This window comes from Sporosarcina sp. YIM B06819, from assembly GCF_033485175.1.
Lineage (GTDB): Bacteria > Bacillota > Bacilli > Bacillales_A > Planococcaceae > Sporosarcina.
Window position 1 is genome coordinate 57,672 of record NZ_JAWLIQ010000015.1, and the last position, 57,671, is coordinate 115,342.

Annotated in this window: 52 protein-coding genes, 1 tRNA gene and 1 other RNA gene (1 of these 54 only partly in view); 42 read left to right on the plus strand and 12 right to left on the minus strand. The window is 39.0% G+C overall.

Going from position 1 to position 57,671, the window contains the following annotated elements:
• The 7 genes from R2B72_RS11655 to R2B72_RS11685 all read left to right on the plus strand — a co-directional run.
• Positions 1–800: the 3' portion of a tetratricopeptide repeat protein gene (locus R2B72_RS11655; RefSeq protein ID WP_318616741.1), read on the plus strand. It extends 724 nt beyond the left edge of the window; only the last 800 of its 1,524 coding nucleotides appear in the window; its start codon lies beyond the left edge, outside the window; it ends in the stop codon at positions 798–800.
• Positions 801–900: 100 nt separating this feature from the next.
• Entirely contained in the window at positions 901–1,851 is a 951-nt protein-coding gene (trxB, locus tag R2B72_RS11660; RefSeq protein ID WP_318616742.1) for a thioredoxin-disulfide reductase, read from the plus strand.
• Positions 1,852–2,053: 202 nt separating this feature from the next.
• Entirely contained in the window at positions 2,054–2,536 is a 483-nt protein-coding gene (locus R2B72_RS11665) for an NUDIX hydrolase (RefSeq protein WP_318616743.1), read from the plus strand.
• Complete coding sequence (gene rapZ, locus R2B72_RS11670) at positions 2,533–3,423, plus strand: RNase adapter RapZ (RefSeq protein ID WP_412177827.1); 891 nt, start codon at positions 2,533–2,535, stop codon at positions 3,421–3,423. Before R2B72_RS11665 ends, rapZ begins: the two co-directional genes overlap by 4 nt.
• A gap of 4 nt (positions 3,424–3,427) precedes the next feature.
• Complete coding sequence (locus R2B72_RS11675; protein WP_318616800.1) at positions 3,428–4,405, plus strand: YvcK family protein; 978 nt, start codon at positions 3,428–3,430, stop codon at positions 4,403–4,405.
• A gap of 36 nt (positions 4,406–4,441) precedes the next feature.
• Positions 4,442–5,386 carry a DNA-binding protein WhiA gene (gene whiA / locus R2B72_RS11680; protein WP_318616744.1) on the plus strand — a complete coding sequence of 315 codons (945 nt, stop codon included), beginning with the start codon at positions 4,442–4,444 and terminating at the stop codon, positions 5,384–5,386.
• 25 nt (positions 5,387–5,411) lie between these two features.
• A complete protein-coding gene (locus R2B72_RS11685) occupies positions 5,412–5,669 on the plus strand; it encodes an HPr family phosphocarrier protein (protein WP_318616745.1) in 258 nt (85 codons plus the stop codon).
• A 437-nt stretch (positions 5,670–6,106) separates the two neighbouring features.
• On the opposite strand, the gene R2B72_RS11690 is transcribed toward R2B72_RS11685, so the two are convergent.
• A tRNA-Arg gene (locus R2B72_RS11690) sits at positions 6,107–6,178 on the minus strand.
• Between the two features lie 186 nt (positions 6,179–6,364).
• On the opposite strand from R2B72_RS11690, the gene clpP reads away from it, so the two are divergent.
• The 13 genes from clpP (at position 6,365) to ssrA (ending at position 19,508) form a co-directional block, all read left to right on the plus strand.
• Positions 6,365–6,958: an ATP-dependent Clp endopeptidase proteolytic subunit ClpP gene (gene clpP / locus R2B72_RS11695; RefSeq protein WP_318616746.1), complete on the plus strand. Its 594-nt coding sequence runs from the start codon at positions 6,365–6,367 to the stop codon at positions 6,956–6,958.
• Positions 6,959–7,133: 175 nt separating this feature from the next.
• Positions 7,134–7,361 carry a glutaredoxin family protein gene (locus R2B72_RS11700; RefSeq protein WP_318616747.1) on the plus strand — a complete coding sequence of 76 codons (228 nt, stop codon included), beginning with the start codon at positions 7,134–7,136 and terminating at the stop codon, positions 7,359–7,361.
• Between the two features lie 144 nt (positions 7,362–7,505).
• Positions 7,506–8,534: a sugar-binding transcriptional regulator gene (locus tag R2B72_RS11705; RefSeq protein WP_318616801.1), complete on the plus strand. Its 1,029-nt coding sequence runs from the start codon at positions 7,506–7,508 to the stop codon at positions 8,532–8,534.
• Between the two features lie 93 nt (positions 8,535–8,627).
• The gene (gap, locus tag R2B72_RS11710) at positions 8,628–9,635 is read left to right on the plus strand and encodes a type I glyceraldehyde-3-phosphate dehydrogenase (protein WP_318616748.1); all 1,008 of its coding nucleotides are present in this window, start codon (positions 8,628–8,630) and stop codon (positions 9,633–9,635) included.
• A 322-nt stretch (positions 9,636–9,957) separates the two neighbouring features.
• Entirely contained in the window at positions 9,958–11,142 is a 1,185-nt protein-coding gene (locus tag R2B72_RS11715) for a phosphoglycerate kinase (RefSeq protein WP_318616750.1), read from the plus strand.
• A gap of 15 nt (positions 11,143–11,157) precedes the next feature.
• Entirely contained in the window at positions 11,158–11,919 is a 762-nt protein-coding gene (gene tpiA, locus R2B72_RS11720; protein ID WP_318616751.1) for a triose-phosphate isomerase, read from the plus strand.
• Positions 11,912–13,438, plus strand: a complete 1,527-nt coding sequence (gene gpmI, locus R2B72_RS11725) for a 2,3-bisphosphoglycerate-independent phosphoglycerate mutase (RefSeq protein WP_318616752.1) — start codon at positions 11,912–11,914, stop codon at positions 13,436–13,438. The genes tpiA and gpmI overlap by 8 nt, the downstream gene beginning before the upstream one ends.
• A 15-nt stretch (positions 13,439–13,453) precedes the next feature.
• Positions 13,454–14,749 (plus strand): phosphopyruvate hydratase, encoded by a 1,296-nt coding sequence (gene eno, locus R2B72_RS11730; RefSeq protein WP_318616753.1) that lies wholly within the window; start codon positions 13,454–13,456, stop codon positions 14,747–14,749.
• A gap of 366 nt (positions 14,750–15,115) precedes the next feature.
• Positions 15,116–15,343, plus strand: a complete 228-nt coding sequence (gene secG, locus R2B72_RS11735) for a preprotein translocase subunit SecG (RefSeq protein WP_318616755.1) — start codon at positions 15,116–15,118, stop codon at positions 15,341–15,343.
• A 74-nt stretch (positions 15,344–15,417) separates the two neighbouring features.
• On the plus strand, positions 15,418–16,164 hold the full coding sequence (locus tag R2B72_RS11740; RefSeq protein ID WP_318616757.1) for a carboxylesterase: 747 nt from the start codon (positions 15,418–15,420) through the stop codon (positions 16,162–16,164).
• Positions 16,165–16,231: 67 nt separating this feature from the next.
• Positions 16,232–18,547, plus strand: coding sequence for a ribonuclease R (rnr, locus tag R2B72_RS11745; RefSeq protein ID WP_318616802.1), 2,316 nt, complete (start codon positions 16,232–16,234; stop codon positions 18,545–18,547).
• Positions 18,548–18,600: 53 nt separating this feature from the next.
• Positions 18,601–19,068, plus strand: a complete 468-nt coding sequence (gene smpB, locus R2B72_RS11750) for an SsrA-binding protein SmpB (RefSeq protein ID WP_318616758.1) — start codon at positions 18,601–18,603, stop codon at positions 19,066–19,068.
• An 82-nt stretch (positions 19,069–19,150) separates the two neighbouring features.
• Positions 19,151–19,508: a transfer-messenger RNA gene (gene ssrA, locus R2B72_RS11755) on the plus strand.
• A 134-nt stretch (positions 19,509–19,642) separates the two neighbouring features.
• Here ssrA and R2B72_RS11760 read toward each other — a convergent pair.
• Both R2B72_RS11760 and R2B72_RS11765 read right to left on the minus strand, forming a co-directional pair.
• Complete coding sequence (locus tag R2B72_RS11760) at positions 19,643–20,821, minus strand: site-specific integrase (RefSeq protein ID WP_318616759.1); 1,179 nt, start codon at positions 20,819–20,821, stop codon at positions 19,643–19,645.
• A 129-nt stretch (positions 20,822–20,950) separates the two neighbouring features.
• A complete protein-coding gene (locus tag R2B72_RS11765; RefSeq protein WP_318616760.1) occupies positions 20,951–21,217 on the minus strand; it encodes a DNA-binding protein in 267 nt (88 codons plus the stop codon).
• Positions 21,218–22,138: 921 nt separating this feature from the next.
• On the opposite strand from R2B72_RS11765, the gene hsdR reads away from it, so the two are divergent.
• From hsdR to R2B72_RS11785, 4 genes are all read left to right on the plus strand, one after another.
• Positions 22,139–24,577, plus strand: coding sequence for an EcoAI/FtnUII family type I restriction enzme subunit R (gene hsdR, locus R2B72_RS11770; protein ID WP_318616761.1), 2,439 nt, complete (start codon positions 22,139–22,141; stop codon positions 24,575–24,577).
• The gene (locus R2B72_RS11775; protein ID WP_318616763.1) at positions 24,577–26,028 is read left to right on the plus strand and encodes a class I SAM-dependent DNA methyltransferase; all 1,452 of its coding nucleotides are present in this window, start codon (positions 24,577–24,579) and stop codon (positions 26,026–26,028) included. The genes hsdR and R2B72_RS11775 overlap by 1 nt, the downstream gene beginning before the upstream one ends.
• Entirely contained in the window at positions 26,028–27,455 is a 1,428-nt protein-coding gene (locus tag R2B72_RS11780) for a restriction endonuclease subunit S (RefSeq protein ID WP_318616764.1), read from the plus strand. Before R2B72_RS11775 ends, R2B72_RS11780 begins: the two co-directional genes overlap by 1 nt.
• Before the next feature lie 140 nt (positions 27,456–27,595).
• Entirely contained in the window at positions 27,596–27,763 is a 168-nt protein-coding gene (locus R2B72_RS11785) for a hypothetical protein (RefSeq protein ID WP_318616765.1), read from the plus strand.
• Positions 27,764–27,955: 192 nt separating this feature from the next.
• Here R2B72_RS11785 and R2B72_RS11790 read toward each other — a convergent pair whose 3' ends face one another.
• On the minus strand, positions 27,956–28,804 hold the full coding sequence (locus R2B72_RS11790; protein WP_318616766.1) for an RES family NAD+ phosphorylase: 849 nt from the start codon (positions 28,802–28,804) through the stop codon (positions 27,956–27,958).
• Positions 28,805–28,968: 164 nt separating this feature from the next.
• A complete protein-coding gene (locus tag R2B72_RS11795; protein ID WP_318616767.1) occupies positions 28,969–30,177 on the minus strand; it encodes a DUF3800 domain-containing protein in 1,209 nt (402 codons plus the stop codon).
• 382 nt (positions 30,178–30,559) lie between these two features.
• Here R2B72_RS11795 and R2B72_RS11800 point away from each other — a divergent pair, with 382 nt between their 5' ends.
• The 4 genes from R2B72_RS11800 to R2B72_RS11815 all read left to right on the plus strand — a co-directional run bounded on the left by R2B72_RS11800 (position 30,560) and on the right by R2B72_RS11815 (position 38,418).
• Positions 30,560–32,527, plus strand: coding sequence for a hypothetical protein (locus R2B72_RS11800; RefSeq protein WP_318616768.1), 1,968 nt, complete (start codon positions 30,560–30,562; stop codon positions 32,525–32,527).
• A gap of 1,049 nt (positions 32,528–33,576) precedes the next feature.
• Complete coding sequence (locus R2B72_RS11805; protein ID WP_318616769.1) at positions 33,577–35,724, plus strand: DEAD/DEAH box helicase; 2,148 nt, start codon at positions 33,577–33,579, stop codon at positions 35,722–35,724.
• A complete protein-coding gene (locus tag R2B72_RS11810) occupies positions 35,721–36,428 on the plus strand; it encodes a DUF2290 domain-containing protein (protein ID WP_318616770.1) in 708 nt (235 codons plus the stop codon). Before R2B72_RS11805 ends, R2B72_RS11810 begins: the two co-directional genes overlap by 4 nt.
• A gap of 352 nt (positions 36,429–36,780) precedes the next feature.
• Positions 36,781–38,418 carry an ATP-binding protein gene (locus R2B72_RS11815; protein WP_318616771.1) on the plus strand — a complete coding sequence of 546 codons (1,638 nt, stop codon included), beginning with the start codon at positions 36,781–36,783 and terminating at the stop codon, positions 38,416–38,418.
• Between the two features lie 106 nt (positions 38,419–38,524).
• Here the strand turns inward: R2B72_RS11815 and R2B72_RS11820 are convergent, their stop codons facing one another.
• The gene (locus tag R2B72_RS11820; RefSeq protein WP_318616773.1) at positions 38,525–38,956 is read right to left on the minus strand and encodes a hypothetical protein; all 432 of its coding nucleotides are present in this window, start codon (positions 38,954–38,956) and stop codon (positions 38,525–38,527) included.
• Between the two features lie 337 nt (positions 38,957–39,293).
• Complete coding sequence (locus R2B72_RS11825) at positions 39,294–39,761, minus strand: hypothetical protein (protein ID WP_318616774.1); 468 nt, start codon at positions 39,759–39,761, stop codon at positions 39,294–39,296.
• Between the two features lie 2,080 nt (positions 39,762–41,841).
• Between R2B72_RS11825 and R2B72_RS11830 the strand changes: the two genes are divergently transcribed.
• Positions 41,842–42,264, plus strand: coding sequence for a hypothetical protein (locus R2B72_RS11830; protein WP_318616775.1), 423 nt, complete (start codon positions 41,842–41,844; stop codon positions 42,262–42,264).
• 11 nt (positions 42,265–42,275) lie between these two features.
• Here R2B72_RS11830 and R2B72_RS11835 read toward each other — a convergent pair whose 3' ends face one another.
• From R2B72_RS11835 to R2B72_RS11845, 3 genes are all read right to left on the minus strand, one after another.
• On the minus strand, positions 42,276–42,662 hold the full coding sequence (locus R2B72_RS11835) for a type II toxin-antitoxin system PemK/MazF family toxin (RefSeq protein ID WP_318616776.1): 387 nt from the start codon (positions 42,660–42,662) through the stop codon (positions 42,276–42,278).
• A gap of 254 nt (positions 42,663–42,916) precedes the next feature.
• Positions 42,917–43,063 (minus strand): hypothetical protein, encoded by a 147-nt coding sequence (locus tag R2B72_RS11840; RefSeq protein ID WP_318616777.1) that lies wholly within the window; start codon positions 43,061–43,063, stop codon positions 42,917–42,919.
• A 52-nt stretch (positions 43,064–43,115) separates the two neighbouring features.
• Positions 43,116–43,505, minus strand: a complete 390-nt coding sequence (locus tag R2B72_RS11845) for a hypothetical protein (RefSeq protein WP_318616778.1) — start codon at positions 43,503–43,505, stop codon at positions 43,116–43,118.
• Positions 43,506–43,682: 177 nt separating this feature from the next.
• On the opposite strand from R2B72_RS11845, the gene R2B72_RS11850 reads away from it, so the two are divergent.
• Both R2B72_RS11850 and R2B72_RS11855 read left to right on the plus strand, forming a co-directional pair.
• Entirely contained in the window at positions 43,683–44,510 is an 828-nt protein-coding gene (locus R2B72_RS11850) for a ParA family protein (protein WP_318616779.1), read from the plus strand.
• Positions 44,507–44,974, plus strand: coding sequence for a hypothetical protein (locus tag R2B72_RS11855; protein WP_318616780.1), 468 nt, complete (start codon positions 44,507–44,509; stop codon positions 44,972–44,974). The genes R2B72_RS11850 and R2B72_RS11855 overlap by 4 nt, the downstream gene beginning before the upstream one ends.
• 62 nt (positions 44,975–45,036) lie before the next feature.
• On the opposite strand, the gene R2B72_RS11860 is transcribed toward R2B72_RS11855, so the two are convergent.
• Positions 45,037–45,471, minus strand: a complete 435-nt coding sequence (locus R2B72_RS11860; protein ID WP_318616781.1) for a hypothetical protein — start codon at positions 45,469–45,471, stop codon at positions 45,037–45,039.
• A gap of 392 nt (positions 45,472–45,863) precedes the next feature.
• On the opposite strand from R2B72_RS11860, the gene R2B72_RS11865 reads away from it, so the two are divergent.
• Complete coding sequence (locus tag R2B72_RS11865; RefSeq protein ID WP_318616782.1) at positions 45,864–46,526, plus strand: hypothetical protein; 663 nt, start codon at positions 45,864–45,866, stop codon at positions 46,524–46,526.
• 147 nt (positions 46,527–46,673) lie between these two features.
• The gene (locus tag R2B72_RS11870; RefSeq protein WP_318616784.1) at positions 46,674–47,009 is read left to right on the plus strand and encodes a hypothetical protein; all 336 of its coding nucleotides are present in this window, start codon (positions 46,674–46,676) and stop codon (positions 47,007–47,009) included.
• 584 nt (positions 47,010–47,593) lie between these two features.
• Here the strand turns inward: R2B72_RS11870 and resA are convergent.
• Positions 47,594–48,130: a thiol-disulfide oxidoreductase ResA gene (gene resA / locus R2B72_RS11875; protein ID WP_318616785.1), complete on the minus strand. Its 537-nt coding sequence runs from the start codon at positions 48,128–48,130 to the stop codon at positions 47,594–47,596.
• 227 nt (positions 48,131–48,357) lie between these two features.
• Between resA and R2B72_RS11880 the strand changes: the two genes are divergently transcribed.
• The 9 genes from R2B72_RS11880 (at position 48,358) to R2B72_RS11915 (ending at position 57,590) form a co-directional block, all read left to right on the plus strand.
• Positions 48,358–49,719 (plus strand): HAMP domain-containing sensor histidine kinase, encoded by a 1,362-nt coding sequence (locus R2B72_RS11880; RefSeq protein ID WP_318616786.1) that lies wholly within the window; start codon positions 48,358–48,360, stop codon positions 49,717–49,719.
• A 21-nt stretch (positions 49,720–49,740) separates the two neighbouring features.
• Positions 49,741–50,418: a response regulator transcription factor gene (locus tag R2B72_RS11885; protein ID WP_318616787.1), complete on the plus strand. Its 678-nt coding sequence runs from the start codon at positions 49,741–49,743 to the stop codon at positions 50,416–50,418.
• 19 nt (positions 50,419–50,437) lie between these two features.
• Positions 50,438–51,148: a cytochrome c biogenesis CcdA family protein gene (locus R2B72_RS11890; protein WP_318616788.1), complete on the plus strand. Its 711-nt coding sequence runs from the start codon at positions 50,438–50,440 to the stop codon at positions 51,146–51,148.
• Between the two features lie 108 nt (positions 51,149–51,256).
• The gene (locus R2B72_RS11895) at positions 51,257–52,906 is read left to right on the plus strand and encodes a cytochrome c biogenesis protein ResB (protein ID WP_318616789.1); all 1,650 of its coding nucleotides are present in this window, start codon (positions 51,257–51,259) and stop codon (positions 52,904–52,906) included.
• Positions 52,906–54,090, plus strand: coding sequence for a c-type cytochrome biogenesis protein CcsB (gene ccsB, locus R2B72_RS11900; protein WP_318616790.1), 1,185 nt, complete (start codon positions 52,906–52,908; stop codon positions 54,088–54,090). The genes R2B72_RS11895 and ccsB overlap by 1 nt, the downstream gene beginning before the upstream one ends.
• Before the next feature lie 255 nt (positions 54,091–54,345).
• Complete coding sequence (locus R2B72_RS11905) at positions 54,346–55,692, plus strand: cytochrome ubiquinol oxidase subunit I (protein WP_318616791.1); 1,347 nt, start codon at positions 54,346–54,348, stop codon at positions 55,690–55,692.
• Positions 55,689–56,714, plus strand: a complete 1,026-nt coding sequence (locus R2B72_RS11910; RefSeq protein ID WP_318616792.1) for a cytochrome d ubiquinol oxidase subunit II — start codon at positions 55,689–55,691, stop codon at positions 56,712–56,714. The genes R2B72_RS11905 and R2B72_RS11910 overlap by 4 nt, the downstream gene beginning before the upstream one ends.
• A 12-nt stretch (positions 56,715–56,726) precedes the next feature.
• Positions 56,727–56,846, plus strand: a complete 120-nt coding sequence (cydS, locus tag R2B72_RS18650; protein ID WP_412177830.1) for a cytochrome bd oxidase small subunit CydS — start codon at positions 56,727–56,729, stop codon at positions 56,844–56,846.
• A 243-nt stretch (positions 56,847–57,089) separates the two neighbouring features.
• On the plus strand, positions 57,090–57,590 hold the full coding sequence (locus tag R2B72_RS11915) for a C40 family peptidase (RefSeq protein ID WP_318616793.1): 501 nt from the start codon (positions 57,090–57,092) through the stop codon (positions 57,588–57,590).
• Positions 57,591–57,671: the final 81 nt, after the last annotated feature.

The window sequence follows — 57,671 nt, forward strand, 5'->3', positions numbered from 1 at the left end:
ATTTATTGGTGAAAATTAAGCCTTATCAATTTGAGCATCGCTATAAGCTAGGTGCGACATTTGCGCTTGTTGGGAGGCATAAGGAAGCCTATAACTGGTTGAGAAGTTTACAAAAGCGCGGCTTCCAAGGTGATGCAGGTTACTATTTCTGGTTAGCGCATTGTGCTTATTTCTCTGGACATGAAGAAGTAGCAAAAGAGTCATATGCAACACTCGTGGACATGGATCCAACGAAGGCTGGTTATGAGCCATGGAAAGATGTCCAAGCGGATATTCAAGCTGATTCGCTTGAACAGGATCGGGATTTTTTGTTGGGGAAAATCCGAAATGCTTATCGCAGTGAGCGCATGTTTGGCTTTTATCTTCTTGGGAAATCAGGTCATAAGCAAGAAATTATCTCGCATCCATCTTATATTGATGTTGACAAACTAAGTGATGTTGAACAATTATTTTTGGCGAGTGGTATCGATTATGATTTCATGCCAGAAACGACTTTTGACCAATCATTTTTACGTGCACTTGAAACGACTGAGTTGCTGTATGCTAAATATCGACCATTGGATAAACAGGCGTCACATCTTTTTCAAATGTGGTTTACCCTTTGCGAAACTGCATTGAGCCGCGATTATTTGTTTCGGAATCCAGCGGCCTTGGCGGCAGCAACGGACTACATGTTTCAGTCATCGCGCTATTCAGGGATAACGAAAACAGCGATTGCGAGAGAGTTTGGTGTATCTGTTCCTACATTAACGAAGTATGTAGGTGAATTGATCGAATTTCTGCCACAATTTGATGTGTGATGTATCGTTTAATAAGCAGAAAAGTTGATTGAAGTAAGCCATTCTTATACGCTTTGGTTAGAGTAGAGGAAGAGTCAATGGAGTCAAGGAGGAAATGAACATGACAACTGAAAAAATCTATGATGTCATTATTATTGGTGCTGGGCCAGCTGGACTGACAGCAGCTGTCTATACATCACGTGGGAATTTATCTACGCTAATGCTTGAGCGTGGGATACCTGGTGGTCAAATGGCAAATACAGAGGAAATTGAAAACTATCCTGGATTTGAAACGATTTTAGGTCCAGATTTATCGACAAAAATGTTTGAGCATGCGAAGAAGTTTGGTGCTGAATATGCCTATGGTGACGTGACGGAAGTTATCGATGGTGAAAGCTTTAAAACAATTATTGCTGGCGGCAAAGAATATAAGACACGTGCCATTATTATTACAACAGGTGCAGAATATCGCAAAATGGGTATTCCAGGTGAAAGTGAGTTGACAGGTCGCGGCGTAAGTTATTGTGCGGTTTGTGATGGTGCATTTTTCCGTAAAAAAGAACTCGTTGTCATCGGCGGCGGAGATTCTGCGGTTGAAGAAGGAACGTATTTAACACGCTTTGCAGACAAAGTAACGATTGTTCATCGTCGAGATGAGTTGCGTGCACAAAAGATTCTTCAAGAACGTGCGTTCGCCAACGATAAAATTGAATTCATTTGGAATTCGACCGTTAAACAAGTGAACGAAAAAGACGGTAAAGTTGGTTCAGTAACGCTTGTGTCAACGGTAGATGGAGCGGAAAAGGACTTTGAAACAAATGGTGTATTCGTCTATATCGGAATGGATCCGCTAACGGCTCCATTTGAAAAACTAGGTATTCTTGATGAAAATGGGTATGTAAAAACCAACGATATTATGGAAACATCTGTGCCTGGTATCTACGCGGCAGGAGATGTACGTGAGAAATTATTGCGTCAAGTTGTTACAGCGACTGGTGACGGTAGTATTGCCGCACAGGCTGTGCAGAAATATGTTGAAGAATTGATGGAGAAATTAGGCGCCAAGGCTTAATCAAACCTTAATATGACTGTAACAGTCATGCAACATTGCTGGGGTATAGTAAACGTATCAATTGACCCCCCTTTTGATATAGCAATTTACAAAAAAAGGCCATTCACTAGAATATTCTAGTGGGTGGCCTCCTTTTTCATGTTGTTTATTGGCAATACGTTGTATAATAAATGTATGCGCTTAAAAAGGTGAGGATAGACAAATGCAAAGAATCGCAAACTTACTCGTAGTGAAAGACGGTCAAGTATTATTATTAAAAAAACCTCGTCGCGGTTGGTATGTAGCCCCTGGTGGCAAGATGGACCCGGGTGAGTCGGTTTACGAGGCAGCAGCGAGAGAATTTGTAGAAGAAACGGGTGCCGAGGCTATTGAGCCGCATTTAAAAGGTGTTTATACGATGGTTATTGTGGATGACACAGGTGAACATGTTAAAAATGAGTGGATGCTTTATACATTTTTGGCGCGCGATTTGATGGGTACACCATTTGAAACAACAACGGAAGGTGATCTCGAATGGCACCCCGTTGAAAGTTTACAGACGCTTCCAATGGCGGAAGGGGATCGCACGAATTTATTGTTTGCAGTGTCACAGCTTGGCATACAATATGGAACGTTCTTTTACACCGAGGAATTTAAGCTGTTGAAAGAAGAAATTCAGCATTCTAGGGAAGGTGATAGGTTATGACAGAAATGGAAACACCAAATAGCGATGTTGAAATCGTCATTATTACTGGGATGTCGGGTGCAGGTAAAACTGTTGCCATGCAGAGCTTTGAAGATCTTGGCTTTTATTGTATCGATAATTTGCCTCCTGAATTGTTAGTGATGTTTCTTGATTTGATGATGAAATCGGAAAATCGCATGAGACGAATTGCGGCTGTCATGGATACGCGGGGAGGCGATCTTTTCGATTCGCTCATCGGTGCGCTAGATGATTTGTTGCGTATGGAAGGCGTATCTTCTCGCATATTATTCCTCGATGCAGATGATGAGACGCTCGTTCGACGTTATAAAGAAACAAGGCGCTCACATCCTTTAGCTGATGGCGGATTGCCACTAGCGGGTATTCAAAAAGAACGGCTGCTACTATCGGAATTGAAAGGCAGAGCCCGCTCAATCTATCAAACATCGAGTTTGAAGCCGAGGGCATTGCGAGAAAAGATTATGGCTGAGTTTTCCACTAAGGATAGTGCTGGCTTTACCGTAAACTTTATTTCATTCGGATTTAAACATGGCATGCCAATTGATGCGGATGTCGTATTCGATGTACGATTCTTGCCAAATCCTTTTTATATTCAGGAATTAAAAGTGAAAACAGGGCTTGATAAGGAAGTCTACGACTATGTCCTCAAGTGGAGTGATACGCAGATTTTAATCGACAAGTTGACAGATTTGTTCAAGTTTCTCATTCCGCAGTATAAGAATGAAGGAAAATCACAAGTTGTCATTGCGTTTGGGTGTACTGGAGGGCAACATCGTTCGGTAACGCTCGCTGAATTTTTTGGAGCGAGATTCAAGGATGAATACCGGACTTTCATTACCCATCGGGATGTTGAAAAGAGAAAGGGATGACACCATGTCTCGATCCGGTAAATTGAAAAAAGTAGTTGCCTTCGGTGGTGGAACCGGATTATCGACGTTATTACGCGGGTTAAAAAGTCATCATATTGACTTGACGGCAGTTGTGTCGGTAGCCGATGATGGAGGTAGTTCTGGCAGACTTCTGGATGAATACGATATTCCACCTCCTGGTGATATCCGCCAGGTATTGGCAGCGCTTTCAGATGTTGAGCCGCTTATAGAGAAGATGTTTCAATATCGATTTTCATCCTCAGAGGATTTGAAAGGGCACTCGCTTGGCAATCTTATGCTAACTGCGATGACGGATATTACAGGTGATTTTGCCCGTGCAATCGAGCAAATGAGTCGTGTTTTGAACATCAAGGGGAAGGTATTACCAGCTGCTAATCAACGGATTACATTGCATGCGGAACTGGAAGATGGCACAATTGTAACAGGAGAGTCCAAAATTCCGGTTTATGGTCGAAGGATTCGCAAAGTGTATATGTCTCCGCAGGAAGCAGAGCCATTGCCTGAAACGGTTGATACCATTATGGGGGCAGATCTCCTCGTCTTTGGTCCAGGTAGTTTGTATACGAGTATTTTACCGACAATACTTGTTCCAGCAATTCGAGAAGCTGTATTGGCATCTAAGGCGAAAAAAGTATATATTGGTAACTTGACAACGCAAGCAGGTGAGACGTATCGTTATACGGCCTCAGAGCATGTCCAGGCATTGTACGATCATGCGGGTGCGGCTTTTATTGACGCGGTATTATTGAATGGTGCGGATATAACAGCGTTGCTTGGCAGGAAAGAACAAACGGAAGCACCATGGCCGGTTATAAATGATTTGGAGAACTTACAGCAGCTTGTTCCAAGCATCATCGTAAAGGATATCGCATTAGTAAATGGGGAACTTGTGATGCATGACCCAGGGAAAGTCGCGAATTGGCTCATGGATTATATAGATAGTGCTGTAAAAACGGAATAGACGTGATCGTCGCCGGGAAAGGGGACTTGAAAAATCATGTCTTTTGCTTCAGAAACAAAAAAAGAAATGACGCAAATTGAAGCAGATGATTGCTGTATAAAGGCAGAAATTGCGGCATTCATTAGAATGAATGGGGCACTGTCCTTTTCAAACAAACAGTTAAGTCTTGATGTACAAACTGAAAATGCAGCGATTGCTAGGCGTCTATATTCGAATGTAAAGCGGCTGTATCCGTATAAAGTGGAATTACTTGTGCGGAAAAAGATGCGCTTGAAAAAAAATAATGTGTATATTTGTCGAATACGGGAAGGTGCCAAATCACTTCTTGAGGAACTACTCATTTTGACGGGAACATTCCAGTTTAAAAATGAGATATCACCGGCATTAGTGAAGAAGAAATGTTGCCAGCGTGCTTACTTACGAGGTGCTTTTCTAGCCGGAGGTTCGGTTAATAATCCGGAAACATCCTCCTATCACCTCGAAATCTTTTCAATCTATAAGGAACATAGTGATGCACTTGTCGAATTGATGAATAAATATCAGTTGAACGGCAAGTCGATTGAACGCAAAAAGGGTTATATTGCTTACTTGAAGGAAGCCGAGAAAATATCGGATTTCCTAAGTATTGTTGGAGCTCATGTATCACTGATGAAATTCGAGGATGTGCGGATTATACGGGATATGCGCAATAGCGTAAACCGACTTGTAAATTGTGAAACAGCGAATCTGAATAAAACGATTGGGGCTGCACAGCGCCAAGTTGAAAATATAAAGTTTATCGAAAATACGATTGGTTTAGGTCAATTACCAGATAGACTGCAAGAAATTGCGCGACTTCGAGTAGATAATCAAGATATTACGTTAAAAGAGCTTGGTGAATTAGTTTCAGGCGGAACCGTTAGTAAGTCGGGCGTGAACCACCGCTTAAGAAAAATAGAGGAAATTGCAGAAAATCTCCGTAGTGGGGGCATTGGAAGCTGACAAATAGATAGGAGTTGGGGAATACATGGCAGAGCGAACAGTGGAAGTAAAAATGAAAACAGGATTGCAAGCAAGGCAAGCAGCACTTTTCGTCCAAGAAGCAAATCGTTTTACAGCAGATATATTTTTGAAAAAAGACAATCGGCAAGTCAATGCGAAAAGTATTATGGGGATTATGAGCCTTGCCATTGCGCGTGGCACATCCGTGACGCTTGTAGCTGATGGAATCGATGAAGAACAGGCATTGAGCACGTTGTCAATTCTTGTTGAAAATGAAAAATAAGTGAGAACCCGCCGTTTCTTATCGTCCATCGATAATTGGAGACGGTTTTTTTATTGGAGATGGTGGGGGAGGACGGCGACGTTGCATAGTTTGCTGGGAACATTGTTAGGTTTCGCGTTGACGTTGCATAGTTTGTGTGAAGCGTTGTGAACACTGCGGGGTATGTTGTTTAGTTCCGAGAGCGTTGCATAGTTTGCTGGGAACATTGTTAGGTTTCGCGTTGACGTTGCATAGTTTGCGTGAAACGTTGTGAACACTGCAGGGAATGTTGTTTAGTTCCGAGAGCGTTGCATAGTTTGCTGGGAACATTGTTAGGTTTCGCGTTGACGTTGTTTAGTTTGTGTGAAACGGTGGCAACACTAATGGAAACATTGGTTACTAGCCTTTTAAGCGATAAAAAAATACCCGTCATTGCATAAACAATGACGGGTAAACTATGCCCTCGGCGGGAGTCGAACCCACATTTCAAGCTTCGGAGGCTTGCGTGCTATCCATTGCACCACGAGGACGAACGATTCATGACTACCTTAGCAGACAAGTTTCATTATACTAATGAAGCCGTCTGATTGCAATAGTTATTTTGAAAGCGTTATATTTGACCTTCGTTGACCATACTATGTATGATAAAATTACAGTTGAAGCGTAAGTTGTTTCAACAGACTGACAAGACTATGTACCTTGAAGGAGGAAATGGAATGAACCTAATACCAACAGTAATTGAACAAACGAGTCGTGGAGAGCGGGCTTACGATATTTATTCCCGCCTATTGAAAGACAGAATTATCATGCTTGGTAGTGGAATTGATGACAACGTTTCAAATTCAATCGTAGCACAGCTTCTTTTCTTGGAAGCAGAAGATCCAGAAAAAGACATTTCGATTTACATTAATAGCCCAGGCGGAAGCATTACAGCTGGGATGGCAATTTACGATACGATGCAGTTTATTAAGCCAGATGTTCAAACGATTTGTATCGGGATGGCAGCTTCTATGGGGGCATTCCTTCTTGCAGCTGGTACGAAAGGTAAGCGTTTTGCTCTTCCGAATGCGGAAGTGATGATCCACCAGCCGCTTGGTGGCGCACAAGGTCAAGCGACAGAAATTGAAATCGCCGCGAAGCGTATTCTATTCCTACGCGAGAAACTTAATGGTATTCTTGCAGAGCGTACGGGACAGCCAATTGAAGTTCTTGCAAGAGATACTGATCGCGATAACTTTATGACAGCAGAGCGTGCAAAAGAATATGGTTTGATTGACCATATTATCTCACGTAGTGATATGAAAAAGTAAAATAATCGAATGTAAGCCGATCCGAATATGGATCGGCTTTTATTCGATTATTTTCACTCATGGAGAATGTTTCGTGTAGCGTTATGAATCGGTGTGTGATGAAGTAGTATCATGTGCAGTTCATTCGTTCTTCATCTATACTAAAGCTATCCCAATATTCTAGAGGTGTTTGATCATGCATGTAACATTCTATACAAAACCGAATTGTCATCTTTGCGATGAAGCGAAGGCGATGATGAAACTGGTGCAAGAAGATTTTCCGCTTACGTGGGACGAGGTCAATATCGAATTGGACGATGTTAATCATGAGAAATTCATGTTAATGATTCCAGTCATTGCGAAAGATGACGAAGTATTATTGTATGGTACCATTGGCTACGTTGATGTCATTGGCTTATTCTGAAAACTGATTCTTTTTGTTGATAAGTTAAAGAGGATGATATACAATTGACTTAGAAATATTTTTTTTTGCTCTATGTGGGACATTTTTCAGTTTGATGGGACGATATGTGTCCTTGTTGACTGAAGGGAGGAATAATTGGACTTTATGATGGAAGCGCAAAGGAAACTCGTTCCTGAAATGATGGAACTGATGCAACAAAGATACCGGATGTTGAAGCTTATTAAAATGTCTGGTCCAATCGGGAGGCGTCCACTCGGTCAGATAGCTGGTCTTTCAGAACGAGAAACACGAACAATGATGGATATTCTTCGAGCACAGAATCTAATTCATGTGGCCAAAGAGGGTGCCTCGATTACGACTGAAGGCGGGTCAGTGTTACGCACACTGGAGGCTGCAATGGAAGACTGGTCGGGTCGCGCATCGATTGCCAAGAGGTTAACGGAGTTTTTAGGCATTCGCTCTGTCAAAGTGGTTGCTGGCAATTGCGATATGGATGGTGACTCTACTGCTAAAAGTTTATTGGGCATGGAAGCAGCGAAGCAATTTAGTTCTAAAATTGGGGATGGCAAGATTATAGCCGTCACCGGTGGGAGTACAATTGCATCGATTCCTTCTCATATCGAAAAATTCAGCGACACAACTGACCAGATGTTTATCGCCGCTAGGGGCGGTGTCGGAGACGATATCGGCTTACAAGCAAATGTCATCGCAGCTTCCTTTGCAGAGGCGTGTGGGGGTACGTATAGTACGTTTTATTATCCTGAGTCGTTAAGCGAAGAAGCACAAAAAGCGTTTCGCAATGAACCATTCGTTGTGAAAATGCTTAGTCTTTATGAAACAACGGATTGTGTTCTCCATGGAATTGGTGACGCGCAGACCATGGCTGTCTTACGCAACTCTTCAGATGCAGAACAGCAATTGCTGCAAAATAGCGGAGCCATTGGCGAAGCATTCGGTTATTATTTCGATAAAGATGGCCATGTCGTTCATCGAATACGGACAGTTGGTATTCAGACGAGCCATTTGGAACGAATTCCACTCATCATTTCAGTGGCGGGCGGCAGTAGTAAGGCGGAAGCAATCATGGCCTATATGGCAAGTGCACCCAAACAAACCATTTTGGTAACTGATGAAGGTGCTGCAAATGAAATGCTGAAGTTAATCATCGAATAATAATTATTTAGGATTACCGTTTCATTTTTAGGGAATAAGTTAAAGTGGATAAATGTTTTAAAAAATATAAAAAACCATTCGGAGGGTATTATTATGACATTGAAACTTGCAATTAACGGATTTGGACGAATCGGACGTAAAGTATTCCGCGAAGCTTTACAACAAGAGGAAATTGAAATCGTTGCAATCAACGATTTAACGGATGCAGCAATGCTTGCACACCTTCTGAAATATGACTCTGTACACGGTGTTAACGATGCAGAAATCAGTTCTGAAGGCAATAGCTTAGTTGTGAACGGTAAAAATATTAAAGTATACGCTGAAAGAAACCCTGCAGATCTTCCATGGGGAGAGCTTGGCATAGATGTTGTTATTGATTCAACAGGCGTATTCACAGACCGCGAAGGACTTAACAAGCACATTGAAGCGGGCGCGAAACGTGTTATCTTGTCTGCTCCAGCAAAAGGCGATATTCCAATGCTTGTTATGGGTGTTAACCATGAAACATACGATGCTGCAAATGATACAATCGTATCGAATGCATCATGTACGACAAACTGTCTTGCACCAATTGTAAAAGTATTAAACGATAAGTTTGGTATCGAGCGCGGTATGATGACAACTGTTCACTCTTATACAAATGACCAAAAAATCCTAGACTTGCCACACAGCGACTACCGTCGTGCGCGTGCAGCTGCTGAAAACATGATTCCAACAACTACTGGTGCTGCATCTGCAGTAACAAAAGTTATCCCAGCATTGGCAGGTAAATTAGATGGTATGGCAGTTCGCGTACCAACTCCAAACGTTTCACTAGTTGACTTTGTTGCTGATCTTAAAAAAGACGTAACAGTAGAAGATGTAAATGCTGCTCTTAAAGAAGCATCTGAAAACGAACTAGCTGGCGTTCTTGTTTACAATGAATTACCACTTGTTTCAAGAGACTATAATGGCAACACTGCATCTTCAACGATCGATGGCTTGTCAACAATGGTTCTTGAAAATAACATGGTAAAAGTTATTTCTTGGTATGACAATGAATCAGGTTATTCTGCACGTTGTATCGACCTTGCACTTTACATGCACAGCAAAGGACTATAAGTAGCTGACTTTAATCAATTTCGCCTTGGCGTAATTGCGTCCAGATTTTGAATTGAGCAGGGCTCAATTAACTCCTTACAAAATCTGTGATATCCGCGGGTCGACAGGATGTCGATTATGCAACCGTTGCTACAGGACGTAGCGAACTTAGGTTGCCTTCCGCTAGCTATAATTATCAGCAGGAACTTTTGCTGATTTAAGTTAAAGCTAAATATAGCCAATAAAATAGATACCGCTTATAATAAAGTTGGGTAAGAGGAGCGGGGGATTACCCCGTTCCTCATTTTTTTGAAGTAAATAACTTTGGAGGTGGGCATGTTTTATGAAGTCAAAAAAGACGATGAAAGATATGCAACTGGAAGGACAACGCGTATTTTGCCGCGTGGATTTCAATGTACCGATGGAAAATGGGCAAGTAACGGATGATACACGAATCCGTGCAGCTATCCCGACAATTGAATACATGGTGGAACAAGGAGCAAAAGTTATTCTTGCCAGTCACCTCGGTCGTCCAAATGGCGAAGTGAACGAGGATATGCGATTGACAGTAGCAGGCGAAAAACTTGCTGAGCTAATTGGCAAACCAGTCCTCAAATTAGATACGTCTATTGGACAAGAAGTGGAGCAAGCGATTACTGCGATGAACAACGGCGATATCGTTCTTCTTGAAAATGTTCGATTCCATGCGGGTGAAGAAAAGAATGATGCTGACCTAGCGAAAAGCTTTGCAAATCTTGCAGATGTTTTCGTCAATGACGCATTTGGTGCAGCTCACCGTGCGCATGCATCTACAGCGGGTATCGCGGACTATATTCCAGCAGTATCAGGTTTGTTAATTGAAAAGGAATTAGACGTACTTGGAAAAGCGTTGTCAACGCCAGAACGTCCATTCACTGCGATTATTGGCGGAGCAAAAGTGAAAGATAAAATCGGTGTCATTAATCATTTACTCGATAAAGTGGACAACTTGATTATTGGTGGCGGCTTGGCTTACACATTTTTGAAAGCGCAAGGCTACGAAATTGGCAAGTCTTTGCTTGAAGAAGATAAAATTGACTTAGCTAAATCCTTTATTCAAAAAGCAAAAGATAATGGTGTCAATTTGTATTTACCAATAGATGTTGTGGTTGCAGATGATTTTTCGAAAGATGCCAATACGAAAGTCGTAAAAAATGATGCAATTCCTGCAGATTGGGAAGGTCTTGATATTGGGACTGAAACGGCAGCATTGTATGCAAAAGTAATTGAAGAATCCAAATTGATCATTTGGAACGGCCCAATGGGTGTATTTGAGCTTGAGCCATTTGCAGGTGGTACAAAGCGTGTTGCACAAGCAATGGCAGTAACAACAGGCTATACTGTCATTGGTGGCGGAGATTCAGCTGCGGCTGTTGAAAAGTTCGACGTTGCTGATAAAATGGATCATATTTCGACTGGTGGAGGCGCTTCTCTTGAATTTATGGAGGGCAAAGACTTGCCAGGTGTTTCTGCACTAAATGATAACTGAGTAGGGGGAATCGATTTGCGTAAACGAATTATTGCGGGTAACTGGAAAATGTACAAGACTGTTGAAGAAGCGAAAAGCTTTGTGGAAGAAGTAAAAGGACTGGTACCCGTATCAGATAACGTAGAAGCGGTTATTTGTCCACCTGCTTTATACCTTTCGGAGCTAGCACAGCTTACAAAAGGTTCGGCACTAGGCATTGGCGCACAAACAATGCACGATGTAAAAGAAGGCGCATTTACGGGGGAAGTAAGCCCAGCGATGTTAGTCGGTATTGATGTCGGCTATGTCATTCTTGGCCATTCAGAGCGTCGTCAATATTTCAATGAAACAGACGAGACTGTAAACAGCAAAGTCCATGCAGCATTCGAATACAACCTAACGCCACTTGTTTGTGTAGGTGAAACACTTGAAGAGCGCGAAGCAGGCCAAACGGTTGAGCTAGTAGCGGCGCAAGTGACAAAAGCATTTGCAGGCATCAGTGCAGCACAAGCAGAACAAGCTGTAATTGCATATGAGCCAATTTGGGCAATCGGTACAGGTAAAACAGCTACTGCTCAAGATGCGAACGAAGTGTGTGGCGCAATTCGTGCAACAGTTAGCGAACTATACAGTGAAACTGTTGCAGAAGCTATCCGCATTCAGTACGGCGGCAGTGTGAAGCCGGATAATATCGAAGAACTTCTGTCAATGGAACATATCGACGGTGCACTTGTCGGCGGTGCAAGTCTTGAACCAGCATCATTCTTGAAATTGGTAGAGGCTGGAGCCCATGAGTAAAAGTCCAGTCGCATTAATTATTCTCGATGGTTTCGGCCTTCGAGATGAACAGCTCGGCAATGCGGTTGCGCAGTCGAATAAGCCGAATTACGACCTCCTATGGAATAACTTCCCTCACTCCACGCTAACAGCTTGTGGTGAGGCGGTAGGGTTACCAGATGGCCAAATGGGGAACTCAGAAGTGGGTCATCTCAACATTGGAGCGGGTCGTATTGTCTACCAAAGTTTGACACGCATTAACAAATCTATTAGAGAAGCAGATTTCTTTGATAATGAAGCGCTACTAGGGGCGATTGCCCACGCTAAGCAACGAGGCTCGGCACTTCATCTAATGGGGCTGCTGTCTGACGGTGGTGTACATAGCCATTATGAGCATTTGTTCGCATTGTTGCGTCTTGCTAAATTGAATGGCATTGACAAAGTGTTCGTCCATGCATTTTTGGATGGACGCGATGTAGGTCCACAATCCGCTCTTGATTACATCGAAAAGACTGAAACAGTCATGAAGGACATTGGTGTTGGGAAGTTTGCGAGTATTTCAGGACGTTACTATGCAATGGACCGTGACAAGCGCTGGGAACGTGTGGAAAAAGCCTATCATGCAATTGTTGACGGTACTGCTTTAACAGCAGCAACGCCAACAGCAGGCGTACTAGCATCATATGAGCGCGGTGATCACGATGAATTCGTCTTGCCATTCATCATCGAAGAACTGGGTAAACCAGTTGCAAAAGTGGAAGATGGAGATGCAGTGGTGTTCTTTAACTTCCGTCCAGACCGGGCGATTCAGCTATCACGTACGTTTACGGATGCTGCGTTTGATGGTTTTGATACTGGTGACAACAAGTTCGTAGATTTGAAGTTTGTCACCTTCACGCATTATAGTGATGAAGTCGTTGCGGATGTCGTCTTTAGCAGCCAAAATTTAGAGAACACACTTGGTGAAGTAATTGCGCATAATGGGCTGTCACAGCTGCGTATTGCTGAAACCGAGAAATACCCACACGTCACCTTCTTTATGAGTGGCGGCAGGGAAGAGACGTTTGCAGGAGAAGAGCGGATTTTAATTGCTTCTCCGAAAGTAGCAACCTATGACTTGAAGCCTGAAATGAGTGCATTTGAAGTAACAGAAGCGCTGATTGAAGGCATTGAAGCCGATCGTTTTGATGCGATTATCTTGAATTTCGCCAACCCGGATATGGTCGGGCATAGCGGAATGCTGGAGCCGACGATTAAAGCGATTGAAACGGTCGATACTTGTCTAGGTAAAATCATTGATGCATTGCATGCAAAAGGTGGTTCGGCAATTGTCACGGCCGATCACGGCAATGCTGATGAAGTGACAACACAGGACGGAGGACCGATGACTGCACATACAACAAATCCTGTGCCAGTTATCGTGACGAAGTCAGATATCGAACTACGCGAAGGCGGTATACTCGCAGACCTTGCACCAACAATGTTAAAATTGTTAGGGCTTGAACAACCGGCAGAAATGACCGGCACACCATTATTTTAAAAAGGGGAGACTGACATGCCAGTTATTACAATCGTCCAAGCAAGAGAAGTACTTGATTCACGAGGAAATCCAACGGTAGAGGTTGAAGTATTTACAGAAAGCGGTGCATTTGGTCGTGCAATCGTTCCATCTGGTGCCTCAACAGGTGAATATGAAGCTGTTGAACTACGTGATGGCGACAAAAATCGCTACCTTGGTAAGGGAGTTCTAAAAGCAGTTGAGCATGTCAATGATGTGATCGCTGACGAACTTGAAGAAGTGTACTCTGTTCTTGATCAAGTAACAATTGACAAAGCGTTGATCGAACTTGATGGTACTCCGAATAAAGGGAAATTGGGCGCTAACGCAATTCTTGGCGTATCTATGGCTGTTGCACGTGCGGCTGCAGACTATCTTGATATTCCACTTTACCAATATCTTGGTGGTGTCAATGCAAAACAATTGCCGGTTCCAATGATGAACATTTTGAATGGCGGAGAGCACGCGGACAACAACGTCGACATTCAAGAATTCATGGTGATGCCAGTTGGCGCAGAATCATTCCGCCACGGTCTTCGCATGGGTACTGAAATTTTCCATAGCTTGAAAGCTGTATTGCAGTCAAAAGGTTTGAATACTGCTGTTGGTGATGAAGGCGGATTTGCTCCGAACTTATCGTCTAACGAAGAAGCATTGTCTACGATTATCGAAGCAATTGAAAAAGCAGGCTACAAGCCAGGTGAAGAAGTCCTTCTTGCGATGGACGTTGCAGCATCTGAAATTTACAATAAAGAAGATGGCACATACAATCTTTCAGGTGAAGGTATCGTTAAGACATCTGCTGAAATGGTTGATTGGTATGCTGAAATGTGCGAGAAGTACCCTATCGTTTCAATCGAAGATGGTTTGGACGAAAACGACTGGGCGGGTCACAAGCTATTAACAGAACGCCTTGGCAAAACAGTTCAACTTGTTGGTGATGACTTGTTCGTTACAAACACGGAGAAATTGGCACGCGGAATTGAAGAAGGCATCAGTAACTCGATCCTTATTAAAGTAAACCAAATCGGTACATTGACGGAAACGTTTGATGCAATCGAAATGGCGAAACGCGCTGGCTATACAGCGGTTATCTCTCACCGTTCAGGTGAATCAGAAGATACAACAATCGCTGATATCGCAGTAGCAACAAATGCTGGACAAATCAAGACAGGTGCTCCTTCACGTACGGATCGCGTTGCGAAATACAACCAATTGCTCCGTATCGAAGATCAACTTGACGACACAGCTGTATACCTAGGCGCTAAAACGTTTTATAACTTGAAAAAATAATTGTGATGAAAATCTCACTTGGGGAGTCTACTGCAGTAGACTCTTAGGTGAGATTTTTTTTATCTAAATTCAGCAGAAGATCCCTGCTAAATTCAGATAAAGCCTCCGGCGGATGTCACGGATTTTTAGGGGAGCTTAAGAAGGCAGTCTAAGTGCGCGACGTCCTGTCGCAACGACTGCATGACCTACATCCTGTAGGCCCCAAGCTCGAAAAAAATCCGGACGCAATCACGCGGAGGCGTGATTGATCCAAAAAAATAATACAGTTCATTCATAAAAATGAATAGTTGAACAAAAGGTTGTATCAGCAGCTTATATTTGGTAAAATGAAGATTGTTGTAAGTTTTAATCAGGAGGTGGAACAATATGCATGAAGTATTGATGGTACTACTGGTAATCGTTGCACTAGCTATGATCATTGTTGTATTATTACAATCTGGAAAAAGTGCAGGTCTTTCAGGAGCCATCTCTGGTGGAGCTGAACAACTTTTCGGTAAACAAAAAGCACGTGGACTTGATCTTGTTCTTCAACGGGTGACCTTGACATTAGCAATTTTACTTTTTGTCTTGGCAATTCTAATTATGAAATTCTAAATGAATATATTTTATAAACGCCTGACCTTTCCGACTGGTCGGGCGTTTTTTATCTGAAGAGAAAGGTGAACAACATGAGAATATCTCAACCTAAACCATTTTTTATCGAAACAGGGAGGCGTGCGGTTTTGCTACTGCATGGATTTACGGGTACTTCAGCAGACGTTCGGATGCTTGGACGCTTTCTGGAGAAGAAAGGCTATACATCGCTTGCTCCTCATTACAAAGGGCATGGTGTACCGCCAGAGGAATTGATACAAAGCGGACCCGCAGAGTGGTGGCAAGATGTCCTCGCGGGGTATAATCAATTAAAGGAAGCCGGCTACGATGAAATTGCGGTGGCAGGCTTATCGTTAGGTGGCGTATTTTCGCTGAAATTAGGATATAACATGCCTGTGAAGGGTATTGTAACAATGTGTGCACCGATGTCGATGAAAACGACGGATCTTATGTACGAGGGTGTCTTAGCATATGCACGAGAATATAAGAAATATGAAGGAAAAGATGAGCAGCAAATCGAAAAAGATATGGAAGTGTTACAGCAACAATCGATGCCATCTCTCGCAGATTTACGTACACTAATATACGATGTACGCGAGCAAATCGACCATATCTATGCACCGCTATTCGTTGTGCAGGGAACACTCGATGATGTCATTGATCCGGATTCGGCAAATGTCATTTACGATAACGCAGAATCAGATGACAAACAGCTGAAATGGTATGAACAATCTGGTCATGTCATCACATTAGGACCGGAAAAAGTCCAGCTGCATGAAGATATTTTTGAATTTCTTGAATCACTGGATTGGCATGTGTGAACAATGAAACAAATGATAATGCTAGGTAAATGAAGGAGTGAGGTATTTGGATAATTTCGATCAAGATATGCAACAAAAAGTGCTGTCTATCATGAAAGACGAGTCATATAAACCGTTGACTGTGCAAGAAATCCAAGAATTAATGGGATTTGAGCAAGCAGCGGAATTCAAGGAACTTGTCAAAATGCTTGTTCATCTTGAACAAAAAGGAATGATTATTCGTTCAAGAACGAATCGTTATGGTGTACCAGAGCGTATGAATCTTGTCCGAGGGAAATTTATCGGGCATGCCAAAGGTTTTGGTTTTGTTGCACCTGAAACGGAAGGAATGGATGATATTTTCATTCCACCGCATGAAGTAAATGGCGCAATGGACGGGGATATCGTACTTGTTCGTGTGACAAATGGCACGTCGGGCGATCGACGCGAAGGAACGATTAGTCGAGTCGTAGAACGTAAAACAACAAAAGTGGTTGGCACCTATCAGCATAATAAAGGATTTGGCTTTGTGATTCCTGATAGTAAAAAGTTACCGATGGATATTTTTATTGCCAAAGGTGATGCACTGGATGCGGTAGATGGCCATAAAGTGGTCGTTGAAATTACCGATTGGCCGAGTGAATTAAAATCCATGACAGGTATGGTAACGCAAATTCTGGGGCATAAAAATGATCCAGGTGTAGACATCATTTCTATTATTCATAAGCATGGCATTGAAGTTGAATTTCCTGCAGAAGTGCTGCAACAGACGAATACTATTCCAGATGAAGTGCAAGAGCAGGATTTATTTAAAAGGCATGATCTGCGGGAAGAGCTAACGATTACCATTGATGGCGCAGATGCCAAAGACTTGGATGATGCGATTTCAGTTGTTAAAAATGATGATGGGTCGTATTTGTTATCTGTCCATATTTCAGACGTCAGCTATTACGTAACGGAGAACTCTCCGATGGATGACAATGCTTTCGATCGCGGCACTAGCGTTTATTTGACAGACCGGGTTATTCCAATGTTGCCACATAAGTTATCGAACGGGATTTGTTCATTGAACCCGGGTGTGGATCGACTGACATTGTCTTGTACAATGACCATCGATCGCAACGGTAAAGTGACAGACCATGAAATTTTCGAAAGTGTTATTCGATCAAAGGAACGTATGACGTATAACGAAGTTTATAAAATCATCGAAGAAAAAGATGAAGAATTGTGTGCTCGATATGCCAATGTCGTTCCGATGATTAACCATATGGCGGAACTAGCGGCTATTTTGAAACAGAAACGAATGGATCGTGGAGCGATTGACTTTGATTTCAAGGAATCGAAAATCCTTGTAGATGACAAAGGATGGCCGACTGACGTTGTCATTATGGAACGTACGGTTTCAGAGCGCCTGATTGAGGAGTTCATGCTCGCGGCGAATGAAACGATTGCAGAGCATTTCCACTGGCTGCAAGTACCATTCCTTTACCGAATTCACGAAGATCCGAAAGCAGAGAAATTGCAACGATTCTTCGAATTCTTAACGAATTTCGGGGTTGTCGTTAAGGGTACGGGCAACAAAGTGCATCCACGCGCCTTGCAGGAAATTGTAGAATCGATTGCAGGCTTGCCGGAAGAAACGGTCATCTCGACGATGTTGTTACGTTCGATGCAACAGGCGAAGTATTTAGATGAAAGCTTAGGTCACTTTGGATTATCGACGGAGTTCTATACACATTTCACAGCGCCAATTCGTCGTTATCCTGACTTAATCGTTCATCGTTTAATACGCAAGTATTTAATTGAAAAAGACGTTTCTCCACAAACGACTGCAGAGTGGGGCGGCAGATTACCTGATATTGCAGATCATACATCTGACCGTGAACGTCGTGCAGTAGAAGCAGAACGCGATACGGAGTCGTTGAAAAAAGCGCAATTCATGCTCGACAAAATCGGGGAAGAATTCGAAGGCGTTATTTCGTCGGTTACGAACTTCGGGCTGTTTGTTGAACTGGAGAACACAATTGAAGGTTTGATTCACGTTAGTTATATGACCGACGATTATTATCGTTTTGACGATAGACAAATGATGATGATTGGTGAGCATACGGGCAAGCAATTCCGTTTGGGTGATGAAGTAACGGTTAAAGTGGTTGCCGTGAAACCAGAAGAATCCGCCATTGACTTTGAAATTGTCGGTATGAAACAATCCTTCCATCGTGCGCGCAGGGAAACACCGAAAGTGATCCATGCGCAGAAAAAAGGCGGCGGTGGCGGTAAGTCTGATGATAAATCAAAAGACAAAAAGAATACAGGCACGTATAATAAAAAGAAAAAGTTTTACGAAAGCGTTGCGAAAAAAGGTGCAGGTAAACCTAAAAATAGATCGAAAAAGAAAAAATGATACGAGGGGCGGTTACGGCCGCCTCAGCTGTATCTGAATATGGGGTGAAGTAAATGGCGAAAGGCCAAGGGAAAGTTGTCGCGGTCAATAAAAAAGCGAATCACGATTACGCCATCGAAGAAACGATTGAAGCAGGTATCGTGCTAGTAGGAACCGAAATTAAATCAATTCGAAATGGGAAAGTACAGCTACGGGATGCCTTTGTGCGTATCCGTAACAACGAAGCGTGGATTTCCAATATGCATATTAGTCCATACGATTACGGCAACCAGTTCAACCATGACCCATTGCGTTCAAGAAAGCTGTTGCTGCATAAAAAACAAATTGCCACACTATATGGCGAAACGAAACAGCAAGGCGTTTCCATCGTACCATTGAAGATGTATTTGAAAGACGGATTTGCAAAAGTGTTAATTGGCGTTGGTAAAGGGAAGAAAGATTACGATAAACGCCAGGATCTTAAGAAGAAGGAAGCCAAGCGTGAAATGGCTCGTGTCTTAAAGGATAAGCAACGGGATTGATTTTTTGGTGAAAATGCGCTATGATGAGTATAGAAATATCGTTCAGAAACCTTTAAATAGGTTATCCTGACATCCTCATAACGGGGGCGTTACGGATTCGACAGGGGTAGTCTGAGCTTGAGTTGCGCGTCGGAGGGTTCGGCTCCGTCAGAAACGACACCTTATAATAACAGGCAAAACAAACAACAACCTAGCATTCGCAGCGTAAGCTGATGAATCTGCCTTGTAGTTCCATCGCCCATGTGGCATTGCAAGGCTCACTCTAAGTGGGATACGACGGCTGTTGCCTTCTGAGGCAGCCGGAAGAGATTCGCAGAATAGCACACAGGATGCCCTGATTGCCGGCTACTGATGTGCGAAACCTAATAGACAATCTACACGCGTAGACGCTTAAGTGTTAGGGCCTTTGGACGCGGGTTCGACTCCCGCCGTCTCCATATATAGAAATCAACGGATTTCATATGGCGTCAAAACCCTTGTATATCAAGGGTTTTTTCTTTTGCCTGTTTCATATGATTTCATTGAATATCAATCGACCGGAGTCAAAACCGGAGTCAAAACCGGGGTCATCCATCTACATCCCAATATAGTCAGCGAACTTCAGCATTGCGCCTTCCTGCGCTTCCTCTGTAACGTGTGCATAAATGTTCATGGTAGTTTTTATATCATTATGCCCAAGACGGTCTTGTACTTCTTTTAGATTAGCACCAGATTCAATTGACAATGTACAATGTGTATGGCGAAGACCATGTGTTGTAATTTTGTCTAACTTGTATTTCTCCTGCACATGCAAAATCCACTTACGTGTTTTGGTAGGCTGAATGTATTCGTTGAGCTCATTGCTAAATACAAGTTGCTTCGGTTGCGACGTATTAAAGCCGAGTATTAAATAATCCTGCTTCTGCTTTTTTTTCCACACTTTTAAAATATCCATTGTTCTGCCATCCATTTTGATTATACGAGAACGACGTGTTTTGGGAAGTTTCAGGTATAGCTGATTATTTTTACCTCGTGAAATAGCTTTGCTAATACGTATCTGGTTTGTTTTGAAGTCCAAGTCATCCCATGTTAGAGCTAGTGCTTCACCTTTACGAATACCACTATACGATAATAATCGGAAGAAGGCATACGCTTTGTAGTTACTTTCCTGTTCTAGGCATGATAGAAACTCTTTTAGTTGCTCACGGCTGTAAAAGTTCTCAGCTTCATATTCATCATTTTCAATAATCTTCTTAGAAGCGTTTGCGGGCATATTTACGCCTGTAAACGGATTGGTTTGTATATACCCGTGGTTAATCGCAAAGTCCAACACTTTCGCAGCGTAAGATTTTACCATGCGGAACCTCTTTAACTTCACAGCCCATTCATCCACATGTTTTTGACATACACGGACATGCATCTTTTCAATTCTATAAGCACCCATTGCAGGAAGAATATGATTTTTGAAGAGACCTGTAGTTTTAACAAATGTGCTCTCCTCCACATCTTTTTCATATTGCTTAATCCATAAATTGTAGATGTCTTCATAAGTTTCTACCCGTTGCTTGCGAAAAGTACCTTCACTTATTTCGATTTTTATACGGGATAGAGCCAAATCCGCTTCTTTTGGTGTTTTAAATCCACGTAGTGTTGTCCGCTGTTCTTTACCGGTAAGAGGGTCGACCCCAACGTATATACGGAACATGTAACGTATTTCTCCATTTTTTTTCGTGTATGCTTTAATAGTTTTATCTATTTTACTCATTTTACTCATTTTTATTTCCTCCTTGTATTTACGGAGACAAGATTATGAGGAAAGAAAATGCTACTATCCATTTCATGATAATAACATCATCTATATTATATCTTAAACAACCTCAATCTTGTTAACCGTTTAGTCGAATTAGAAGCTATGATTATTCAAAAAACTATCAATTTCAGTTTTAGAAACTCTTTTGACACCATCGATTTCACATACTTTTAATCCATCAAGTCTGAATTTATTAAAAGTATTAATTGCTACACCGGCATATGAAGCGCCTTCTTTTAAGCTCATCCATTCTTTTGTATTATTTTGTTGGAGCTCGTTAATAGCAGCTTTAAAGGCTTTTGATGTAATATCATGCAGCTGGGTTTCCAGTAATAAAGGTAGGTTTAGTTCTAAGTTCATTTTCATTACTCCTCGTTGTTTGACTTCTAGTGAGTGATTTTTTTGCTATGTACATAACATTTTTAGTTTTCATATGTAGAAAAAAGTGTGTAGGGATTCCTACGGTTTATTCTTCTCTAACTGTTCAACCGTAATTTCTTTAAGTTCAGCAGAAAAAAACTTAAAATATTTATCAATCGTCATTGCAAAGCCCTCCTTAATTTATTTGTCCTTAGATTATCAAATTACGAATCGTTTTTTATCACTTTTGGGATTTAAATTTGTATAAATTAAATAAAGTTTTTGAAACGAAAACTAATAGTCGATTTTTTAAAGAAGGGCGTTTTTATTTGATATAATGAAAGGTTTTCTTCCTTTCTGAGAAGCTGAATATACAGATTAGAAGCTAATGGAATTGTTTGAGTGTGGTAAACATTGGGTGCGTGCTAACTGCCCTTTTATTGGATTAACCGGTGATGGAAGGGGGGTATATCCGTTCATTGCATGAACGGGCACTGCTAACGATGGTACTATCTCGGAAGCCGATGAACTAGAAAGCTGGGGACTGGGGATATTTAAGCGTTAAGGAGCAACGCTATTGGATTTGGAGCGGTACTGTAAATGGCGCCTGCAAGCCAATAACCTTCATGTATGCCTCCATGAAGAAGGGAAATTTGAACTTGTACGAGGAAAAAATGAAAAAGTACCACAGAATAGAAAATATCTTTAAATGAAAAAGGAGTTTCGCAAATGGAGAAATTGAATCCGATTTTTAACTAATTGGTATCCAACAACTACTTGTCATCAACTTAAAAAATGGAAAAAAATAAACTGAAAGACAAACTATCAAAGGGGTCTCAGTGTTATGGAATTTTAATGAAATGTAAAGTGCTTATTAATTTGGTACAATATATCTATATGAATTTCTGAGGAGGTGCACTGATGGGTTATTCCGAAACAGATACAAGAAGTAAACTAATTGACCCCAAGATGAAGGATGCTGGGTGGAATGAATCTCAGATTCAAAGAGAATACAAAGTAACGGATGGCAGAATTACATTTGATGGGAAAAAGGGTGTTAGGGGTGCTCCAGGTTTTGCTGATTACCTATTAAGATATAAATCATCTATACGCTTAGCTGTAGTAGAGGCTAAACGAGAAGGATTAAGTCATTTGGAAGGGCTAAAGCAGGCTAAGGGATACGCTGAAAAGCTTGGTCTTCGATTTGCATACACAACCAATGGTCACGAAATTGAGTTTATAGATTTAAAAAACAACATACAAAAATCTGTCGATTCTTTTCACTCACCAGAAGAACTATGGGCAATGTATCGTGATGAACTGCACATAGAAGAAACAGACTACCTTAAGGCACTTCTTCAAGATTATTATGAAGAAACGGGTATCGGTCAAAAAAGAAACCCACGTTATTATCAAGAAAAAGCAGTAACAAATATAATTGAATCTGTTGTAGCAGGACAAAAGAAAGTGCTCGTCAATATGGCAACAGGCACTGGGAAGACCTTTACCTCTGTTCAAACCATTTATAGATTGCGCGAAAGTAACGTTGTTAATAGAGTTCTTTTTATTGTTGACCGGAATATTTTAGCCGACCAAGCGTTTAAAGAGTTCGATTTGATTTTTGAAAAAGATGCTTGCTGGCGGTTAAAACCATCAGAAGATAGCTTTAAAAAAGGACGTAGTATCTATTTTGGTATTTATCAATCTTTAGTTGGTGGTGGAGACGAGGATGAAAATGGTAATCCAATCGGAAAAAGAGAGGACCGTTTTAAAGAATTTCCACCGGATTTCTTTGACCTTATAGTTATAGATGAATGTCACCGTGGAGGAGCAAATCAAGATGGTAACTGGTTTCGCCTATTGAAATATTTTGATTCAGCTATCCAAGTAGGACTTACAGCAACTCCAAAAAGAGATGATTCTGTAGATACCTACAATTATTTTGGCGAGCCAGTAATGACATATAGCCTAAAAGAGGGTATAAATGATGGTTTTTTAGCGCCTTATGTAATAAAACGTGTACGTTCAGACATTGATACTTTTGGTTTTCAACCCCAAGGAGTTATTTTTGATAAACACGGAAATGAAATCACTGAAAAGAACTTCGAAATGAAGGATTTTGAACGTAAACTATCGTTCCCAGAGCGAACAAGATTCTATGCTAAGCACCTAGTAAATCACTTATTTAGAACTGATGTTTTTGGAAAAACAATTGTTTTTTGTGTAGACCAACGGCACGCCCTTGATATGGCTAAGTTTATTAATGTAGCTTATAAAGAACTTGCAGCAAAAAAAGGGCTTGAAGACCTTCCTGAATATGCTTTGCGAATTACAAGTAATGATAAAGCCCCCAATGGGCGTTATTTAGATTTGGAGCGTTTTCAAGATTTGGAAACCCCACTTCCAGTCGTTGTAACTACAAGTAAGCTCTTAAGCACAGGAATAGACATAAAAAATATAAAAAACATCGTTATCTTCACTCAAATTGGTTCCATTACTGAATTTAAACAAATTATTGGTCGTGGAACCCGGATTTATGAAACTAGTAATAAACAAACAGAAAAACTCGGCTTTACAATTTTAGAATATGGTAATACATCGACAAGTAATTTCTATGACCCTAATTTTGATGGCGAACCGGAACATGTAGATGATAACGATGAAAATGATGAAAAGAATAAGCCTGAAGATAACAAAGACGATGACTTAGATGCAAGTGGGGAAGATGATGAAAATATAGCAAAACGTATTCGCTATCGTTTATCCGACGATTTCATGAGAGACCAGGTTAAGTCATCATTAGAAGTAGTTAATTTGCTGGATGATGATGGGGAAACCCTTTCGCCATCTGAATTTATCCAATACCAATCTGGTAAAATTAAAAAAATGTACCCAGATGCAATAACATTTAAAAAGGCTTGGGAAAATCCAAAATCTCGCCTCCAAATTTTCAAAAAGGTTGAGGAAACAGGCATACAAGTAGATACACTAGCCGAGCTGTTTTGTATTGAACATAATCGATATGATATTGATTTATTTGACATTCTTTTGAATCTAGCTTTTGATTGTCAATTTAAATCTAAATCAGACCGTATAAAAGAATTTAAAAAGAATCATAAGACGTTCTTTTCTCAATACAAGGAACAAGCCTTAGAGGTTCTTGAAGCAATACTAGATATTTATGAAGAAGAGGAGTACAAGCCCTTGAAAATACATTCTGAAACATTCAAAACAAATAAGTTTCAAGAACTAAATATTAGCTCGATGAGCGATGCGCAGGAAGTATTCGATTCTAAAGAAGCTATGATATCGGCGTTTAAGTATGTTCAAATGCATTTATATGAGGGAGTAGTAATTTAATGTCAAGGTCTATATTAGATAACATAATCAAGAGATGTACGGATACACTTAGAACAGATGATGGTATTTCAGGTTCAATGCATTATACGGAAACATTGAGCTGGATACTTTTTTTAAAGTTTTTATATGATAAAGAAAGTGAATCTGCATTAAATGCTGAGGCAAGTTTTCAAGAATATAATTACACTATTGATGAGAAATATCATTGGGATAAATGGGCTAAAAATAAGGACCTTACTGGCTCTTCTTTAATAGAATTCATTAATGATGACTTGATTCCTTATTTAGCCGGTTTAAAAGGTGTAAATAAAGCAGACCGACGAGATGTTATATCTGCAATCTTCAGTGAAGTGACAAACAGGGTTCAATCGGGGTATTTACTAAAAGATGTTTTATTGGAAGTTGACCAAATTAAATTTAATAGTTCAGATGATATTCACACACTTTCATTCCTATATGAATCCTTATTGCAAAAAATGGGAGATGATGGGGGGAACTCCGGAGAATTTTACACCCCACGCCCAGTAGTTCGATTTATCGTAGAGTGTGTAGAACCTAAAATCGGGAATACAATTTTAGACCCAGCAAGTGGTTCTTGTGGATTTTTGGCGGAAACTTACGAATACTTAAAAGAGAAAGCAGGAACATCTTCACAAATTAAAATTTTATCTGAGGAAACATTTTTCGGGAATGAAAAAACATCATTAGCTTATTTGCTTGGTCTGATGAATATGTTGCTTCATGGTGTAGATTATCCTCAAATTGCAAAAACAAATACGTTAAGCAAAAACATTCGCCAAATAGAGGAGTCAGAAAAGTATGACGTTATCTTGTCCAATCCTCCATTCGGAGGAAAAGAACAAATGATTGTACAGCAAAACTTCCCAATTGAAGCAACAGCAACAGAGTTACTATTTCTTCAATACATTATGAAAACATTGAAGTTTGATGGTAAGGCTGCTGTTGTTGTTCCGGAAGGAGTTCTGTTTCGTACAAATGACGCCTATAAACAAGTGAAAACCGAGCTATTAGAGATATTTAATGTTCATAGTATAGTTAGTCTGCCTTCTGGTGTGTTTTTACCTTATTCCGGGGTTAAAACATCCATTATATTTTTCGATAAAACAAAAAAAACCGAAGATGTTTGGTTTTATGAAATTCCCTTGATTAAGGAGAAAAAGTTGACAAAAAATGCTGGGATATCATCTGAACACTTTATTCATGCTTCAGACCTGTTTGAAAAAAGAGCTTTATCAGAACACAGTTGGCTTGTTCCTGTAGAAGAAATTCTAAAGAATGATACGAATTTATCAGCCAGTAGATATAACCCTTATGAGGAAGAAGAAGAAAAGCTACTGGAACCAGAAGAGTATGCTACGGAAATATCTAGGTTACTTGAGAAGTCGCTCGAACTTATCACACCATTTATGAAAAGTGGTGGAAGTAGGTAATGGCTACTAAGCAAACTATCTTAGAAAAAGTTATTATTTCTAGTAATGATGCTCCTTTTGAAGTTCCTGTTAATTGGGTTTGGTGTGAATTAGGGGGAATCTCCAATTTTATTGATTATCGTGGAAAGACTCCTACTAAAACCGATGAAGGAATTAAACTTATAACTGCTAAAAACGTGAAAAACAACCAATTGAATGGCGAACCAGAAGAATTTATTGCAGAAGAGGACTATGAAAAGTGGATGACCAGGGGTATACCAAAATTCGGCGACATTTTATTTACAACCGAAGGACCATTAGGTAATGTTGCACAGTTAAATATTGAAGGTAAGGTTGCCTTGGCACAAAGAATCGTAACTATCCAGACTAAAATGAATAAGGAATTCTTAAAATATGTACTTTTAAGCAAATCTATACAGAAGGTTATTAATTCCTTCGCCACGGGCACGACAGTTAAGGGGATAAAAGCTAGTAATTTGAAGAAAATACCGATACCAATTCCTCCAATTAAAGAGCAAAAAAGAATTGTAGATTCACTTGATTTTTCGTTTTGCAGGATTAGTGAAGTTTCAGGCTATTTATTTAAAGCAAAGAAATTCCTTGAAGAACGGCATGAAGCTCTATTAAAAATAGCCTTTCGTGGTGAGTTAGTTAATCAGGATGATTCTATTACAAATAACTTTGGTTTATTAAATTTTATTCAAGAAGAATTAATGAAAGAAAAAAAGAAAAAAATTGAAATTAATCCTATTGCAGCTGAAGAACAACCGTATGATATCCCAGAAAGTTGGGTTTATTTGCGTATAGGGGATATCATAAAAATAACAGGTGGCAGTCAACCTACTAAAAGTATTTTTAAGTATAAATATGAGGAAGGCTATACTAGGCTAGTCCAAATTAGGGATTTTAAAAGTAACGATTACTTAACCTATGTTCCTAATGAGTATGCAAATAGACCATTTAAAGAAGACGATGTAATGATTGGGCGATATGGACCGCCGGTATTTCAAATTTTGCGAGGTTTGTCTGGTACTTACAACGTTGCTCTTATGAAGGCTGAAGTCAATCCTAATATCATGACGAACGATTATCTATATTACTTACTACAGGAACCAAGAATACAAAAAGCTGTAATAAAAGACTCCGCTCGTTCATCTGGTCAAACTGGAATAAGAAGAGAGTTATTGGAGTCCATTGTAATATCAATACCTCCTATTGAAGAACAAAAAAAGATAGTAGAAAGATTAGATATTGAGTTCGAAAAGGAAAAAGAAATCAAATTTAATATAGAACAGTTAGAGATGCAATTAAAGAAAATGCAGGAAAGTATTCTTCAAAAATCCATCCGAGGTGAACTAGTGGAACAAAGAATAGAAGAAGGGATGGGATTAGACTTATTGAAAGAGATGATTGAAAAAAACTTGTAGTAAAGAAATGATAATCGATAGGAGACCTCATGGGTCTTTATTCTTTGTGTTTAGTTAGTTATATTGTCCAAAAGGTTATTGCGACATCTTGAATGGAGGATGTAAAAGTGGCTAAAGTTCCCTTCTGAGGGGGGCTTTTAATGGTTCTGAGCAAGTTAGACAGTGGGGAAAAATCGCTGCTGTCCTTTTCTATATTACAAATAGATAAGGAACTGCATCTTGCGAGCATGGTAGCCACGTTAGGCATAAGCCAAACCTTGTTGCGGTTGGTTCATGGCATGATAATCATGCTCGCGAAGGCTCCATAAAAAGTTGCTACATTATGTCTTCTTCTATTGTACAACTCTATATTTTTTATGCAGAGTACAACGTTTTTTCTTCTGTTCTAGCTTGTCTCCACTTTATAAGTAGAATATAAAATCTGCAAAAATGAACCGTATAAGCCGAAGGGATAAATATTATCCCTGGAACAGGAAACTTTTACCATGTGGAACTTATTCTCAAATATAATCAGATGTCTTAATATGTTCCATTGAATTCGTAGCTACTAATACATCTTCAGTATCAAATAAGACTAAATTTGTTCCATTTTTATGCACTGTACTTTTAAAGATAATACCGGCATATCCTTGCTCACTAATATAATGAGCTAGTGCATGGAAGGGGGCATACTCATACTTTTTAACTTCCTGGATATAAGTTTCAATTGGCTTAAATATTTGGTCTGATGAAACCATATTGAAATAAATATTTGAAAGTATCGTAGATATTACTTGTAATTCGGACTCTTTACCTTTCCCTTGTGAAATTTGCTTTCTTATATAATTGTATAATTCTTTTTCAGACTGTGGAATGTTGCTATCACCACAGAAATTAATAACTGTCTTATTTTCACCCAATTCGGAAACTTGGAATTCACAAATTGTGATTATGGAATCTTTAGGGGACCTAGTTTCTTTTATAATGGTTCTGATTATATGACTTTTCACAGTTTTTTTGCCTCTACCTTTATTTTCTCCAAGTACGCCCAAATATATATATGTTTTTCCCGGTGGATTCATTCGGTTGTTTCCGGTAGCATATTTCAGGGTTGGAACCATTCTTCCGTAATCATCTAGTAGAACCTCTTCCCTGACACCCCTGTATAGCGGAGTAATATTTTTTAGTGGGATTTCAAAATTTTTTAAAGACTCTTTAAGAACATTGTCAAATCTATTGAAAAACATGTAGTCTTTTACTAACTTCTCAAGTTCCGTATAATTAACTTTCCCATGATATAAGTCTTCTTTAACATTCATCCATTGCTCAGTAATCAAATTCACATTAAATCCATATCCATCGATTTCCATATAATTACCTCCTGGTTTTTATGGCTATTACTAGAGTGAGACGCCCCCGAAAAAAAGGAGCGTGCCTTATGAATTGGTCGAAAATATTAAATTCATTTAGGTACGATTGAGAAATTATTGTAGTGTAACTTTTATCTATCGTCAGAGTATAAAGTTTAGGTCCATCACTCAAATACATGTATTGTCGCCATGTCATTTTTCGCATCGGTGAAGGCAGTTGAGATATCATCAACAGAATGGTGGAATACTTCTACATCCAACAACTCATAGATAAAGTCAGCAAATTCATCTTTAGCATTTCTAATGTCTTGTTGTTGATTTTGTACATTTAGCTTTCTGTTTAGTGCTCCTGCATATAAATCTGCTATTTGAATCATCCTTGAAGTAGCGGAATCTACAGATTGAAGATAATTTAGTGTAAGTTTACTTTCATAGTGAATTTTAAATGAATCGGTTAGAGATTGTTCGATTTCTTTAATTCTTAATGAGCTTTCTCCAGCTTCCGAATCTTTGAAATAAACTACTTGCTGCGGAAAGGAAATTCTATTTGTACTAATTTCATGTTCTATACCTAATCGTACATGTTGATAAAACAAGTCATTAATGATTTCATCAATGGGCTTGTTTAGCATCGAACTTTTTACTGAAATAGCTTTAAAACTTGCCATTTCAGAGTTCTGAATAAAGAACTCGAAAAAGTCTTTATATACAGCTAGGTCCCTTCCGTTGTTTCGTATTTTTGAGAAGTGAAACTCTTTTGGGCAGGTGGTGTCTTGTTCCATCCTTTCACGGACCCACTTTATAAGCTTAGAGTGATGATTGTTATTGTGTTCTTCTTTCAAAACCCAAACGCCACCGACAATTACATAATCATCATTTTTTCCGGTTTCATCGACATAGATAGAAATAATTGGAGCAGGTGGGGTGTTGCTTAGTTGTATCTCTTTTTGAATTTCCTCTTCATTTTTTCGATAACGTCGAACTTTTTCATTTGCCCTAAATAACTTATATTCATTTTGTATTTTTGCCCTACTTCTAGCTATTGACGTTAATCTTTCTATTTCGAATAATTTATTTAGCGTAATTTGATTGCCTGTAATACCATCATAGATTTGCCAATACTTTATTTGCAGTGCAATATCCGAATTTCTTGTATCAGGATACCTATTCAAAATGGAGGCTACTCTGGTTATTAAATGTTTATCATTACCGTTTTGTACATCTGTCCATAGTGCTTGAGCTTTCTCTTGTCTTTGTTTCTCAAGTTCCTCGTCATCAAATTCTAAGCTTTCATTTAGGTCCAGACTGCCTTCAATCTCACTAATTAGTTCTTGTTCAATCTCATCTAAAATAGCATTCTCTCTTACCAGCAAAGATATCACTCTCCAATCGAATTTTAGTTTTAGGAATAAGTAAATTTGGTTTAAAAAACGTCAATGGTATTAGTAGTGATAATGGGATGTAGTACATACATGTTATATTAATCATATCATACGGATGTCGGAAAATACTGTATATTAAACTCGTTAGGTGTTAAACGAAGAATATCCTGGTTTGATGATTACTTGTAACTGTACAATAAATATATAGCTATCATTGAAAGAGATTACTCAGGAGATTTACTACAAATACATATGGATTCTTTATATGCTTCGGGGACAGGTCTATGAATGATTGAATGGCTTATGAAACTTTTAATCTTCTAGATGCGTAGAATAAGATAACAAAATAAATGGGAAGGAAGTGAGGATAAAAATGAAGCAACGTGTTGTTATTTTTTTTACTGTGTTTATGGCTTTAATATTTCCCCTGTTAACTAAGCAGCTGCTTTTATTGATTAATAAATTTGGCTCGACATTATTGCCTGAAAAGGGACAGCACTTATTCGCATATTTTACGATGGACAAGTCTACTTATTTAACTTTTATGTCCATAGAAGCAACGGTACTTGTGGCATTTACGATTTACTGGATGCAGAAACGTAATGAACAGCTTAAGGAAAAAGAATTAAAGGAGAAAGCCAAAAAAATATTATTTTCAACGCTAGTTGCTGCCCTTAAGCAAGTACACAGGCTCTCAAGACTAGATTTATATGAAATACAGGAGTACCGATTTATCCGTATTTCTGAAAGACATTTTGAATCGATAACCGAAATAGATGGTTTGTCGGATGAGGAGATACTATACTTAAATAATCTGCTAAAAGAATTGCAATACCTAGTTGAGGAAGAGAAAGAAGTGGCAGTTTATGAAATAAGGCAACAAATTAATCGATTGATTCATTATATTATGATTCCACATTACGTACAGTACAGACATATAGTAGCTGAGCCAAAAGATGCTTTTGAGATGATGGATGAACAGTTGCTCAAGATTTTGCGAAAGTTTAATTATGCTCAGGAAAGTGAAAGTAAATCCATTTATTCCTCCAATGAGGGTCAGGTGATTATTAAATGTGACGCAAATCATCAGTGCGTTGTATATGATAAATTAGCTGAAAAAATCAGTGATGCTAAAATTGATAACAAAGGGATTTACATGGGTTGGGCAAAGCAATATGATGAAGAGAAATTATTGTATGAAGGTGAATGGAAGGACTACAAGAAGCATGGTCAAGGAAAAGAATATATAGATGACTCTGGGGAATATTATTATACTTCAAAAGATGGTATTTGGAAAAACGGAGAATTATGGGATGGTAAGATTTATGATGTATTAGTATCTAGTGATGGTGAACTAATAGATGAATCAATCATTCAAATAGATAAGCGATTTCTCGATGAAAGAGCCACCCGTATTAAAGACTTCTCGCAATACGGTTTAACCAACTTTGTCGTTAAGGCAGGAATAATGGAATTAGATACCACAGAGCCTATTCGAGAAGTCAAGGCATCATATGAAGATAAATATGGGGAAGTTGAATGGTATACACATTATTCTCTAGATGACAATGCCGAAGAATTGCCGGATATTACAGTAGTGTTCAATAATATGGAGAACTTACTATTTACTCCTGATATTGATGTACAGTTGCTGCCATTACCAACAGAAGTACATCCCGATGAAATCCCATCAAATCTTCGAAAGTACATCGAGGATGGAGAAATAGAAAGATATAACGTGCAATTACCAGAGGCTATTGCCCAAGTTGAAGCATTTAACCAAGATGTTACCCGATTTGAGTACGCACAAGCATATGGGGTTGAATTAGACCTTTTAGTTATGAATCAAGGAATGTGTAAAGCGAATGATATCCAGATTGATTTAACCTTCCCAGAGGGCTTAATTGTTTTGGAAGGAGAGAAGGAAAGCTTAGATTATCCCGATATTCCAGATGTAGTAGAGGGTCCATTAGAAAAAGCGCAGAAACGAATGTGGGGTATGGATAAATCACTTGCAGCAATGGGGGTAATGGGATTTCTTTCATCAAAACCTTTAAAATTCAATGCCGGTTTATTATCATCGATGGGTCCGGCTAATCGTAATTATTGGACTGATTTAAATGAAGATGAGCTTAGCATCCACTGCGCAGAGCTGCTACATACCACGCAACGTACTTTTAATGGGAAGTATCTATTAGTTCCAACGAGAGAGGGAATATTTGAGGTGCAGGGTTCTGCAATCTGCGAGGAGTATTCATCGAGGAAGGAATTTGCTTTGAAAATTGTTGTAAATGGTGGAGGCTTGGATGTTACTGAAAAGGAATTGAATGGCGAAGGATAGATTTAATCTAATCTTGGGTGACTGTAACTATTTTCGTGCCCAGGTACCGAAAATAGTTATGAAGTAATTTCGATATTGGCGCATAAAGAGCGCTCCTAGAATAAAGAAAACCGAACACAACGATAAAAGAAACGACTATCAAACAAGTTAATGATGATAAAGACGCTGCAACGACTGAAGTGAAGAGAACGAGCGCTTAACGAAAAAAATTTAAGATGCAAAAAAGTCATTTAAGGACGAGTATAAGAGCTGGCGAGAGCGTTACGAATATAACTGTAGGTTGAATTTAGTAGGCTTCGTGGAGAATCAGTCTCTGCGGGGCTATTTTATTTCCACATTTACTCCGAGGGCTTTATCCTGACAAACTGGTTTTACAGCTTTCCAGTCATTCTACACGTCCCAACGTATCTCAGCGAGTGAAAAAAGCTTCATGATTAGTTCGAAAAAGTAATCGATATCGAATTTTTTAACTGTCTATTTACTTTTGATGTACTGATAAACTGGCTAATCAGTTTGTAAGTAAGCTGCATTGATGTTTTGTTCCATATTAGTTGCCGATACAATGACTGATTACCGTCATGAGATGGTACAACAACTGACATAGTTTTTACTGGTGATTGCCATGAAATTTAGCACACATACCAGCTGGAGATAAGACGCGGTTTCAGTAAGGACCATAAAGTGCAATACGCTGGATGACAACTTAACCTGGAGCCTTTACGGGCATGTGTGCAAGCCAGGAAGCCGGCAACACACATTGGCTTACCTCGCCAAGGCTTATCATGCCCGCATCCGCATCTTCATGTAAAGTAGTTTGTAAGGGGAAGAATCGGCAGCCTCCTACAGTCATTGTGTATCCTTAACTCTCGCACGCGGGTATCGATAATATAAAACTATGAGGAAGTAAATACCCGTCGTATCCTGGTGAAGAATGGATTGCCTGATAATTAACCCTTCTTAATTATATGGTAACATTTCCAGTAAAGATTACTTCATGTATACTGTGTCTAATGCTATTTAGAAAATGATTATGTATAGGGGGTTATTGAATGAGTGGCATAAAGAAACATATTTTATCACAGAGTTATTATGATGATACGGCATCACAGTCGTTGGTGAATATCCTTGAGAACCAAGTACCGCATTTAGAAAAAGCAGTCGTATATTATCAATTCCCAATGCTGAGTGAATTGGACGAAGACCTAATGTTTCCAAGTTTAATGGTAATAAGTCCAAACCATGGGGTTTTTTTATTTAAGACTGATTCGATTAATAGAGAACGAGATAATGAATTGGAGGGACTTAGCGAAGACCTCATTAGGATAGAAGAGTTAATATTTGCGAAGCTTATTAAAAGTCAAAATAAAAAGCTGAAGCATGGTAGAAGGGATTTATCATTTAATTTAAGTTCTGCATTATTCTTACCTAACTATACAGATGAAACAGAGGATTCTGAGGTGGAAATAATTAAAACACCACAGGAGTTGATTTCTTTTTTTAGTGGGAATGAGCAGGTGTTGGAAGAAGAAGTTATTGAAGAGATTTTTGCCATATTAGATAGTTCTTCAGCAATTATTAAACCTAAAGAAAGAAAGGTTACAAAAGAAGATAATACTTCAAAAGCGTATATATTAAAAAAGTTAGAGGAAGATATTGCTGTATTCGACAATCAGCAAAAGTATGCAGCACTTTCTCAATTGGAAGGTCCGCAACGTATTCGTGGACTTGCAGGTTCAGGTAAAACTATTATATTGTGTATGAAAGCGGCGATATTACACCTCAGATACCCGGAGAAAAAAATACTTTATACTTTTATGACGAAGAGTTTGAGCGATTATATTGAATTGCTTATCACTCGTTTTTACAAAGTATTAGGAGATGGACAATTACCGGATTTTAAAAATAGTATCCTGATTATGCATGCTTGGGGAGGACAGAGAATTAGGGGGGTATATTACGATACTTGCAGAAGAAATAATGTCTCCCCTGTCACTTTCAAAAATGCAGCTGCTGCTGCAGGGAGTAAAAATGCATTTGACTATATATGTAAGAATCTATTGGAACAAACAAGTGGTAACTTGGAAGAAGTATATGACTACGTACTAATAGATGAAGCACAAGATTTCAAGGCTTCATTTTACCAAATATGTAGGGCGATAGTGAAGAATGATTGCATAGTCTGGGGGTATGATGACCTTCAAAATATTTTCGATGTTACGTTACAGAATACAATGACTACATTTAAAAATGATTATGGTGCTGAGGGGATAGATTTAGTTTCCTTACAGAGAAGGTATCCGGACATGGATAATGATATAGTTTTGCCAAGAAGCTACAGGAATCCTAAAGAAATTCTTGTAACTGCACATGCATTAGGATTTGGTATCTATAACGATATACTCATACAGTCATTAGAAAACAACGAGCACTGGGAAGACCTCGGTTATGAAGTTATAGAGGGAGAGATAGTTCCTGATACGTATGTTGAAATAGAAAGACCGCTAAATAACAGTCCGTTATCCATATCAGCGTATTGTGAGCCCGCTGATATAATTAAAGTATTTTCTGCAGAAAGTTTTGATAAGGAAATTGGATGGGTTACGGATTCGATTGAGAAGGCAATTAATGAAGAAGGCTTAAGAGCAGACGATATTATTGTTATTTCAATTGACGATAAATATTGTAAATCCTATTTCAAAAGTATAAGTGAACTATTGTATGAAAAAGGGATATTTACAAATAATTTATCCCTAGGTTTTAATGAACAAGGATTCATAGAGGATGAGAAAGTAACCTTAACAACTGTTTACAAAGCTAAAGGGCATGAAGCTGCAATGGTTTTTGTCGTTGGTTGTGATGTCTTTGAACACTCGAAAAATGAAAGAAGTATGCGTAATAAAATATTCACAGCTTTCACTCGGGCTAAAGCATGGCTTAGAGTTAGCGGAATAAGTATTAATAATCATTCTATTGTAGCTGAAATTGGGAAGGTAATTGAAAATGATTTCAAGCTCAAGTTCACTCACAAAGAATCTCATGTAATACAGAGGGACTTAGATGATGAACATATTAAAAAAGCGAATCTAAGGGATACAATGCAAAGAACTTATACTGAATTACTGTCGGATGGATATTCGATGGATGAAATTGAAATTGAGATGAAAAAGATGTTCAGGAGTGGAAGTGATGAATCTTGAATGTAGCAGTAATTAATGATTCGCTCAGGGTTGCAAAGAAAATACTCAAAGAAGTTGAACTTTATGCTGACTACAATAAAACAAGAGAGCAGACACTTACGAGTGATAAATTCTCTGAGGAGTTTTTTCGGATTTCTCAAAAAGATGATTACGAAGAAATATACAGAGTAGCGATGAAGAATATGGACTTCGATTATGTCTTGCTGGACGATTCAATTTTTCAATTCTCATGTAGGCTAGTGGATGGGAGAGTAGAAAGAGGCACTATTCGTTATGCCTTTTATGAAAGTCCAAGGAAAATAATTACTTACGAAGAGTTTTTATTACAAAATGACCTATTCATTGATGAAGATGATGGAGCATTTATTGATTATTACGAACAAGAGAAGTCGGAGGCAGCATTGAAAAATACAGTAACGCCTATAAGATATGATTACGATTATGGGCTTTTCCAACCGATTCATCATCCGATTTCTCATATGCATATTGGACATAATAATCAAGTCAGGATACCCATTAATAAAATTATTTCTCCTGCCAAATTTGTAGTTTTTGTTTTAAGGAATGTATATCCTAAGTTGTGGAAGGAAGCGTTTTATAGAGAACAGTTTAAAAGCTTATGTTTAGCAGCGAAAAATTCCTGTAGTGATTTGGATTTTAATCACTTTAATGAAGAGGAAAAGAGACTACTATTTTTGTCTTAGTGTCAATTGGGTTTGCTTTATCCGTTCGTATCAACTTATCCGTCACTAGATGTTCAATACTCTATAATAAATGGCTCATATGATAATTTGTAAAAGCACCTTCCCTTTATGGTATAGGGAGAGTGCTTTCGCATAATTTCCAGTAAAACAATATATTCGGACTTTAATATCCTTGCATTATTAGCCACTACTGTACAACCACTCGTCGGCTCCAACTTATCCTCGTACTACAGTCCAAGCTCAATCTCTCCTTCACCGCATCCAGTAATACTGATTAATTACTATATAGACCTATCCAATTCTGATACCCTATTGATTGACATACTATGCAATAGAAGTGGAGGGAAAACGAATGAACAAGACAATAAGAAACTATACTCCCAAGGTAAATGACATCAAGGAAATGTTTGAGGTATCCTGTAACTTCTCAAAACCGCTTGAAGTTGTCAGGGAAGCTATTTCTAATGCCTATGATGCAGGAGCAACTAATTTACACATCACCGCCTTTAGGAATGAAGCAGGAAAGCTCGTTCTGAAGTTTATCGATGATGGCTTCGGTATGGGTTTGGAAACGCTTATAAGGAACTTCTGGGGATTAGGGTACAGTGATAAAGGAGAAGGCTCAACAGAAACCATTGGTTATAAGAGCCACGGTACAATGATTTATCTACGTTCTGAACAAATTATCATGGATACATACCATACAACTGGTTCCTATCGCTCGCAGGCAAGCCATCCGCTATCAGAGCTGTCTCAAGGCAATATGTTCGAATTCTCTGCCGAAGAGCTGGAAAACCCTTCGGGGAAAAGGGGGACGGAAATCACTTTGATTGGTTTCAACCAAAACGTTTCCGAGGATTTCTCCCATGACAAAATGAAAGACTATATTTACTGGTTCACAAAGACAGGGACATTTGAGAAAGAGCTTGGCTATCAGCCGCGGAACTTTACCGTTTATCTTAAAGGGATTCGCGATGAAGTGCCAGCCATGCCTACCCTATTTGAGATGGAGTATGAGGCTTGCCCAATCGGTCATCATTTTCCAGAACCGACTCCTTACTTAATGGAAGTAGTCAGAGAGAAACGGTTGAATTTCTTCAAGCATGCGGTTCAAAAATGGACAGGGAAAAGAACAGTTAGTATCCATGATGAAGAACAGAATGAAATAGAGGTGGAGTACGAGTATGTGATTTACTTCGAAGGGGATGAGGTCAAGAAAGCCTACAACCCTTGTATCAAGCGGAATGGGAAGAACAGGAGCGCTTATACTTATCGTGTTGCGGATAGATATGGTGTTTACCTTTCTAAAGACTACATCCCACTTCAGAACGTCAATGAGTGGCTACCACGGGTCGGGGAAGGGGGACCTTCAGCTAGCCAGGTACTTCATGGTTTTATCAATTGCCAAGCCATCCAACTAACCTCTGACAGGAGTTCAATGGCTTCCACTACCCCTTTGCTCGCTAACGAGCTGCGCAAATCGATATATCTATTGTTTAAAGAAATAGATAGGGACCTGAAAAACGGCATTTATGCAATCAAAAAAAATCTCACCGAGATACTTAAGGAAATGGATAAAGAGAAGAATAAAAAGGGAAAGAACAAAGAAACAGAGCCTACACAAGGTGCTCCGAGCAATGAAGGAACAGGCAAAGGAGATAGTGAACGTTTTTCCACGAGTGGAATTCAAAATGGTCCAGAAGAGCCGGCAAATGGTGAAAATAGAGGGGGAGCTCAAGGCGGAGGAAGCAGCCAACCAGGCGTGAATAAACAGCCTGGACCCGGCGGTTATCGGCAACCTTATTACCAGCAAGATATTGATGCGATGTCTACTTATGTACAAGGGATTTTGGAACTCACCAGGCGGTTTGAAGCTCGCTTTGGACATCTCACCGACCAGGCGTACTTGGACAGCATGAATAAGAAGGATAAGGAACTGTATAATAATTTTTATGCTGCAATACGACGCGTCAGCAATAAGATGTTATAAAGAATGAGAATGAAGAAAAACCACCCGTTTTGGGTGGTTTACATTGATAACGTTGCTGTCGGAGGCACTTATTTTCAGCGTATCAACGGAATTTGTCTTACCAAAGTTATTCGCATGTGCACTCATCATGATTCACCTTAATATCACGAATTATCTCCCCGTTTTCGCACTCAAGTATGCCATGAAAGTCCATAGCATAATATATAAAATCTAGGCTGAAATATAATTCTGGGTACATTTTAGAAGCTTCAACGATGAAACCGTGGCAAGCACATCCAATAGTAGCAAAGTCCACGATTATGGCGCAATCTTCAACTCGAATTAGATTAATTAATCCGAAGTCTTTAAAGGTTCCATAGTTTTGTATTCTCCAATTGCCCTCTGTAATATTCATTAGTTCTAGTTCTTGTTGTGAAGGAACAGGCAAAACATTAGTAAAATTTATTAAATCTTCTCCTATAAATAGTAGCGAAGCGAGTTCTTTTATAGTTTGTTGTTTTCCTTTAATGATAAGATATTGACAGGTGATATTTGGCATTTTCGTTTCCTCCAATAATATTATTAATTGTTATGTATGTATGTATGTATGTATGTATGTATGTCATCAAAATAAGACGAGTTCTTTGATGGAGTCTAAATCGTTGTAAAATCTCTCGACATCGCCCCTTTCTAGCTCCATCCCTACATAATACATTGCCCAGTTGTATGGTTCTCAACACCACCGTGAAACGATGACTCTCCTCGCCACAATAAGTGCATGTCTCATAGTCTGGATTTGTATTTTTACACAACTTTGTATTCTTCATTGCCTTGTAAATAATTGATTTCCATTGTTGTTTTCTCCTCTTTGTTTTGTAGATGTTTGCATACTGGAATTATCCATTAAAAGCTGTGTGAAAACGCTTGTCAACAGCGTTTAAAAAGGTATTGTAATCGGATGTAGTGCCTTCTATAAGTAAATACTTTTTATCCAATAAAATTTGATACGCCTTTAGTTCGTCTCCGCATCGTTCCACAACAAAACTCCTCTCGATGATTTGGTGTTCCTCATGGATATCAAGAAATATCCCGATGACACTATCATCATATTCTTCGTTTATATTGATACCTTTTAAGAGCTTAGCCCAGTGTACTGATTTATCATGATGCCCGTTTGCATTATGGCAATCAGCACGGTAAATGGATTTCCTCTCCCTAAATGCATATAATTCTTGTCGCTTTAGCGCATTTCTTCTGTTCTTCTCTATTGAGAGCCCTTCTTTTACAAAATCTATTTGCCCGTCTGTCATCCGGGGCAGTACTTTGGACAGGCTACATAATAGCTCTTTCACGTTAAGTGTCATGGATGTGTCCTCCTTGTTTGATATGCCCATACTGTAACAAATCAAAAATCGTTTGTTATCAAAACTTCGATTTATTTTTCCAAAAGGAAAATAAATTTCTATGAAGAAAACTTTTCTTGGATTTTCCGCAAAAAAGAGTTTTTATTTGATAAGATAACTGGTGGCTTACTTTCTGGGAAGTAAGAAAAGAGGAAAGCAAGAAGGACAGGGAGTTGTAAGAAGGGGGAAAACCAGCGCGGTCGTAAAGGCTTTTCTGGGCTATTCGTTAACAGTCTTCTTGCTCAAGAATAGCCATATTGGTTGTGGAAATTGTATCATCAAGTTGGAGGGAGCAGTAGATGCAAATGATTATGTCTCCTTATACAAAGTCCGACAATGTATATACATAATAAAGATGATGTCTAATCTAATGTATTTATTTTCATTTCACAAGGGGAAATTTGAAGTGGAACAGGGAATTGAAGGACATGTAATTGGGGAAATATATGGAGATTATCTACGGGTATGTCTGGAGTAAGAAATGAATAAATGAATGTGTGAAGATTTGTCAGAATGACCTAGTGGAGACTTCTTTTTAAATGAAATGTGGTAGAGTAAGTAAGACTTAGTGTGGGAACACCCAGTCAGCACAACATTCATATCGAATGTTGTGCTCTTGACCGGTTAGAAGAATGTTTAACTCAAAGAGTAATCACCCTGTAAACTTAGTCGGTAGCGAAGGGGGATTACTTTTTTTTTGCGAGCGTAGCATTGGCTGTTGGCACGGGTTAAGAAAAAAATCCGGATGGGGAAAGTTTATTTATGGTACGGAAAAACGATTAAACTACACTTCATCGTCCAATGCTACAGCGGCTACTGCTGTGGCAGCGAGGATTGCTCTTTACACCAATAGAAAAAAGGTAACCCTCCTCCGCTAACTGACAAGTAAGCAGGATGGTTACCTTTTTTGCGCCTATGTTTACAACAGGTCAACCACTCTTTCAGCGGTATGTACGTTGCATCGACCGAACGCTCCCACGCACTTGGTCTTTTCAGTACATGTGTATATATTATCACATTTATACGGAACACATACATAATTGATTGGTAAGGTGTTGTTTCTATTTCAACTAACTGGATAGTAAGTTTCCAAGATAATTAAATTTTTTTGAACATGATATTCCTTGTATATACATGATATATATATTGGCATTACACATTCTATACAATGTATAGGATGAAATATAAAGCCTTGCTTTAAGTTAATTCTAACGATATAACCTAGCGTCTATTTTCGTTACATCTAGAAACTAGCTTTTGATAGGGCACGAAAATCATTAAAGCAAGTCTGCCATTTCTCCTTCATATCTAAAATGCTCTTTGAGAGGCAATATTGTGCAAACTGTTATTCAATACTTTATATGGAAAAAGGATATCAAAGAAAGATTAGGAAAGTATGATTATTAAGAACGATAAAACTTGAATTGTAGCGAAGCGCTCCTCCATTTGTCCGATAGGCGGACCTGTTGTTGTAATAAGACGTTAACCATTTCCGATGAGCATCCCGTCTGCTCCGGCTTCGCCCTACCCGCGTTGCGTAACCCGTTAGATGGGTGTTTTTCTATTTCCAGATTTTAATCCCGTCCCAGTCGCATTAGCGAGGTGGAGTGTTGTGTATCAATAGTAAGATGTTCTGTAAAGCTGGACCTGGAGGAACTGCTAGTGGTGTTTCACTACGGCAGCACAACATTAACAAGCGAGCCGATATCAAGAACGCCCGTTATCTATCCTTTTCGTAAGGGGTAGATATGTGCTTCACCTCCATCATGGACCTCATTATAGTAAGTTCTTTCTCTATTACATGAACTAGAATCTTTTGAGCTATAGTTGTTAAATGAAACATGAGCAACAGTTATGAAAACGATAAAATACAACTACCTCTATAGAAAGCATTCTCTACGCCCCGTAAAACCACTACTTTAATAAAAATCCTTCCGAACTACAATCCTGCCAATATAAAAGCTTGAAATAAAAAAGGATATCCATTTCTTCCTTACAAACAATAGATATGCTTAAATCTAACTTTCTGGGGGAATCTACAATGACCGATACAAAAGCAAATGAAAGAACAATAGAAGTACCACGTATATCGATTAAATGGATTTATGTCGGTCCATTGTCTGGTAAAGGGGGGGACATTCGTTCCCACTCGATTAATGAGGAGACAGTAAAGGAAGAAATGATGGAACGAGGAAAACTTGGTCAATTTAATATTCGCAGAAGTGAAATTTCTAGTTTACCCAGTTCTGAAAAAAGGCGGAACGAAATCGAAGAAATAAGAAAGAGTAATCCGTTACTCGGCAGGGAGATGTCAGAGGAATTGCAGGAAGATATAAAAAAAGAGGCAATCGAATTTGTAGAAGTGATGTTCCAACGCTTTACGTCCGAGTCATTTTATGTAATTTTAGAAAGCGGCGGCAGCGTGGATGATTTATACGAAGATGCCAAGAAGAAGCTTTCATGAGAAAAAGGTCCCTACAAAAGGACCTTTATTTTTGATTTTACTGACATACCTAGGGATATCATAAGGGCTTCTTCGATATCGTTCATTTTTTCCGCTTTTACAAGACCAATCATTCTTACTACCGAATATGTATTGATGACCCGTATCTGTTCACATTGTAGTATAGAATCATTAAGAAGAAAGCCAGATTCTAAATCTGTTTGGGTTAATAAAACATGTATAGGCAGATTTGAACGTGTCCTTGTCGATAAAGGAACAACAATTGTTGTTGAGGAAAACTGATTCCCTACATTGTTTTGAATAACGACACCTGGACGTAACCCGGATTGGATACTTCCTTGCCATTCCTTTCCAAAATCAATCAAATAAATCTCGCCGCGTTGAATTGTATTTTCCACTTTAATCATCCTTTTGCTTTTTAACGTTATATCACGAACTAGCAAAAAGTGTGAAAAAAATTGTAATCCCCAAGTATTAACACTAATTTAGTTTGGCTCTTTCTCATTCCGTTTTGATTTCGAAATATTGTTTATCTGCAAAAAGAAGGAGCTAAAACCATTGTGGTTTATAGCTCTATTTGATGTGCTTTTTGATTGTTTTTACCTCTGGACGGTGCCTGTTATACCAAGAATTTTGGTTATCATTTTCAGAATCATCTTCCGGGTTTAATGGGCTTCTCACGTTGAAATGAAGAAAAATGGACATCGAAATTCCCGATTCTTTTTGTGGTTATTTTAGTTGAAATAACCGGAGTAGAATCAACTTCTCCTAATTGTTGTATCACTGGTTTCTTTTTCATCTTCAGCCTCCATTTTTAACAAAATAAAATTCAAGGCTAATAACCCGAGAAATTAGATAGGAAGGAAGAAGTATCTCATATCGCACAGGTTTGGGCTTTTATTAACTGACTCCTCAACATCATCGAAAATATCCTCTTTAATCATTTGAAAAACTGTATCGACCTCTAAATTGTTCAAAAGGTCCTTTGTAATTTGGAGGTTTAGTTGTGTTTTTAAGTCCAAAATATCAAATCCCCAGATGTCCTTCATTCTAATTGTAAAGTGTTTAAACTCACAGTGCTTCGCCATAAATTCAATTTTTATTGGAATCAGAAAACCTTCGTAACTCACATATTCACCGTTTACTTTGACGAAAAATTCACCCGAGAATGATAAGTGTTCGCCGGGAAATGAATGCCCCTTTCGGTAAAAAAACTCGACTTGTTTTGTGATGGTTACCATTATGTTCCTCCTCGCATTATCTTTATTATATTCACTTTAACAGGAACATACGTTCTGAGGAAGTGATAACACTCGTTTCAAATTATAAAAAAGGGTTCTGATAAAAGTCCTGCAAATAATATATGCTGACAAACTTACAAAGTAGCTAGCAAGATTATTAGTATGGGAGAGAGAAAAATGATTGTAATATTAAATGCTTTATATAAGGGCGGAATCGGCAAGACGACGCAAAATGTAATATTGACAAACCAGCTCGCAGAACGTGGTTACCGAGTTCTGTTTATTGATTTTGACCCACAGATGTCCGGAACACGTTATCTTTCGAAGAAAAGTACGGAAGACGCCCTGTTTCAACAAAAAAATATCTTTGAAGCGGTCAAAATGGATGACTTGGAAGCCAATATATTGAATTTAAAAGAAAATATCGATTACGTGGCAGGAAACGAATTCATAAATTTATTTGAAAGTACTTTGGAGGGAAAGGATATTTCGGTGGACAAGCGGCATTTGTATTTTAAGTCATTACTATATCCTATCTATAAAAAAGGGCTATATGATTTCGTAATCATGGACATGTCACCGACAAAATCGGCGATGAACATCGCAGTTATGACAACCGCAACGCATCACATCGTTAACACTCAATCCGAAGTACTATCCATCGAAATGATACAGAAATATATAGATGACATCATTGAGCTTCAAACACGTCACGATGTTCAAAGTGAAATTTTAGGCATCTCATTAGGGATGAGGGACCGAACAAAATTGAGCCGACATGCGGTTACACTGGTTCAACAGTATTTTGGTGAATTGGTTTTCAAAACTATTACCAAAAGAAAAAGTAGAATTTCAGAGTATGCTGCAACGGGGTATCCTGAAAAGAATAATCGAGGACTTTATAATGTAAGGGATAGCGAGGCATTAGCACAGCATCGATTGCTGACGGACGAAATCTTAACACGGCTTCAACTCCCGATTGCAAAACGGAGGTGGACGAAGTGAAAGAGTTTAATATGTATGTGGGTCATACCACGAGGTCAACCAATACTCCCGTCTTGGACAAACAGAAACCTAGTTTCATCCCAAATATGGATGACCTGAGAAAAACAAAGACGTCAAAAACACCGAAGAAAAAAGTGAATACAAAAGTACCAAAGCAGGTTCTCACCGCCTTTTTAATGTATTGTGTACAGGAAAATCAATTTAGAAAAGAGGCATTTTCGGAGATGCTGCGGCAGTTTTTAAAGCGCTCTTCACGGCAGCAATTCTATAAAATCAAAACATTATACGGTGAACCCATAAACTTCGAAGAATTGGAAGAGGCAAACTTTGAATTCGACCTGGACCAGTTCCTTGAAATTCAGGAGTTAAAGGTCGTGAATCGACTAACATACATCGATATCTACACACAGGTTATCGTTCATTTTCTAGATAATAAATTTGCGGATGAAAAACAGAGTATATAATGGGAGGAACTCAATTGAAAACGCCCAATATTGGTTTATAAAATAAGAAATCCAGGGTACGATTATCCCTGGATTTTCGTTGTTTTTAATGTGCTTTGCTGTTCGAAAAGCTGTTGTGTGATGACTTCACGAAGATATCGTTCATACTGACTTATTTCTTTTAAATAATTATCACGGTTATTGATTTTTGAAATACGTTCTATTTCGGATTTATAGGGTTCTTGAAGCTCCAATGACTTCATCATATCTTGTTTTAATTCAAACTTCCTAACTTTATCTTCGTATGACAGCCTCAATGATTCCTGCATTTCAAGTGGTAATCTCTTCAACATCTGCTGCACCGTTTTACTATTGTAATTTCCAATGTATACCCAACGGAATCGTTGATTTTTCCGTTTTGTTCGTAAGTACTGTGGTCTATATGACCACGAGTAAAGATAGTTTTTTCCTTTAATGTTCTTGATACAGTATTTCTCGGACCGTCTTTTCTGAGTCATCACCATATCCCTCCAAATTTTTAATATTGTAAGGGAGATAAGGAGAAAATGTTGGGAAAAGTGAGGAATGTTTAAAAAGGGATGTTTTTGCGGTAATTTGGTCCAAATACAGGATAAGGATGATTTTTAGGAGATTAATCTTAAGAATTGAATGATATTTGTTGATATACATGTACGAATTGATTGTTTGCAGTATTTAATTCAATAAACAGTTCTTCGGTGGTGATATATTCTGGGTTGATTAAAGACAGTTAGAATGAAAAGTTTATGTGTTTGGAAATGTAGATGGGACAACGGCTTTCACGTCTTAAGTAGGGAATTCATTTTGACGATTTGTAGTGTGAATCTATATAGTCATTCGTATAAATGATTGGATGAAAGGAGTGATATAGATGATTGTGAAAAATGGACCCGGTGTGTTCTCTATAATTGATTACAACACCATGCGATTCTTTTTTGGATATTCTTCTGAAAACATGATAGACGTGGTAAGGAGAAACTTTTGGGAAGTTGAAAATCAGCAGCATAGAAGCAATGAGTTGAATCAAGCCTATCTGCAATCACACGAGATTGGATATGATTCCTTGTTGGAATTTCCAAAGAGTACTTCGAAGGGGTTTATACGTGAAAAAAGAAATCAACTGGCGCGTGCCTTAGAAACTTATACGGATGAATATGGGTTTAACGCCTTTTCTTATTCATTAGTACCCAATAAAAGAGATGGGAATCGGGGAATATATGCGATTATTATCCATCAAAAAAGAAGTTACCGCCGAAAGTTTTACATAGGATTAACGGATGATATTAATAAACGCATGGAATCACATCAATATGATTTGAAACGTGGAAACCATCGGAATCAGCGATTACAGGATGACTTTAATAATGGTTTATTATTTACATATACACCTTTAGTCACTTTTACCGAACATGAAATGACATATGACCAATTAAAAGACCTTGAAGTACAATTTATTTATATCTTCCGAACGTATTTACCCAAATACGGATATAACATAAATGCCAACGGGGTTTTCTTCCACCAACATCAATAGTTGGTTAGCCGGTGAAATAGGTTTAGTCCGAAAAAGGCAAAAGTACAGCTCACACTGGAACCGCTCCATATTTTCTTACTTCTTTCACTTGAATTTTATAAGTGGTAAAATTAACTTTAGTAAGATGAAAATATAGGAGGTATATAAATGACAATCAAACCAGGTCCATTGGAGAAATTATTAACTTTAGAAGAGTTAGAGCTTCTATATAACGCAACCAAAAAAAGAATTGAAGCAATACAAAGTGGAACAGAAGAACATGTAATTGATTGGTTCTATTTCGCACAAAAAAATATATTAGCTAAGGTAGCTTCTACTCCCTCACTTTCAAATAGTTTAAATAATATTTTAAACTTAGTAACAGTAGGCAAGTTTCAAATATTCCTAGATTTAAATTTTAAAAGCGGATTAAGAGTAGGACACACCACTTTACCTGGTCAATTAGATATAGGTAAAGACTTTATGCATTATAAAAAAAGATAAAGAACATATTTGAACGTGTCCTCTTATTGCGTAGAAGAGATTGTGTAGGAGTCTACTTACAATAACTGGTGCGTTAGCTGAAGATAAATACCGAAAAAAGTCCGTAAATGAACTGTACCCAAATTGTTAAATGGTGTCTAACAATTGGAGTGGAGTTCATAACAGGGTCCTTTATTTTTCCGTGAAAAACATGAATACTTTTTTAAAAACATCTTGTCTCCGTAAGATGTTTTTTTAAACCGTAGTCAAGACTGTAGTCAAATATTCTTAAGGTAGGCGAAAAAGCCCTATAAACATTGGTATTATAGTATTCTTAGGAAGAGGGGGTTCGACTCCCGCCGCTTCCATATTAGAAATTCATAGGATTTCATATGGCGTGTGACTTTAAGTATATTTTTGCCGTTCTGGCAAGGATATACTTAATTTTATTTTAGGCAAATAAATACTTAAAAGTATATAATACATCTTTAAAAAAATTTTATAACATACAAAAAGAAAGAGATAAAAACCACAATAGTTTTAACTCTTTCTTTTTGTCTTTTAGATGTTTTGTCAATAATGGGCAAATGAACTGATATTTGTAATCATCTAGGTTTAATCTGCTCCATATAACCTTTAATATCGTTTTCTGACATTTCCCCTGTAATAATTTTTACAATCTTGCCCTCCGGGTTAATAAGAAGAGTGGTTGGCAACGGTTTAACGTTATATGCTTGCATCACACTTTTCGTAGTATCGATTAAGGTGGGGAATGTCATTCCATATTGTTCTGCAAATGCCCGGACTTTCAAATCAGATTCAGCAATATTGACAGCTAATATTTGAACCCCTTGATCTTTATATACCTCATATTGACGCCCCATTGCAGGCATTTCCTTTTTACATGGAGCACACCAAGTTCCCCAAAAGTTTAAAAAGACTCCTTGTCCTTTATATTCTGATAACTGGTGTTTTTCCCCATCTAAATCAATTAGCGAAAAATCTGGAGCATAATCCCCAGTCTTTAAAACCTCATTTTTTTCTTTTGCCAAATTTGTGTATATTGTAAATGCAATGGCTGCTGCCAGAATTGACAATATAATTATGCGTGTAATAAAACGAATTCTTTTTTTGTTACTCATTGTTATATGCCCCTTTCGATATCCTTCAGGACACTAAGCGTACGCCTGGGATGTCTTCGTTATGATTATTGTATACTTCCATTACTATACCGAAGATTTATGAAGAAAGTATGCAGACACAAAGAAGTCATGAATTCAAGCGGAATCAATGATTTGACCCTCGTCTGCATATATTTTTCATAATTTTTTTCTATACTAATTACATGTGGAGAGGAGTACGTACTAGGATGAATAAGATTTCCAAAAAACTTGCTGCTTACTTTACTGTTTCCTTCCTCGTACTGGAAACAGTATTGATGATGTATTTACACCAAAATATCATTCATTCAAGGGTGGATGAGGAATATTCCCGATTATTAATGAGTGGTTCGAATCACAGAAATGTTCTAAAAGATCATTATTCAGATGAGACAATTACTCACATTGTTCTGATGGAAGCAGAAGGGAATAGTGGGGTTATTATTACTGGAAAGAACGGTGAGGTCATTCGTAGTTCGGATGAAGAATTAGAAAACCTGATGCCATCCCTGTCTTTCCTGCAAAATTCCACTATTCAAAATGACCGAGTTGTTATTCCAGATTGGGAAGATGCGCCTTATATAGTAAGCGCCCATCCATACAAGTTAGACGAGAATAGATCGGGATATGTTTTGATGTTCCAAAGTAGTGAACCAATTGAACGGTTGGTGAAGAAACTGAACTTTCACTTCGGTTTGGCAGGGGGAACCATTACCATTATCCTTTTTGTCATCTATACAATTTTATCTAAATTTCTTACTCGACCATTGATTCGTATGAAAGAAGCGACAGAGAAATTAAGCGAAGGAAAATTCAATGTAAGCCTTCCGGCTGGAGGCAATGATGAACTTGGCGAATTGTCGGTTGCAATTCGGAAATTGGCAACCGATCTGGAGAGGATGAAAAAGGAGAGAAATGAATTTCTTGCTTCCATCTCCCATGAACTAAGTACTCCACTAACTTATTTAATAGGGTATTTAAAAGTGGCGATGAGACCTGAACTGACCGAAGAGGAAAGAAATCATTATCTAATGATTATCGCGGACGAATCCAATCGGATGAAAGATCTCGTGAAAAACTTGATGGATTTGGCGAAAATGGATGAAATGACGTTCACTGTTTCAAAGATGAATTTCTCAGCCCAACAATTTATTAAAGATGTTGCTCGACTTGTCATCCCTTCTTTTGACGTGAAAAATATGAAGCTTCATTTGATATGTAAAGAGGATTTTCAAGTAGATGCAGATCCACTGCGACTGGAGCAGATTGTACTGAATCTATTGGATAATGCGTTGAAATATTCAGAGGGAAATACAACGGTAAGGTTGGAGATTTCCAAAGAAAAAAAACGAACGATCATTTCTGTCGAGGATGAAGGAATTGGAATTCCAGCAGCGCAAATCGATATGATTTATGAGAAACTTTTTAGAGTTGAAAAGTCCCGTTCCAGAACCTTAGGCGGATCTGGTCTTGGACTCGCAATTGTAAAGGAATTGGTTGAAGCGCATGGAGGAACGATAGAAGTTAAAAGTGAGTCGGGAAAAGGGAGCCTATTTACCGTAAGGATATAAATCAGTCAGGAGTTGAAAAAAATGCGAACGATTTTGCTTATAGACGATGAACATAGAATGCTCGATTTGCTGGAGCTGTTTTTGGAGCCTCATGGGTTCAAATGTATAAAAGTGGATAACGGAAAAAAAGGGCTGGAAATAGTAGAGAAAGAAAAAGTTAGTCTTGTTTTATTAGATGTGATGATGCCTGATATGGATGGTTGGGAGGTGTGTAAGAAAATACACGAACTATCGGCAGTTCCGGTGATTATGCTAACTGCGAGGTCGGATAAGTCGGACCTTGTAAAAGGACTTGAATTTGGTGCGGATGATTATATCACGAAACCTTTTGATGAGAGGGAACTTGTGGCAAGAGTGAACGCATTGCTACGTCGCACTACAAATGATGAAGTAGATAATAGCAATGTCGTATATGGCGACTTCATATTGAATCGAGATTCCTATTCGTTACATTACAAAAACGTAGAAGTGCAACTTACTTTGAAAGAATTTTATATTATTAAGACGTTAATTACTCATCCGAAAAGGACATTTACACGGGAACAGCTATTGCATACAGCATGGGACTATAACACATTCACAGATATCCGAACAGTGGACTCACATATCCGTAATTTAAGGGAAAAATTGAAAGCGGCTGGATTCCCGCTTAATGATTTCCTATTAACTGTGTGGGGAATCGGATACAAGTGGAACTAAAGGAAAGGAGTTTACTTGCATGTTAACAGATTTGAATTTAATGCTCGCATTTGGGGCCGGTTTTCTCAATTTCGTTTCTCCATGCACATTGCCGTTATACCCTGCCTTCATTTCGTATATAACAGGAATGTCACTCGATGAATTGAAATCCGACAAAGCGAGGTTTAGGAAAAGTGGAATATTACATACAATCTTTTTCCTGATTGGTTTTTCAATCATTTTCATATTTCTTGGATTTAGTTCTTCCTTCGTGGGAACTTTCTTTATTCAATACCAAGATCTTCTTCGCCAGATTGGTGCCATTTTCATCTTTATCTTTGGTTTGATGATTATCGGTCTTTTTAACCCAGAATTTCTAATGAAAGAGAAAAAACTGCAATTTAAAAATCGTCCGGCAGGCTATTTAGGTACGTTTCTTATCGGACTAGCTTTCGCGGCGGGGTGGACACCATGTACCGGGCCGATTACAGGAGCCGTTTTCATGCTTGCTTCCCAAAATCCGGGTTCTGGCGTTTGGTATATGCTTGCTTACGTTCTTGGATTTGCAATTCCATTTTTCCTACTTTCAATTTTCATTACCCGTGTTAAATGGATTCAAAAATATAACCGGACAATTACGAAAGTCGGCGGCTATCTGATGATTGGACTTGGAGTTCTACTTTTCTTTGATGGGTTGACGTACATTATTATTTGGCTCAGTCCATATTTTGGAGGATTCATGGGGTTTTAATACTAATAGGCTAAAGATAATATTAGTTGATTATTGGTTCAGTAGGGAAGTTAGGCTAATTTGTATATCGGATAGATAATATAAAAATTATTAAGGAGCACATGATAAATGAGTAAAATCAATTGCCAATGTGGTCATGAAAACCCGTTTGGCACGGTTCTTTGTGAGCAATGTGGACGACCTCAGACGGAAGAGGCGAAGAAAAGCGAACTTATCGATATGCGGTACGAAGGATCGGCCAGACGATCACAAACATATAAGCGATCAATTGTTGATAAGATATGGAATTTCTTTTCGAGTGTGAAGGTAGGCATTAATATCATAGTCGCGGTCCTTGCGACATCTGTAATTGGAACAATTTTTCCGCAAAAGCTATTTGTTCCGGCAGTTACTGAGGCGGATATCTTGGCATATTACGAGAAGTATTATGGTTTTGCAGGAACCCTCTATTACAAGCTTGGATTTTATGATATGTACAATAGCTGGTGGTTCATAACACTGATTGGAATGCTTGGTACATCCATTATCATTGCTAGTATTGATCGGGTCGTTCCGCTTTATAAATCGTTGAAAAAACAACGCATAAAACGACATACGTCATTTTTAAAGAAGCAAAGAATCTATGCTAAAGGACAGGTAACTAACTCAAATAGTTCGCTTGCTAAAGCGGAAGAGAAGCTTAAAGAGCTCCGTTACAATGTGAAGACAGAAGAGGGGGCACTACTTGCGGAGAAAGGTCGCTTTTCGAGATGGGGTCCTTACGTTAATCATACGGGACTAATCATTTTCTTGTTTGGCGTTCTATTACGGGGCCTTCCCGGTTTTTACGTCGATGAATCGATTTGGCTTCGAGAGGGAGAGACGCGTGCCATCCCAGGTGCCCCAGGCTATTATTTGAAAAACAATGAATTCCATATTGAAACTTACTCGAAAGAAGACGATGCGGCATTCGGTCAGGCGATAGCCCGTGTTGGAACGATCGTTAAAAATTATCAATCAGATGTGACCCTATATAAAGACGCGGAAGGCGGTCTTCCAGGTCAGTCAGAGCAGATGGAATTTGTGAAAGACTATTCAATTATCGTCAATAAGCCGCTAAACTTTGATGGATTCAATGTTTTCCAAATGGACTATCGTCTCGATGAATTAAAATCGATGACATTCCATTTGACTGAAAAGGCGACGAATAAGTCATTTGGCGAATTTACGGTTGATTTAAACAATCCTGAGCGTTTGTATGAACTGAACGAAGGTACGATTGTAGAACTAAAAGATTACTATCCAGATTATGATGGGGTGGAAAACGGAGAACCGATTACTAAATCACCGATTCCGAACAATCCAGCATTCATTTTTAAAATGGTGACCCCGGCCAAACCGGACGGAGAAATGAGTTTTGTCGCTATTCAGCAGACGTTGGAGACGGAAGTGAATGACTACAAAGTGAATTTCGTCAGTGCTGAAACACGGGATATTACCGGACTTGTCGTGCGGAAGGACAAAACGTTGTATATCTTGCTTGTAGGTGGCATTATCTTCATGATTGGGGTTGCACAAGGATCTTATTGGAACCATCGGAGGATATGGATTCAAAAAGGCGAAGGAAATGACCTATTCCTCGCGGGTCATACAAATAAAAATTGGTTCGGCTTAAAAAAGGAGCTTGATAAAGTGAAAGATTTTGCGAACTTGCCACAATACGAGGATAGGCTAGACGTTGAAACTAGCACAGGCGAGATGAAAGGAGACACATTATAATGCAATTAGCATCTTTGAGTGCGAATTTATTGTTCGTCTCATTTGTTGCATATCTTGTTGCAACGCTGTTCTTTGGCGGAGCGGTGAAGGGTGCAAAATTACAAGAGGCATATGAAAATAATCGATGGGGAAAGATTGCGATTGTTATTACGATACTCGGATTTATTACTCATTTGGGTTATTTCATCACTCGATGGATTGCTTCATCTCATGTACCAGTAAGTAATATGTTTGAATTTATGACTGCATTTGCAATGATGATTATAGGAGCGTTCATCTTATTGTTTTTCCTTTACCGAACGCCATCACTTGGTTTGTTTGCGTTACCGCTTGCAGTTGTGATTATCGGATATGCGAGTATGTTCCCGAGAGAGCTTACGCCACTGATCCCGGCGCTGAAAAGCTATTGGCTGACGATTCACGTCATTACAGCGGCAATCGGAGAGGCTATCCTCGCGATCAGTGCGGTTGCAGGTCTTGTATTTCTATTGAAAAATATTGACTTGACGAAAAAATCGAAGCAGCGTTTTTGGTTAGAATCGGTTATGTTCACACTTATTCTTGTTGTTGGTTTCGTATTGTCTTCTTCTACATTTACGATTATGGGATATGAGGCGAAATTCACCTATATTAATAAAAATGAACAACGTGCCCAAATTATTTATAATTACCCACCACTATTTGGGATGAATGAGTATGAGTCGCTCACACCGGATAAGATGACACCACTTGCCGAAATGCCTGCAATCATCAATGCGAAGACGCTAACGACGTTTGTATGGTCAGTTGCAACAGGAGTTGTCCTCTACTTGTTACTAAGGCTTATTTTGCGCCGTCCCATTGCTGCACTGTTCCAGCCATTTGCAAAAAAGGCTAATTCTCAAGTTATGGACGAAATTGGTTATAGGTCTGTCGTAATTGGATTCCCAGTCTTTACACTTGGAGCGCTCATTTTCGCAATGATTTGGGCACATGAAGCATGGTCCAGATTTTGGGGATGGGACCCAAAGGAAGTATGGGCACTTATTACATGGTTATTCTATGCAGCATATCTTCACCTTCGGCTCTCTCGTGGTTGGGAAGGCGAGAAATCTGCATGGCTTGCAGTCATTGGTTTCGTCATCATCATGTTTAACTTAATTGCGGTTAACTTGATTATAGCGGGCTTGCATTCATACGCATGAGAAGATGCATCTCTGGTAAATCAAACAGGAAAGTAGAGATTAACATATGGTTAAACTACTTACAATAAATCCAGTGATATTTTCATATTGAGTGAGAATCTTCTCGAGTTCTAGAGTGAATGTGTATAAAAAAGGATGTGTCTCTATGTATAAAAACCAAGAAAAACGACTGATGTGGTTAGCGTTTATTATTGCCGGCATTATGACGTTGTCCATTCTGGGGCGGATTTTTGGAAGCTGAAGGAGGAAAACTAAATGGGGAATGAAGAATCAGTCTTTTTTTCACGTATATTAACAGAAACGACTTTATCTTTTCATATCATTTACGCAACCATAGGCGTTGGGGTTCCATTGATGATTATGATTGCACAATGGGTTGGTATTAAGAAGAATGACGAGCATTATATTTTATTGGCTCGGCGTTGGGCACGTGGCTTTGTTATTACGGTAGCGGTCGGTGTTGTTACAGGAACCGCTATCGGTTTGCAATTATCTTTGTTATGGCCAAATTTCATGGAGCTTGCCGGGAATGTGATTGCACTCCCTTTGTTCATGGAAACATTTGCATTCTTTTTTGAAGCTATTTTTCTTGGAATTTATTTATATACATGGGATCGGTTTGAGAACCAGAAAAAGCATTTACTGTTATTGATCCCAGTGGCGGTTGGGGCTTCTTTCTCAGCGGTGTTTATTACGATTGTCAATGCGTTTATGAACGCGCCGCAGGGGTTTGATATCGTGAATGGGGAGCTCATTAATATTAACCCGTTGCTAGCGATGTTTAACCCGGCGATGCCAACGAAAGTGGCGCATGTTGTAGTGACATCTTATATGACAGCGGCGTTTGTGTTGGCGTCGATTGCGGCATTCCGCTTGTTGAAGGGCTCAAATCATGAATACCATAAGAAAGCTCTTTATTTGACGATGAAGGTTGGTTTGATATTTGCGATTGCGGCGGCGATTATCGGCGATTTTTCAGGGAAATATTTAGCTGAATATCAGCCGGAGAAACTAGCAGCGGCTGAGTGGCATTTTGAAACGGAAGGGAAAGCACCGCTGATTCTTTATGGGGTGTTGGATGATGGAGAAGTGAAATATGCGATCAAAATACCTTTCGCCTTATCAATATTAGCTCATAATAATCCAACCGCAGAGGTCATTGGACTCGACCAATTTGCGGAAGAAGATATACCTCCATTGTACATCCATTATTTGTTCGACATCATGGTAACCATTGGTATTTGGATGACGGTGCTGTCTGGTATATTTTTGTTAGGCACAAGACTCCGTTGGAAGATGGTGAAAACGAAATGGTTCCGCTGGCTAATTGTGTTTGGAGGACCGCTTTCCATCGTAGCGATTGAAGCGGGTTGGTGGATGGCGGAAGTGGGTAGGCAACCATGGGTTTTGCGTGGCATCATGCGCACGCAGGACGCGGCTACAACGAGTGGCCAGGTCGATACGATGTTAGTGTTATTTGCATTGCTCTATCTCGTGCTAGGCGTTGGCAGTGTCGTTGTATTGCGACGGATGTTCCGAAATAATCCAGTTGAACGGGAAATTGAAGATCGCAATACGCAGAAAGGCGGCGATATGCTATGACGCTCGAAATACTTGGAATTACGGTTTTATGGACCTTTCTGTTTGGTTATATCTTAATCGGTGCGATTGACTTCGGAGCGGGTTTCTTCAATGCTTACAGCTTGCTGACGGGGAAAAGACGTATTTTAACAAAAATAATTCAGCGTTATTTATCGCCTGTTTGGGAAGTGACGAACGTCTTCCTTGTGTTCTTCTTTGTTGGGATTATCGGATTCTTTCCGAAAACGGCGTTTTATTACGGAACGACTTTGCTTGTGCCTGTTAGTATTGGTGTGATTTTGCTGGCGATTCGTGGCTCGTATTATGCTTTTGAAACGTACGGGGCACGCGGTCACAAAGGCTACTCGTTTATGTATGGCGTTGCGGGGCTTCTTATTCCAGCTTCGTTGTCCATCGTGTTGACGATTTCAGAAGGCGGCTTTGTTGAAATGGTGGATGGCAATCCAGTGCTCGATTATTGGGTGCTATTTACGAGCCCGTTAACGTGGGCGATTGTCGTGCTGAGTATTGTGGCGACACTCTATATATCCGCGGTGTTTTTAACTTGGTATGCCAATAAAGCCGGTGATGTCGAAGCGACGAAACTACTGCGCAAATATGCGCTCATTTGGGCATTGCCGACAATGATTACAGCAGGCGGCATCATCGTTGAATTGCGCAATCACAATCCGGAGCACTATAGCAATATCCAAAACTTCTGGGCAATGTTCTTAGTGTCGTTCTTGATGTTTGTCGGAACGGTTTGGTTGTTGTGGAAACGTCGGAAGTATGGTTTGGCATTTATATTGCTGATGGGGCAGTTTGCATTTGCCTTCTATGGCTATGGCGCATCCCATTATCCGTATTTGCTGTACCCATACTTGACGATTTACGATAGCTTCACGAATCCAGCGATGGCGATTTCGTTGATTGTTGTGTTCATCATGGGGCTTGTGCTACTCATACCATCGCTGTATTTACTCATGCGCTTGTTCTTGTTTGATAAGGATTATGTCCGTGGAAAAGGAAATTACCACACATAGGGGGAAAAGTTGATGACACATTTTTTGATGTTTTATGCACCGTTTATCGTTCTTATTGGTGGGCTTGTTGTGGCATTTGTTGTTGCCCCGATGGATGGGGTAGTGAGGAAGCAGATAGAGGAAGAAAAGTGATTGACAGAAAAAATCGTTTAGATTATGAATCTAGGCGATTTTTTCTGTTTTGAGAGTCAAAGATGCAAGATGAATTGCTAAAACATTGCACTAATTCTCCATAATTAATCCTTAGTTTTGTCATGCAAATGTATTGGAATTGTAAAATGATAGTCATAGTTATTATGCTAAAGTTATACAGGAAGTGATGAATAAAGATGACGAACAAAGAAAAAGTATTAAATAAAATAGTTGGGGTGGAAAATGAAAAAACGATTTATGCAAATACTAATGGCTGTGTTTCTGACGAGTACACTATCTTTTATATCGTCCAATAAAGTTAGTGCGGCAACTCCGGATGAGATTGCAACGTATGCAGAAAAGTTTTATGGTGCTCCTTATAAATTCGGTGGGACAACCCCATCCGGATTTGATTGTTCGGGATATATTAGATATGTTTTTAATAACTCTGACATAAGCCTTCCAAGAACATCAGTAGATCAGTTCAAAGTGGGAACTACAGTGAGTAAGGATGAGCTTGAACCAGGAGATCTTGTGTTTTTTGAGAACACATACAAAAAGGGTATCTCTCATACAGGAATTTATTTAGGAAATGATGAGTTCATATCTGCGAAAAGTCGCGGAGTCTTGAAAGCAAATCTAAAGACCGATTCTTATTGGGCGCCTAAGTATGCGGGAGCTAGGCGTGTATCGAATGTTGCTGTAGCTTTTGATTCTAAACCTGTGAAATCTATTGCTCAATGAATGAAAAGTTCAAAGTTCTATCATTGAGATGTCTTACATACAGATGCTTTTATTATTTTTAATGAAATACTAAAGCGTCAT

What these genes read in the sequence shown, in the direction of transcription:
- R2B72_RS11910 (WP_318616792.1), top strand. Translation starts at nt 55,689, where the DNA reads ATGACGCTCGAAATACTTGGAATTACGGTTTTATGGACCTTTCTGTTT.
- cydS (WP_412177830.1), top strand. Translation starts at nt 56,727, where the DNA reads ATGACACATTTTTTGATGTTTTATGCACCGTTTATCGTTCTTATTGGT.
- R2B72_RS11880 (WP_318616786.1), top strand. Translation starts at nt 48,358, where the DNA reads ATGAATAAGATTTCCAAAAAACTTGCTGCTTACTTTACTGTTTCCTTC.
- secG (WP_318616755.1), top strand. Translation starts at nt 15,116, where the DNA reads ATGCATGAAGTATTGATGGTACTACTGGTAATCGTTGCACTAGCTATG.
- R2B72_RS11870 (WP_318616784.1), top strand. Translation starts at nt 46,674, where the DNA reads ATGACAATCAAACCAGGTCCATTGGAGAAATTATTAACTTTAGAAGAG.
- R2B72_RS11715 (WP_318616750.1), top strand. Translation starts at nt 9,958, where the DNA reads ATGAAGTCAAAAAAGACGATGAAAGATATGCAACTGGAAGGACAACGC.
- R2B72_RS11785 (WP_318616765.1), top strand. Translation starts at nt 27,596, where the DNA reads ATGGTTCTGAGCAAGTTAGACAGTGGGGAAAAATCGCTGCTGTCCTTT.
- R2B72_RS11790 (WP_318616766.1), bottom strand. Translation starts at nt 28,804, where the DNA reads ATGGAAATCGATGGATATGGATTTAATGTGAATTTGATTACTGAGCAA.
- R2B72_RS11765 (WP_318616760.1), bottom strand. Translation starts at nt 21,217, where the DNA reads ATGAACTTAGAACTAAACCTACCTTTATTACTGGAAACCCAGCTGCAT.
- R2B72_RS11800 (WP_318616768.1), top strand. Translation starts at nt 30,560, where the DNA reads ATGAAGCAACGTGTTGTTATTTTTTTTACTGTGTTTATGGCTTTAATA.
- R2B72_RS11775 (WP_318616763.1), top strand. Translation starts at nt 24,577, where the DNA reads ATGTCAAGGTCTATATTAGATAACATAATCAAGAGATGTACGGATACA.
- R2B72_RS11805 (WP_318616769.1), top strand. Translation starts at nt 33,577, where the DNA reads ATGAGTGGCATAAAGAAACATATTTTATCACAGAGTTATTATGATGAT.
- gap (WP_318616748.1), top strand. Translation starts at nt 8,628, where the DNA reads ATGACATTGAAACTTGCAATTAACGGATTTGGACGAATCGGACGTAAA.
- R2B72_RS11865 (WP_318616782.1), top strand. Translation starts at nt 45,864, where the DNA reads ATGATTGTGAAAAATGGACCCGGTGTGTTCTCTATAATTGATTACAAC.
- hsdR (WP_318616761.1), top strand. Translation starts at nt 22,139, where the DNA reads ATGGGTTATTCCGAAACAGATACAAGAAGTAAACTAATTGACCCCAAG.
- R2B72_RS11705 (WP_318616801.1), top strand. Translation starts at nt 7,506, where the DNA reads ATGATGGAAGCGCAAAGGAAACTCGTTCCTGAAATGATGGAACTGATG.
- R2B72_RS11740 (WP_318616757.1), top strand. Translation starts at nt 15,418, where the DNA reads ATGAGAATATCTCAACCTAAACCATTTTTTATCGAAACAGGGAGGCGT.
- R2B72_RS11760 (WP_318616759.1), bottom strand. Translation starts at nt 20,821, where the DNA reads ATGAGTAAAATGAGTAAAATAGATAAAACTATTAAAGCATACACGAAA.
- R2B72_RS11860 (WP_318616781.1), bottom strand. Translation starts at nt 45,471, where the DNA reads ATGACTCAGAAAAGACGGTCCGAGAAATACTGTATCAAGAACATTAAA.
- R2B72_RS11840 (WP_318616777.1), bottom strand. Translation starts at nt 43,063, where the DNA reads ATGAAAAAGAAACCAGTGATACAACAATTAGGAGAAGTTGATTCTACT.
- R2B72_RS11915 (WP_318616793.1), top strand. Translation starts at nt 57,090, where the DNA reads ATGAAAAAACGATTTATGCAAATACTAATGGCTGTGTTTCTGACGAGT.
- R2B72_RS11825 (WP_318616774.1), bottom strand. Translation starts at nt 39,761, where the DNA reads ATGACACTTAACGTGAAAGAGCTATTATGTAGCCTGTCCAAAGTACTG.
- R2B72_RS11700 (WP_318616747.1), top strand. Translation starts at nt 7,134, where the DNA reads ATGCATGTAACATTCTATACAAAACCGAATTGTCATCTTTGCGATGAA.
- ccsB (WP_318616790.1), top strand. Translation starts at nt 52,906, where the DNA reads ATGCAATTAGCATCTTTGAGTGCGAATTTATTGTTCGTCTCATTTGTT.
- smpB (WP_318616758.1), top strand. Translation starts at nt 18,601, where the DNA reads ATGGCGAAAGGCCAAGGGAAAGTTGTCGCGGTCAATAAAAAAGCGAAT.
- trxB (WP_318616742.1), top strand. Translation starts at nt 901, where the DNA reads ATGACAACTGAAAAAATCTATGATGTCATTATTATTGGTGCTGGGCCA.
- rnr (WP_318616802.1), top strand. Translation starts at nt 16,232, where the DNA reads ATGCAACAAAAAGTGCTGTCTATCATGAAAGACGAGTCATATAAACCG.
- R2B72_RS11685 (WP_318616745.1), top strand. Translation starts at nt 5,412, where the DNA reads ATGGCAGAGCGAACAGTGGAAGTAAAAATGAAAACAGGATTGCAAGCA.
- clpP (WP_318616746.1), top strand. Translation starts at nt 6,365, where the DNA reads ATGAACCTAATACCAACAGTAATTGAACAAACGAGTCGTGGAGAGCGG.
- R2B72_RS11815 (WP_318616771.1), top strand. Translation starts at nt 36,781, where the DNA reads ATGAACAAGACAATAAGAAACTATACTCCCAAGGTAAATGACATCAAG.
- resA (WP_318616785.1), bottom strand. Translation starts at nt 48,130, where the DNA reads ATGAGTAACAAAAAAAGAATTCGTTTTATTACACGCATAATTATATTG.
- R2B72_RS11890 (WP_318616788.1), top strand. Translation starts at nt 50,438, where the DNA reads ATGTTAACAGATTTGAATTTAATGCTCGCATTTGGGGCCGGTTTTCTC.
- R2B72_RS11780 (WP_318616764.1), top strand. Translation starts at nt 26,028, where the DNA reads ATGGCTACTAAGCAAACTATCTTAGAAAAAGTTATTATTTCTAGTAAT.
- R2B72_RS11905 (WP_318616791.1), top strand. Translation starts at nt 54,346, where the DNA reads ATGGGGAATGAAGAATCAGTCTTTTTTTCACGTATATTAACAGAAACG.
- R2B72_RS11895 (WP_318616789.1), top strand. Translation starts at nt 51,257, where the DNA reads ATGAGTAAAATCAATTGCCAATGTGGTCATGAAAACCCGTTTGGCACG.
- R2B72_RS11830 (WP_318616775.1), top strand. Translation starts at nt 41,842, where the DNA reads ATGACCGATACAAAAGCAAATGAAAGAACAATAGAAGTACCACGTATA.
- R2B72_RS11675 (WP_318616800.1), top strand. Translation starts at nt 3,428, where the DNA reads ATGTCTCGATCCGGTAAATTGAAAAAAGTAGTTGCCTTCGGTGGTGGA.
- R2B72_RS11850 (WP_318616779.1), top strand. Translation starts at nt 43,683, where the DNA reads ATGATTGTAATATTAAATGCTTTATATAAGGGCGGAATCGGCAAGACG.
- R2B72_RS11885 (WP_318616787.1), top strand. Translation starts at nt 49,741, where the DNA reads ATGCGAACGATTTTGCTTATAGACGATGAACATAGAATGCTCGATTTG.
- R2B72_RS11820 (WP_318616773.1), bottom strand. Translation starts at nt 38,956, where the DNA reads ATGCCAAATATCACCTGTCAATATCTTATCATTAAAGGAAAACAACAA.
- whiA (WP_318616744.1), top strand. Translation starts at nt 4,442, where the DNA reads ATGTCTTTTGCTTCAGAAACAAAAAAAGAAATGACGCAAATTGAAGCA.
- R2B72_RS11845 (WP_318616778.1), bottom strand. Translation starts at nt 43,505, where the DNA reads ATGGTAACCATCACAAAACAAGTCGAGTTTTTTTACCGAAAGGGGCAT.
- rapZ (WP_412177827.1), top strand. Translation starts at nt 2,533, where the DNA reads ATGACAGAAATGGAAACACCAAATAGCGATGTTGAAATCGTCATTATT.
- eno (WP_318616753.1), top strand. Translation starts at nt 13,454, where the DNA reads ATGCCAGTTATTACAATCGTCCAAGCAAGAGAAGTACTTGATTCACGA.
- R2B72_RS11665 (WP_318616743.1), top strand. Translation starts at nt 2,054, where the DNA reads ATGCAAAGAATCGCAAACTTACTCGTAGTGAAAGACGGTCAAGTATTA.
- gpmI (WP_318616752.1), top strand. Translation starts at nt 11,912, where the DNA reads ATGAGTAAAAGTCCAGTCGCATTAATTATTCTCGATGGTTTCGGCCTT.